The sequence below is a fragment of the Nitrincola sp. genome, assembly GCF_048264025.1.
Taxonomy (GTDB): domain Bacteria; phylum Pseudomonadota; class Gammaproteobacteria; order Pseudomonadales; family Balneatricaceae; genus Nitrincola.
The window spans coordinates 1-54,554 of sequence record NZ_JBLXDN010000025.1; the positions used below are offsets into that span (position 1 = coordinate 1).

Below are 54,554 nucleotides of genomic sequence, written 5' to 3' on the forward strand. Positions count from 1 at the left end.
ATGTGAGAGTAGGTCATCGCCAGGCACTTAATACTAAAGAAAGGGTCATCCAGAAGGATGGCCCTTTTTTTATATCTTTTCAAGTAGTTAAAGTCATATGTGATCTTGTGTTGGACTATTTACCTGAACTGCACTAAAATAAGGTCGTTTTGCCGGAAGTTTCCGCAAACCAACAGATTTCTTAAAGCGAGACTGGCTTCGGCTGTGTCTCGCTTTTTTACAACTGTTCATCACTTCATATAAAGTTATTTATCATGCAGCATATTAGCGGGGAGGTTCCATTGACGCGACCAGCCATTCTTGCCCTTGAAGACGGGACAATATTCAGGGGGATTGCGATTGGCGCTGACGGAGAGACCACCGGCGAAGTCGTTTTTAATACGTCTATGACCGGCTATCAGGAAATACTGACCGATCCCTCCTATTGTCGCCAGATCGTCACGCTCACTTACCCTCATATAGGGAATGTTGGCGTGAATTCTGAAGATCAGGAATCAGACAGTGTTTGGGCTGCGGGGTTGGTGATTCGTGATCTACCGCTCATCGCAAGTAATTTCCGTTCAGAGCAGGCGCTTGATGAGTACCTGGCCGAAAAAGGCATCGTTGGGATTGCAGATATCGATACACGTCGTCTGACGCGTATTTTGCGTGAAAAAGGTGCACAGAATGGCTGTATCATGGCCGGTGAGGTGGACGACGCTCGGGCAGTTGAACTTGCCAAAGGTTTTCCGGGGCTTAAAGGAATGGATCTTGCTGCTGTAGCGTCTGCTGCAGAAACCTACCAATGGTCAGTGGGTGAGTGGACCTTAGGTAAAGGCTATGCCTCATCTGAATCAACTGAGCAACCTTTCCATGTCGTTGCTTATGACTATGGCGTTAAACACAATATTCTGCGCATGCTGGTGAGTCGTGGCTGTAAGTTGACGGTCGTTCCGGCTAAAACCCCCGCGAGCGATGTGTTGGCCCTGCAGCCGGATGGTGTATTCCTGTCCAATGGACCGGGTGATCCGGAGCCTTGCGATTATGCCATCCAGGCTATCCGTGAAATACTGGAAGCCCGCTTGCCGGTTTTTGGTATCTGTCTGGGCCATCAGTTGCTGGCCTTGGCCAGTGGCGCGACCACTGAAAAAATGAAATTTGGCCATCATGGTGCAAACCACCCAGTGCAGGATATTGATAGCGGACAAGTGATGATTACCAGTCAGAACCATGGTTTTGCGGTATCTGAAAATTCGCTACCGAACTGCTTGCGTGCGACACATAAGTCATTATTTGATGGTTCGCTACAAGGTATTGAGCGCACTGATTGCCCGGCTTTCAGTTTTCAGGGACACCCTGAAGCAAGCCCTGGCCCGCGCGATGTTGCGCCTTTGTTCGACAAGTTCATCGGAATGATGCAAGCCCGTAAACGTGCCTGAACTGAATTATTGAGACTGGTTATTACTGATGCCAAAACGTACAGATATTAAAAGTATCCTTATCCTCGGAGCCGGCCCTATCGTAATAGGTCAGGCGTGTGAGTTTGACTATTCCGGTGCTCAGGCTTGTAAGGCGCTGCGTGAAGAAGGTTTCCGGGTCATCCTGGTGAACTCCAATCCAGCGACTATCATGACCGATCCATCAATGGCGGATGCAACCTATATTGAACCGATTCAGTGGAAAACGGTTGCCAAGATAATCGAAAAAGAGCGCCCGGATGCGCTGTTGCCAACCATGGGTGGCCAGACGGCACTTAACTGTGCCCTGGATCTTGATCGCGAAGGTGTGCTGGCTGAGTATGGTGTCGAGATGATCGGTGCTACCCAGGATGCCATAGATAAAGCCGAAGACCGTGAGCGTTTTGATAAGGCGATGAAGAATATCGGACTGGAATGCCCACGTTCTGCTATGGCGCATAGCATGGAAGAGGCGCTTCAGGTTCTCGATTCTATAGGCTTCCCTGCCATTATTCGCCCCTCTTTCACCATGGGTGGTTCCGGCGGTGGTATTGCCTATAATCGCGAAGAATTTATTGAAATCTGTGAACGTGGTCTGGAGCTGTCTCCCACCAAAGAGCTGCTGATCGATGAGTCGCTGATCGGCTGGAAAGAGTATGAGATGGAGGTTGTCCGCGACAAAAAAGACAACTGCATCATTATCTGCTCGATCGAAAACTTTGATGCCATGGGTGTGCATACCGGCGACAGTATTACTGTGGCACCGGCACAGACACTGACGGACAAAGAATACCAGATCATGCGTGATGCCTCGTTGGCTGTGCTGCGTGAGATCGGCGTAGAAACCGGCGGCTCCAACGTGCAGTTCGGTGTTGATCCCGAAACAGGCCGTATGGTTGTTATCGAGATGAATCCACGTGTTTCGCGCTCATCGGCGCTGGCTTCCAAGGCGACAGGTTTCCCTATTGCCAAAGTGGCGGCCAAACTGGCCGTTGGTTATACCCTGGATGAACTGCAAAATGAGATTACCGGTGGGCGTACCCCAGCCTCGTTTGAGCCGTCCATCGATTATGTTGTCACCAAGATTCCACGCTTCACTTTTGAGAAGTTTCCGCAGGCTAATGATCGTCTGACTACTCAGATGAAATCTGTGGGTGAAGTGATGGCAATTGGCCGGACCCAGCAGGAGTCGCTACAAAAAGCCTTGCGTGGGCTGGAAGTGGGCGCAACCGGTCTTGATCCAATCATCGATTTGGATGCTGAAGATGCACGCACAGATCTGATTCGTGAACTGCAGCAGCCGGGTAGTGAGCGTATCTGGTACATCGGCGATGCCTTCCGCATGGGTATGAGTGTCGATGAAATTTACGCCTTTTCGGGTGTTGATCCCTGGTTCCTGGTGCAGATCGAAGATCTGATCAAGGATGAGAAGATTGTGTCCCAGATGGCCTTGTCTGATCTGACTGCTGAACAGATGTATCGCTTGAAGCGTAAAGGCTTTGCTGATGCGCGCCTGGCAACCTTGCTGGGAGTGAGCGAAAAGCAGCTACGCAAACAGCGTCATGCATTCAATATTCGTCCAGTGTATAAACGGGTCGATACCTGTGCAGCCGAGTTTGCCACCGATACCGCTTATCTGTATTCCACTTATGAAGAAGAGTGTGAGGCTAATCCGACCAATCGCGAAAAGATTATGGTTATTGGCGGTGGCCCTAACCGTATCGGTCAGGGCATCGAGTTTGATTACTGCTGCGTACATGCGGCATTGGCTGCACGTGAGGCCGGTTATGAGACCATTATGGTTAACTGTAACCCTGAAACCGTATCAACCGACTACGACACGTCAGATCGCCTCTACTTTGAGTCAATTACACTGGAAGATGTGCTGGAAATTGTTGCCGTTGAAAAACCTAAAGGCGTGATTGTTCAGTACGGTGGTCAAACACCGCTGAAGTTGGCTGTTGCGTTGGAGCAGGCAGGTGTGCCGATTATCGGTACTTCACCGGAATCCATTGATCGTGCTGAAGACCGCGAACAGTTCCAGCAGATGCTGATGCGTCTGGGGTTGAAGCAACCTGAAAACGCGACAGTCAGAAGCCTCGAAGAAGCCGTTATCGAAGCCGCTAAAATTGGCTATCCACTGGTTGTACGTCCTTCCTATGTACTGGGTGGTCGTGCAATGGAAATAGTGTACAAGGAATCAGAACTGCGTCAGTACATGCAGTCGGCGGTTAAGGTTTCCAATGATGCACCGGTGCTGCTTGATCACTTCCTGAACGCCGCTGTTGAAGTTGATATTGATGCGGTATGCGATGGCGAAATCGTTGTGATCGGTGCCATTATGCAACATATCGAGCAAGCCGGGGTTCACTCGGGAGATTCCGCCTGTTCATTGCCGCCGTATAGCCTTGCTGCCGATGTTCAGGATGCGATGCGTGAAATGGTCCGTAAGATGGCACTGGAATTAGGCGTTATTGGCCTGATGAATGTGCAGTTGGCCTATCAGGATGGCGAGATATATGTCATCGAAGTCAATCCACGTGCTTCGCGTACAGTGCCCTTCGTATCCAAATGCATCGGTGTTTCTCTGGCAAAAATTGCGGCGTTGGTGATGACTGGCAGGTCCTTGACTGAGCTTGGCTTTACTGAAGAAATTATTCCAAAATTCTTCAGTGTCAAAGAAGCCGTGTTTCCGTTTAACAAGTTCCCCGGTGTTGACCCAATCCTTGGCCCTGAGATGAAGTCCACCGGTGAAGTGATGGGTGTGGGTGAGAGCTTCGGTGAAGCCTTCATGAAAGCACAGCTGGGCGCTGGTGAAAAAATGCCGTCCAAGGGTAAGGCGTTTATTTCTGTTCGCGATGTGGATAAACCGGGTGTGATCAGTGTTGCGCGTGATTTGGCCCTGTTGGGCTTCTCCCTGGTCGCAACGGCTGGAACCGCAGGTTTGCTGGAAGGTGATGGTCTGAAAGTTGAACGTATCAATAAAGTAATGGAGGGGCGTCCGAATATTGTTGATGTGATGAAGAATGGCGAAATTGCCTATGTCATCAATACCACTGAAGGACGAAAAGCCATTGCTGATTCGGCGGCAATACGTCGCACTGCACTTCAGCATAAGGTGCCTTACACTACCACCTTGGCGGGTGCGGTTGCGATTACCGAAGCGCTGAAGTTTGGTAAAGAGAAAGTAGTGCGTCGTCTGCAGGATTTACACAAAGGAGACTTCTCATGAGCCGTGTACCTATGACTGTTGCTGGTGAGGCGACTCTGAGAAAAGAGCTGGAAAGACTGAAAACTAAGGACCGTCCCAAAGTGATTGCTGATATCGCTGAGGCGCGCGCCCATGGGGATCTGAAAGAAAATGCTGAATACCACGCCGCGCGTGAGCAGCAAGGCTTTATTGAAGGCCGTATTCGCGAGTTGGAGTATAAGCTTTCCCAGTCTCAGATTATTGATGTCAGTAAGATTCCTCACACAGGTAAGGTAATTTTTGGTGTGACGGTCGAGCTGATTAATCTGGATACGGATGAGACTGTGCGCTATCAGATCGTTGGCGATGATGAAGCCGACATTAAAGCGCGCAAAATTTCGGTGAATTCACCGATTGCTCGTAGCTTGATAGGTAAGGAAGAAGGGGATATCGCGGCGGTTAATACACCCAGTGGTGTCTCGGAGTACGAAATTACCGAAGTGCGTCACGAAGGCTGAGCCAGGTTGGAAAAAGGCCACCTTCGTGATTGCGAAGGTGGCCTTTGCTTATTTTAGCCGCTGTAGATTAGATAATTTCGGGTTAGGATGATCTGACTTGCGATAAAGCAGAGCGATGTTGCCAATCTCCTGGACCAGGGTGGCTTCAACAATCTGACAGAGTTCCTTGATCAGGTCGCGCTTCAGCTGACGGTCTCCGACAGTAACTTTGACCTTGATCAATTCATGATCTGCAAGAGCACGATCGGTTTCCAGTTGAATGTTTTCGCTAAGACCATTGCCTGCCACCATAATGATGGGGTTTAGCTGATGGCCCAAAGTGCGCAGATGCTTTTTTTGCTCAGTAGTTAAGCTCATACTAGAATATGTGCCTCGTGGGTTTTCGGGAGGCATGCTGCCTGTTTAATTTAGTCAGATTTTACATGACTGAGCAGACGCTGAGTAGCAAAGAATGGTGATCTGCTGTAAAAGGAGTGCAGATAAAGCGTACTGGTGATAATAGCAGGGAACATTATGGTCTTTCTCCTATCAAACACAGGTAGCTTTGATCGTTCTGAAGATTGAGAGCGTAAAACATTGGTGAATGTTGGCAGGGCGACGGAGTTTGAGCTTATATGAGAGTAAGTTGATAAGCTTTAGGCTATCAATGCGATTAATAAATCTATAGGTAAAGATTCAGGCAGAGAGCTTTAGCTGTGGTATCATGACCGGCCGGTCATAAAGTTAAGTAGAACTGAGGGTGGACCTTTGAACGATATGGCAAAAAATTTAGTGTTGTGGCTCGTGATAGCGGCAGTACTGTTAACTATTTTCAATAATTTCAGCACTGAGCCTGAAGTCGGCAAGCTGTCATACTCTGAGTTTGTCGAAGAGGTGCAGGCTGGACGTGTGTCCAAGGTTCTTATCGACGGCTTCACTATTACTGGACAACGGCAAACAGGTGAAGATTTCACCACTATCCGTCCTGCCGTACAGGATCCTAAACTGATTGATGATCTGCTCTCTAATAATGTTCTGATCGAAGGCAAACAACCTGAAGGACAGAGTATCTGGAGTCAGTTGCTGGTCGCTGCCTTCCCGATTCTGATCATTATTGCGATTTTTATGTTCTTCATGCGCCAGATGCAAGGTGGAGCTGGCGGCAAGGGTGGCCCTATGTCCTTTGGTAAGTCCAAAGCCCGCATGATGAGCGAAGACCAGATTAAGACTACCTTTGATGATGTTGCCGGTGTAGAGGAAGCCAAAGAAGAAGTGGCTGAGTTGGTTGACTACTTGCGTGATCCAGGTAAGTTTCAGCGCCTGGGTGGGCATATCCCGCGCGGTGTGCTGATGGCAGGTTCACCTGGTACAGGTAAGACGCTGCTGGCCAAGGCCATTGCGGGTGAAGCAAAAGTACCTTTCTTTAGTATTTCCGGTTCTGATTTTGTTGAAATGTTTGTCGGTGTGGGTGCGTCCCGTGTCCGTGACATGTTTGACCAAGCGAAAAAACATGCTCCCTGTATTATCTTTATCGATGAGATAGATGCCGTCGGTCGTAGCCGAGGCGTTGGTCTGGGTGGTGGTAATGATGAGCGTGAGCAGACATTGAACCAGTTGTTGGTTGAGATGGATGGCTTCGAGGGAACTGAGGGCGTTATCGTTATTGCGGCGACTAACCGCCCTGATGTGCTAGATCCAGCGCTATTACGTCCTGGGCGCTTTGACCGTCAGGTGCATGTAGGTTTGCCGGACATTCGCGGTCGTGATCAGATTCTTAAAGTGCATATGCGTAAAGTACCACTGGGTGATGATGTCCGCTCTGATCTTATTGCGCGTGGAACACCCGGTTTCTCCGGTGCCGATTTGGCCAACTTGGTCAATGAGGCCGCGTTGTTCGCTGCACGTTTCGGTAAGCGTGTGGTCGGTATGGATGAGTTCGAAAAGGCCAAAGACAAAATCATGATGGGTGCTGAACGTCGCTCTATGGTTATGTCCTACAAAGAGCGTCTGAATACCGCTTACCATGAATCCGGTCACGCAATTGTCGGTCGTCTGATGCCCGAGCATGATCCAGTGTATAAGGTGTCTATTATTCCTCGCGGACGTGCGTTGGGTGTGACTATGTTCCTGCCTGCTGAAGATCGCTATAGCCACAGCCGACAGGGGATTATTTCTCAGATTTGTTCACTGTATGGTGGGCGTATTGCCGAGGAGATGACTCTGGGTAAAGAGGGTGTGACAACCGGTGCATCAAATGATATTCAGCGTGCTACGATGCTGGCCCGTAATATGGTTACCAAGTGGGGCTTAAGTGAGACTTTGGGTCCATTGCTCTATGCTGAAGAAGATGATGATCCGTTTGGTCGTGGTGCCGGTGGTGGTGCTAAGGCTAAGTCAGAAGAAACCCAGCGTGCCATTGATGCTGAAGTGAAGCAGATTATTGATGATTGCTATGCCAAAGCCTATAAAATTCTGGCAGAAAATCGCGATATTCTGGACTCGATGACTGAAGCGTTGATCAAGTACGAAACTATCGGTTCCACGCAGTTGGATGAATTGATGGCACGGCAGACTGTTAGTGCTCCTGAAGGTTGGCAGGAGCCGGGTGAAGATGCCGGTGAAAATAACAAGTCATCGTCTTCATCTACTGGTGCGGATGTTGATATGCCTGATGCAAGTGGCGACGAAGCAACTGATGCCGACGACAGTAGCACGGATGTCACTGATGCGGCTGATCCTTGGGTTGAGCCAAGCCGTGATGATCAGGCCGGTTCTGATGATAGCCGCAGTCCAGATCAGCGTTAATTAAGGCAGCAAGTAAATAGAAAAAGCCGGCCATGTGCCGGCTTTTTAACTTGTGCTTCGCGTGCAGTTACAAGAAAAGTGATAAATTCTAGTTGAGACTTGGAATATGTTGGTAAGAACCCTGCGCTGCGGACAGCGTACGCTTGATATCTCGCGACCTGTTGTTATGGGTGTTGTTAATGTGACGCCTGACTCTTTTTCTGATGGTGGAATATATTATCGTCAGAACCAGCTATCGATTGATGCCGTGTTGCGTCAAGCTGAAGCGATGGTTATATCAGGTGCTGGTGTATTGGATGTGGGTGGCGAGTCAACGCGTCCAGGTGCATTAACTGTGTCGGTGGCTGAAGAGCTGGATCGGGTGTTGCCGGTTATCGAGCAGCTTAAGCAGCAATTTGATGTGGTTATATCGCTGGATAGCAGTCAGCCACAGGTGATAGAGGCGGCGAGTAAACTGGGTATTGGTCTAATTAATGATGTGCGCTCATTGACGCTTCCCGGTGCGCTTGAGGTGGCCGCTAAGGCTGGGATTCCCGTTTGCTTGATGCATATGCAGGGGGAGGGGCCTGCCACCATGCAGCTTAAGCCTGAGTATGGCAATGTTATTGAAGACGTGATGGAATTTCTGCAGCAGCAAGTTGCTCGCTGTCAGGCTGTCGGTATTGCTGCAGATCAAATTCTTCTGGATCCGGGCTTTGGTTTTGGTAAAAGTCTGGGGCATAATCTCACCCTGTTAAATCGGCTGGATCAGATAGTAGCGCTGGGTTACCCGGTGTTGAGTGGTACGTCGCGTAAAACAATGGTCGGGCAGGTCACCGGTAAAGATGTCAGTCAGCGTCTAGGTGGTAGCTTGGCAACAGCTATACTTGCAGCTCAGAAGGGTGCTGCTTTGATACGTGTACATGATGTAGCAGAAACTGTCGATGCACTGAATATGCTTGAAGCCGTTTGTCAGGAAGGTTGGGAGATAAAATTTGACACGTAAGTATTTTGGAACAGATGGTATTCGGGGTGAAGTGGGTGTTTTTCCGATAACGCCTGATTTTGTTCTCAAGTTGGGGTGGGCGGCAGGTTGTGTGTTTGCCCGTGAGGGGCACAGCAAGATTATAATCGGCAAAGATACGCGTATTTCCGGTTACATGTTTGAATCAGCACTAGAAGCAGGTCTTTCTGCTGCGGGTGTTGATGTGTTGCTGACCGGTCCAATGCCGACCCCTGCCATTGCCTATTTAACTCGCACTTTCAGAGCCGATGCGGGTATTGTTATCAGTGCGTCGCATAATCCTTATCAGGATAATGGCATCAAGTTTTTTTCGGCCAAGGGCACCAAACTGCCTGATGAAGTTGAGCTGGCCATTGAGGCGCAAATGGATTTGTCGATGACAACTGTTCCTTCAGGGCAGCTGGGTAAAGTGCGTCGAGTTGAGGATGCGGCCGGACGCTATATTGAGTATTGTAAGGGAACGGTAAACGGCAATTTGAAGTTAAAAGGGCTGCGCATTGTGCTCGATTGCGCTAATGGCGCCACTTACCATGTAGCACCTTGTGTGTTTCAGGAACTGGGGGCTGAAGTGATTGAAATTGCTTCGTCGCCCGATGGCCTTAATATCAATGAAAACTCCGGTGCCACGGATGTTAATAGTTTGAGGAAGGTGGTTCAGGCTGAAGAGGCCGATCTGGGGATTGCCCTGGATGGTGATGGTGATCGGTTGATTATGGTAGCTCATAATAGCGATGTCGTTGATGGTGATGAGCTGCTGTATATTATTGCCAAGGCTATGCGCGATCAGGACCTTCTGGCTGGTGGCGTTGTTGGAACTCTGATGACAAATTTTGGACTGGAGCAGGCGTTCAAACGTGAAAGTATTCCTTTTGCGCGGGCTAAGGTCGGTGATCGCTATGTTATGGAGCTGCTAGACTCCAAGGGCTGGGATCTTGGCGGCGAGAGTTCCGGGCATATCGTCTGTAGGCAGGTTAGTTCGACAGGTGATGGCATCGTTGCGGCCTTGCAGGTTTTGAAAGCGATGGCTGATACGGGGTCGACACTGGCTGAATTGAAAAAAAGCGTGGTAAAGCTCCCACAACTGATGATTAATGTGGCGGTGCCGAAAGGTGTTGATCCACTTGGTGTGGTGGCAGTGCAGTCGGCTGTTGCTCAAGCTGAAGCTAAGCTGGGCGATACCGGACGCGTGCTTTTGCGTCCATCGGGAACCGAGCCTCTGGTTCGAGTTATGGTGGAAGGCGAAGATTCAGTTCTGGTCAAGGCGCTTTGTGCTTCGCTGGCTGAGGCTGTGGAAAAAGCGTTATCCGGTCTTGTATCCTGAATCCAACTCAGTTAAGATTTGCGCCTCTTTTATCAGGAGTGATATCAATGCGTAAAGCACTGGTAGCAGGAAACTGGAAAATGCACGGGCGGATTGAACAGAACAAGGTTCTGATCGATGCGCTGTTAACACAGTTATCCGGACTTCCTGAAGCTGATATCGACGTGGTGGTTTGTCCACCGCAGGCGTATTTAGCACAGATTGAAGCGTTGATTCAGGGAAGTCGTGTAGCGCTTGGCTCACAGGACGTTTCCAGATTTGCCTGTGATGGAGCGCATACAGGTGACTGCTCTGCTGAAATGTTAAGTGATTTGGGCGTTCGCTATGCGATAGTCGGTCACTCTGAGCGTCGCAGTGAGCATGGAGAGACAGATGAGCAAGTGGCAGTTAAAATTGCCAACCTGCTAAGTGCTGGGCTAACACCGATTGTTTGTGTTGGTGAAAGTCTTGAGCAGCGTGAAGCTCATCTAGTTACCGATGTGATCAGCCTGCAGCTCAAAGGGGCGCTAGGCTCTTTGCAGCGACGTGAGGCTGAAAAGTTAGTGATCGCCTATGAACCTGTGTGGGCAATTGGAACAGGCAAAACAGCAACGCCTGAGCAAGCTCAGGAAGTACATGCCTATATACGACAGTATCTGTCATCAGTATTTGATGAAGAGCTTTCGCAGGGTATTACGCTTTTGTATGGTGGTAGCGTTAACTCTACCAATGCCGCCGTTTTATTTGAGCAGGTTGATATAGATGGCGGCCTGATTGGCGGTGCGTCGCTAAAGTCTGATGAATTTACTGCTATTTGTCGCGCCGCGGCTCTTAGCACAATAAATGGTTGATATAATGGAAACACTGGTTCTGATCGTTCACGTATTGCTGGCAGCGGCTATTATCGCCTTGGTATTACTGCAGCAGGGCAAAGGCGCAGAAGCGGGTGCTTCATTTGGTGCGGGTGCCTCACAGACTGTGTTTGGCAGCACTGGCAATACCGGATTTATGGTTAAGATTACCGCACTGGTGGCAGCTATCCTGTTTGCGACCAGTTTTGCTCTAGCCTACTTCGCTAAAGAGCGCGCCTCTAGTGTAGGCGATGCAGGTATCCCGTCGTTGCAGGTTATTGAATCTGCTGCAGAACGGGCTGAAGAGCTTCCTGCACTTGAAGTGCCAGCTTCATCTGGCGCAGCTTCTTCAAGTGATATTCCATCAGCCGATTAAATCTGGCTGCTTGGGTAACGTTTTAGCCGACGTGGTGAAATTGGTAGACACGCCATCTTGAGGGGGTGGTGAGCTATGCTCGTGCCGGTTCGAGTCCGGCCGTCGGCACCATGATTTATAGTTTGATGCGGGGTGGAGCAGTCTGGTAGCTCGTCGGGCTCATAACCCGAAGGTCATAGGTTCAAATCCTGTCCCCGCTACCATTATAAAAACCAGCTGGTAACAGCTGGTTTTTTTATGTATGTACAGGCAGAAAATTGCTCCTGCATTTTCTGCCTAAGCGCCGTCCTGGCGCGATATGCCGCGAGCGCTGGTAAGCGCATGAGCGGCGTGTGTCTAAACTTCGCTTTACAACACTTCCTACTGCCGTTACAGCTCTTTGTACTAGCGGCCATCATTAATTTCGTCGTTTTAAATTATACTTCCAATGAATTTTTTTTCTTGCCCGTATTGTCAGAAACTGCGCGGCTTGGCGTGTTGTAACCCTAGGAATTGGAGATGTTTTTCCCGAAAAAAATGGCGTATGGGTTTTACATCCTTTTGCGAATCGGTTATACCTAAGTGCAAGAAAAATAATTACAGGCCTTGTTGGGTGACTCATATCCCGAATAGGTCATCTGCCCCGCCTGATTGACGGGAGGATAATTTCCGATGGAAAAGCCGATTGGCGCTGATTCAGAAAAGAAAAAATCCTTCGTGGTCTTCGATAGTGTTCAGAAGACTTACGATGGTGAAACGTTGGTAGTTAAAAATTTCAACCTCGATATGGATCAGGGTGAATTTATCACACTGTTAGGCCCGTCCGGGTCTGGTAAAACCACCTGCTTGATGATGATGGCGGGTTTTGAGGTACCTACTCATGGGCAGATTTTGCTGGATGGGACACCCATCACGCGGCTGCCACCCCACAAGCGTGGTATAGGCATGGTGTTTCAGAACTATGCACTATTTCCTCATATGACTGTTGCTGAAAATCTCGCTTTTCCGCTGCAGGTCCGCAATATTCCCAAATCTACCGTTGACGAAAAAGTTAAACGTGCACTATCTATGGTTAAGCTGGAGAGCTTTGGTGACCGTCGTCCTGCTCAGCTTTCTGGTGGTCAGCAGCAGCGTGTTGCTGTGGCGCGTTCGCTGGTGTTTGAGCCAGCGTTAGTGCTTATGGATGAACCATTGGGTGCGCTGGATAAAAGCTTGCGAGAAGAAATGCAGTTTGAAATCAAGCATCTGCATGAAGAACTAGGGATCAGTATGATCTATGTAACCCATGATCAAACAGAGGCGCTGACCATGTCAGATCGCATCGCTGTGTTTGATGACGGCATAGTACAGCAACTGGCTACGCCAGAAGCCTTGTATGAAAGTCCTGAAAATGCATTTGTCGCCGGTTTTATTGGTGAAAACAATGCCTTTATTGGTGAAGTGTTGGAGTTGACGGATCAGCAAGCCGACGTGCGTTTGCCAACAGGAGAGGTGGTGTATTCGTTGCCCGTAAATGTTTCTGGCAAGGGTAAACAAAGCACGCTTTCTCTACGTCCTGAGCGCGTTTGTATAAACCCTGAACCAGGTTCTGTGCCTAATATCCTTGATGCCAAGGTAAGGGAGGTGATCTACATGGGTGATCATCTCAGAACTCGGTTTGAGGTAGCAGGTAACAACGAGTTTATTGTTAAGACCCCAAATTCATCTGCTGTCCATCGCTATACGGCTGGCGATAAGATCACCGTAGGGTGGACCGTCAGTGATTGTCGCGCACTTGATGCGTAAATAATAACAACAGGCTTATTGCCCACTATTAAATCTGAATGCTGGAGTTACAAATGACTAGAATTTTTCGTAAATCCGCTCTGACAGCCGCTGTGATGCTATCAACAGCCGCTGTTGTTTCGACCGCCCAGGCCCAAGAAGATCTTAACGTAGTGTCATGGGGTGGCGCTTATACCATGAGCCAGGAGGAGGCTTACTCCAAACCCTGGACAGAAAAAACCGGACAACGCATTGTTAATATTGACCGTTCTGCAACTGGCCTGGCAGGTCTGCGTGCACAGGTTGAAGCCGGGAACGTCACTTGGGATCTGGTAGATATGCTGCCTGCCGATGCCAAAATAGCCTGTGCTGAAGGTCTGATTGAAATACTGGATCATGACGAGCTGCTGGCACCTGCGCCAGATGGCAGGCTACCAAGCGAAGACTTTATTCCTCGTGCGCTGGATGAGTGTTTTGTGGCTACTATTGTGTACTCGAACATAGTCGCATTTAACACCGAAATGTTCCCTGCTGATAATCAGCCTTCAACTATTGCCGATGTTTTCGATCTGGAAAATTTCCCTGGTACGCGCTCATTACAACGCCGTCCAATCAATAACCTCGAATGGGCGCTGATCGCTGATGGTGTACCGCATGAGGAGGTTTATGAGCTTCTGGCGACAGATGAAGGTGTAGAGCGTGCGTTGGCCAAACTGGATACCATCAAAGACAATGTGATCTGGTGGTCTGAAGGGGCACAGCCACCACAGTTGTTGGCTGATAAAGAGGTTGCTTTTGCTTCAGCTTATAATGGTCGTATTTTTGATGCACAGGTCAATGAGAATCAGCCTTTTGAAATTATCTGGGATGCACAAGTATTCGAGCTGGATGGTTGGGTAGTGCCTAGAGGGAAGCTGGATGTTGCTAAAGATTTCCTGCGCTTCTCTACTGAGTCAGAACAGAATGCGGCTCAGGCCAGTTACATTTCCTATGGTCCAGCACGTAAAAGTGGTGCGGCTTTAGTGGGTGATCACATTCCAACCGGAATCGATATGATACCTCACATGCCAACCTATGAACCCAACTTCGCTACGGCTTTGCCGAAAGATGATGAATTCTGGGCTGACTATCAGGATGAGTTGAATGAGCGCTTCGATGCCTGGCTCGCACAGTAATCCATCCGTGAACGGTGACGGCGGTGCTTCGGCACCGCTGGTCGCTGCAGATGGTCGTCCGCTTAAATCGAGCCTCAGGCGGGCGTTGTTCAAGAATAAGTTGCGCGCAATTCTGCTGGTTGCGCCATTGATGCTATTTTTGCTGGTTGCTTTTATCTTCCCTATTTTCAGCATGCTGACACGCAGTGTTGAAAGTAATGAAGTCGCCACTATTATGCCCACCACTTCAATGGCTTTGCGGAGCTGGGATGGTGAGGGGCTGCCAGATGAATCGGTATATGCAGCGCTCGCGCATGATCTTAAAGAAGGTCAGATTAACCGGAATCTGGGGCGGGTTGCCAGTCGGCTAAATTATGAATATTCAGGTATGCGCTCTACCATCACAGGTACAGCGAGGCGAATTTCCAGAGTCGAGAATCCTGAATCCTGGAAGGATACGCTGATAGATTCGCACCAAAACTGGGAGGATACTAACGTCTGGCGCGTAATCAAGCGTGAGTCCAGTGGTTATACTCTGAGCTATTATCTGGCGGCAATGGATATGCGCTATGACACTGATGGCAGCATTGTGCGTCAGCCAGAATCACGGCGAGTCTATGTCGATTTGATGATCAAAACGCTATGGATGAGTATGTTGATCACCTTCTTGTGCTTTTTGCTCGGTTATCCGGTGGCTTTTCTGTTGGCAAGTTTGCCTATGCGGACATCCAGTTTGCTGATGATGCTAGTGTTGTTGCCTTTCTGGACATCATTGCTAGTGCGAACAACTACCTGGATAGCGATACTTCAGAGTCAGGGCATATTGAATAATATGCTGGTCGCAATGGGTATTATCGATGATCAGTCGCGTCTACAAATGATCTATAACGAGATAGGTACGATCGTAGCGATGACGCATATTTTATTGCCCTTTATGATCTTACCGCTCTATTCGGTGATGAAGAGTATTTCGCCTACTTACATGCGTGCAGCGCGGTCGATGGGGGCTACTGGATTTACGGCTTTTCGGCGGGTGTATTTCCCACAGACTTTGCCGGGGATAGGTGCAGGTGCCATTCTGGTGTTTATTTTAGCGATAGGTTACTACATTACCCCCGCGTTAGTCGGTGGTGAATCGGGTCGCTTTATCACTAACTTTATCGCTTATCACATGCAGGTTTCACTTAACTGGGGTCTGGCAGCGGCGATTGCATCCTTGTTGTTGGGGTTGGTTATTGCTCTGTATTTGATCTATAACCGATTGGTCGGTTCAGATAATCTGAAGCTGGGATAAGGAGGAGCAAAACTTATGGCTGTACCTGCTTATGCGACGCCTTTTGAAAAGGCTTGGTACTATATCTTCAGAATTATCTGTGGTTTGATATTCTGTTTTTTGATTGGCCCGTTGTTTGTGATTATTCCACTGAGTTTCAATGCTGAGCCTTACTTCTCTTTTACCCAGAAGATGCTCACATTGGACCCAGAGGGGTATTCATTGCGCTGGTATAAAGACTTCTTTACCTCGCAGGCTTGGCTGCATTCGATCAAGAACAGTATTCTGATTGCCATAGCCTCAACCATTCTGGCAACCGTATTGGGTACCATTGCGGCGCTGGGCTTGTCCAGCCGCTTTATGCCCTATCGGTCTGTGGTGATGGCAGTGCTGATTTCACCGATGATCGTACCAGTGATCATTTCCGGTGCGGGTATGTTCTTCTTCTTCTCTGATGTAGGCTTGGCTCAAACCTACCTTGGGGTGATTTTGGCGCATACCGCACTGGGCATTCCCTTTGTGGTGATTACTGTGACTGCAACCTTGACCGGTTTTGATCAAAGTCTGGTCCGGGCGGCAGCTTCGATGGGTGCAAATCCGACCACCACCTTTTTTAAAGTGATCTTGCCCCTGGTGTTGCCTGGGGTAATATCCGGTGCGTTGTTTGCATTCGCAACATCGTTTGATGAGGTTGTTGTAGTGCTGTTCATTTCCGGGCCGCAGCAATCCACCATGCCAATACAAATGTGGTCAGGTATCCGTGAGTCTATCAGTCCAACCATTCTGGCTGTGGCCACCATCTTGGTGCTGCTGTCGATAGCGATGCTGACAACCGTTGAGTTGTTGCGTCGACGCTCTGAAAAAATCAGGGGCATCTCTCCAGCTTGAGTTTGGTCTTCCCGAACCCTTGCAGCTTGGCTGCAAGTGGTTCGGCATCTCCTTTTATTTTTAATTGTTTTAATAGTTTTATCTGTGGCTTATACGCCTAGGTGTGGTAAGACTACGTTTTAATCTATACAGAAATCCTCAAATGACAGATACTGTGTTGTGTGCCTCTCTGAAATTCCATAATGTGTCTCGGAGAAATTAGCTCCTGGTATAGGCTATCAACAGGTTGTAAATGGAATTTTTCTCTCGCTCGCTGGTTCTTTTGCTGCTTTATTATCTTATGTGGCACTTTGCCAGTCTGTTTGAAATAGCACCTCTTGTCAGTGCATTTTATCCTGCCGCTGGCGTTATTTTGCTGTTTGTCTTTCACTATGGTCCGCGTTATATCCCTGTAGCTGCACTGGCTATAATGCTGGGAGGCTTCCCCTATGATCAGTTTTGGGATTGGCAAGTGGAAAATTTTGCCATGTCAGTGCGTCAGTTATTAGTTTACGCGGTAGCGGCGCTGCTAGCGCGTAGACTTTCAGCATTTTCACTCCCGGTTAAAACCCTCCATGATGTCAGTGGGCTTATTTTGGTGCTGACAATTGCTACGCTGGTTTCTGCTGCAACAGCTGTTGGTGTGCTGAGGTATATGGCTGTGCTGCCCGCAGAGATGTTGTTGACGCCGGTATTTTTCAGCTTCTGGATAGGTGATCTTGGCGGTGCTTTAATGTTTATGGCGACGGCAACGTTGTTTATTGATCTATATGAAGGGCATGATGTTTATCGCGGCGATGTATTTGATAAGCGTGTGGCCTGGCCATTGATGGTGTTGTTGTTAACGGCATTGATTGTTGTTGTGTATTTCATGGCGATAGGTGTTGAGGATGTGGTGGGGCGTGTGGGATATCTGATATTGCTACCCGTAGCCTGGGCCGCTACCGTTTATGGTATGCGCTTTGCGCTGCTTACTTCACTGGTTGTTAATCTCTCGGCTGTTACAGCTTATATGTTGCTGGATTTGAATAATTATCCCGTATTGGATTTCCAGTTGTTGTTTGTGGTCACTGTTATTATGTCGATGATTTTAGGTGCTTCATTAGAAGAGCGCGAACAGGCGCGTTTTGATGCTGCACATGATCCGTTGACACGGGTGATGAATAGGCGCGCGTTTTTTGAGCAGGGTAGTGCATTGTTTGAGCGGGCGCGCAGGCATGATCGTCACCTGGCACTGCTGATGGTCGATCTCGATTATTTCAAAACGGTCAATGACACCTGGGGGCACAAGTGTGGCGATCAAGTGCTGATGGCTGTGGCTGAATGCTGTCGTAATGCTTGCCGTCAGACAGACCTGCATGCCCGGTTGGGTGGTGAAGAGTTTGTGCTGCTGTTGGATGATGCTGATGCAGAGCAGTCTGCCGTGGTTGCTGAGCGTCTGCGTGGCTGTGTTGAAAAAGTGATTGTACCTTTTACCAATCATTCGATAACAGCCAGCATTGGTATTAGCCAGCTAACTGAGCCTACACGCTCACTGGAAGAGATGATGAGTCAGGCCGATAAAGCCTTGTATGCGGCCAAGGCAGATGGTCGTAACAACTGTAAAATATTCACTCAGTTGGTGAGGACTTGATTGTGATTGGATCTATATATTGTGACAAACCGCGTCAGTTGCTATAATAAATCAGTTTTTTACGAAGATGGCGCTCATTTCTGATATAACAAGTGCTGTGTAACTTCGTAGGCTGATGGTAAGTGCTGCTGTGGAATAGCGGTATCTATGGTCAGGTTTCAAACCATGAGCAGCGGTGTTATTGATACACAGCCGGTTCTGGATTAGGAAAAAGCCCCTCTATAGGGGCTTTTTCGTAGGTGAATCATGGCACTATGTCTTTCAGAAATGGGTCCGGTTGCGACCCATTTTTTGTTTGGCGTGGGTCAACTCGTAACGGCGCAGTCAATGCGATTTGTTACCGATAGTAGATGGGACACCCCTGTCGCGGTGTCAGTAAGAGGTAAGTAGCGTGTCAGCTAAGATTAAGCAGCTGGAAAGTTTGATTAGACCTGCAATCAGTGCGCTGGGATTTGACCTGTGGGGGGTTGAATTTCGGTCAGCAGGAAAACAGAGCACTCTGAGAATTTATATAGATGGCCCGGAGGGCGTCACGGTGGATGACTGTGCCCGGGTTAGTCATCAGGTCAGTGGTATTCTTGACGTAGAAGATCCGATTGCAGAGCAATATCTGCTGGAAGTCTCCTCGCCAGGAATGGACAGGCCCCTATACACACTGGAGCAGTATCAGGCTCATTTGGGTCACCAGTTGGAAGTTCGTCTGCGAGTCCCTTTTGAAGGGCGTCGGCGCTTCAAAGGTGTACTGAATGGCGTTGAAGGTGATGAGATACTGCTAGTAGTGGATGATCATGAATACCTGTTGCCCCTTGATTTTATTGATCGGGCGCGACTGGTTCCGCAATTTTAAGCGTTTGTAAGGTTCAGGTGAGGCTGGGTAATGAATAAAGAGATTTTGCTGGTTGCTGAAGCAGTATCCAATGAAAAGGATGTGCCAAAGGCAGTTATATTTGAAGCGATTGAAGTGGCGCTGGCGACTGCAACCAAGAAACGTTACGACGAAGAAGCCGATATCCATGTGCAGATAGATCGCGCTACAGGTGATTACGATACGTTCCGTCGCTGGTTGGTCATGGATAACGAGGGCGTGCCTACATTGGGCACAGAACTGACGCTTCAGGAAGCGTTAGAACTTGATCCGGCACTGAAACCTGGCGATGTATACGAAGAGCAGGTTGAATCGGTTGCGTTTGGGCGTATAGCAGCACAGACAGCCAAACAGGTTATCGTACAGAAAGTACGTGAAGCTGAACGGGCTAAGGTAGTAGACCAATACCGCGATCGTCAGGGCGAGTTGATTGCCGGTACCGTCAAAAAAGTGACACGTGATAATGTCATTATTGATCTGGGCAACAATGCTGAAGCCTTGTTGCCCCGTGAACACCTGTTGCCGCGTGAAAGCTTTCGTATGGGTGACCGAGTGCGTGCAGTGCTTGAAGAAGTCCGTGCCGAGGGTCGTGGCCCACAGTTGATTCTAAGCAGAACAGCGCCGGCTATGTTGGTTGAGCTGTTCAGTCTTGAAGTGCCTGAAATTGCTGAAGAAGTAATTGAAATCAGAGCGGCTGCGCGTGATCCCGGGTCGCGTGCCAAAATTGCGGTTAAAACCAATGATGGCCGTATCGATCCAGTCGGTGCCTGCGTAGGTATGCGTGGTTCACGTGTACAGGCGGTTACCAATGAGCTGGGTGGCGAGCGTGTGGATATCGTTCTTTGGGATGATAACCCGGCACAACTGGTTATCAATGCCATGGCTCCTGCAGAAGTCGCCTCTATCGTGATTGATGAAGACAGTCATTCCATGGATGTGGCTGTAGCAGAAGAAGCGCTGGCAATGGCAATCGGTCGCAACGGACAGAATGTTCGTCTGGCCAGTGAGATGACTGGCTGGAAACTCAATGTGATGAGTGAAGCCGAAGCACAAGAAAAGCATCAGTCCGAAGTGGGTCGTGTGTTGGATCTGTTTATGACGCATTTGGATGTTGATGATGAACTGGCACAGATACTGGTCGAAGAAGGCTTCACTTCTCTAGAAGAAGTCGCCTATGTGCCGGTTGATGAAATGCTCGAAATTGATGGTTTTGACGAAGAAATTGTTGAGTCGTTACGAGCTAGAGCCAAAGATGCGCTGCTCAATCTGGCGATTGCAAGTGAAGAACAATTAGGGTCTACGGAACCTGCAGAAGATCTTTTGACCATGGAAGGTATGGATCGTGCGTTGGCTTATCAGCTATCGGCGATTGGTGTTATTACCATGGAAGATCTGGCTGAGCAGTCCGTCGATGAATTAACAGAAATTGAGGGGCTGGATGATGAACGGGCTGCTGCGCTGATCATGACCGCGCGCGCTCCCTGGTTTTCAGACAGTCAGTAACAGTCAACGGAGAAGAGGAACCCATTTATGGCAGAAGTAACCGTTAAGCAACTTGCCGGTGTGGTTGGTGTATCCGTTGAGCGTTTGCTCAAGCAGATGCAGGATGCCGGAATCAAAGGTAAAGTAGAAACTTCGAAGGTTTCTGAAACAGAGCGTCAGTCACTACTTACTCACCTGAAAAAATCTCATGGTGATGAGGGTACAGTGGCTGAGCCCAGTCGTATTACGTTGAAGCGCAAGACCACTTCGCAGCTGAAAGTTGCCGGTGCCGCGGGTAAACGTAAAACAGTCAATGTTGAAGTGCGTAAAAAGCGTACTTATGTAAAGCGCGAAGAATTGGATGAGGCTGGCAATAGTCCAGAGGTGGAAGTTGCCGCTAGTGAAGTTGTAGCGCAGCCCGAGGCTCCTGCCGTTGTAGTGACAGCCGTTGTTGCAGAGGAAGCTACCGTATCACCTGCAGAGGTTAAAGTTGAAGCCGCTGCAGATGCAAGTGCTGCGGATAAACCTGAACCGGCTCCCGTGGCTCCAAAAGTAGTTGCAGCAGTAGTGCCTGATGTTGCGGTAGTGTCTGAGCCGGTTGAAGAGAAAAAAGGACCTGCTCGCACCAAGACCAAGGAAAATCGTCCTAAGGGTGGCGGTCGTCGCGATGAAGATGATTCTCCACGTCGTGGTAAGCCAGCTGCAACCCGTAAGGGGCCTGGCCTGAATGAAGAAGGTCCGCGTGGAACACGCCGTCCGGGTAAAAGCCCGAAACGTGCAATGGGCCGTGGACGCGCCAATGCTAACCAGCATGGTTTTGAGAAGCCGACAGCACCTGTAGTGCATGAAGTCAGCGTACCTGAAAGCATCACTGTGGCTGATTTGGCCAAGAAAATGTCGATCAAGGCCGCTGAAGTCATCAAAGTGATGTTCAAAATGGGGGCTATGGCAACCATCAATCAGGTGCTGGATCAGGATACGGCGGTACTGGTCGTCGAAGAAATGGGTCACAAGGCCGTTCCTCTGCAGGAAAATGCCATTGAAGATGCCTTGCTTGAAGGCTTGCAGCATCAGAAGGGTGAAGGCACTTCCCGTGCACCGGTTGTTACCGTCATGGGTCACGTTGACCATGGTAAAACATCACTGCTGGACTATATTCGTGAAGCGAAAGTGGCGGCGGGTGAGTCAGGTGGTATTACCCAGCATATCGGTGCTTACCACGTTGAAACGGAAAACGGCATGGTGACCTTCCTGGATACACCGGGACACGCCGCCTTTACCGCTATGCGTGCACGTGGTGCCAAACTGACGGATATCGTTATTCTGGTTGTTGCCGCTGATGATGGCGTAATGCCACAGACGGAAGAAGCCGTGCAGCATGCCAAAGCGGCAGGTGTACCTTTGGTAGTCGCCGTCAATAAAATTGATAAGCCCGAAGCTGATCCTGATCGCGTGCGTAATGAGTTAGCGCAGCGCGATGTTATCTCTGAAGAGTGGGGCGGTGATGTGCAGTTCGTGCATGTTTCGGCCAAAACTGGCGAAGGGATCGATGCGCTGCTGGATGCAGTATTGCTGCAGGCTGAAGTGCTTGAGCTAAAAGCTGTTGCGGATATGCCTGCGTCGGGTGTGGTGGTTGAATCACGCCTGGATAAAGGGCGTGGGTCAGTGTCTACCTTGCTGGTACAGAATGGCACACTGCGTAAAGGTGATATTGTTCTCGCCGGTCTGCATTACGGTAAAGTTCGCGCCATGTTGGATGAAGCCGGACGTCCGGTAGAGTCGGCTGGCCCAGCTATACCTGTTGAGATTTTAGGTCTGGATGGTACACCGGATGCCGGTGACGAGTTCACCGTAGTATCCTCTGAGAAGAAAGCCCGTGAAGTGGCGATGTTCCGTCAGGGTAAATTCCGTGAGATCAAACTGGCCCGTCAGCAAAAAGCTAAACTGGAAAACCTGTTTGAAAATATGCAGGCTGGTGAAGTTAAATCACTGAACATCGTCTTGAAAGCGGATGTTCGCGGTTCACTGGAAGCTCTGACAACCTCATTGGAAGACCTGTCTACTGATGAAGTTAAAGTGAATATTGTCTCCAGTGGTATTGGTGGTTTTGGTGAAACGGATGCCAATCTGGCATTGGCTTCTTCGGCCATCATGATCGGCTTTAATGTACGTGCCGATAATCAGGCGAAAGCGATTGTTGAGCGTGAAGAGCTGGAACTGCGTTACTACAGCGTGATTTACGACATCATCAATGATGTTAAACAGGCGATGGTAGGGCTTCTATCACCAGTATATCGTGAAGATATCGTTGGTATTGCTGAAGTGCGTGATGTGTTCCGTTCACCGAAGCTCGGTCAGATCGCCGGTTGTATGGTGGTCGAGGGTACTGTGTACCGCAACAAGCGTATTCGTGTACTGCGTGACAACGTGGTTATTTACGAAGGTGAACTGGAATCACTGCGCCGCTTTAAAGAAGTTGTAGCCGAAGTGCGCAACGGAATGGAGTGCGGTATCGGGGTGAAAAACTATAACGATGTTAAAGTCGGCGATCAGATCGAAGTCTTTGACACCATTGAAGTACAGCGCACGCTGTAATGGAGAGATATGGCTCGCGAGTTTAAACGAACCGATCGCGTAGCGGACCAGATCCAGCGTGACCTGTCCATGCTGATTCAGCGTGAGATCAGGGATCCACGTCTGGGTATGGTTACGGTCAGTTATGTCAAGGTCAGTAAAGACCTTGGCTACGCTGATACCTACGTTACAGTGATGCCTATCGGTGAGCAGGATGAAGAAACCGTGGTTCCTCAGTCGCTCGCTGTATTGAATAATGCGTCTGGCTTTCTGCGCAAGGAATTGTCGCGCGGCATAAAGTTGCGCGTCATGCCACTGCTGCGTTTTCACTTTGATGAAAGCGTCGACCGTGGGCGTCGTCTACATAGCCTGATCGAACAGGCATTTCAGCGGGAGCAGAAGCGCTCCGAGTCTGAGGAGTAAGGCGGCTTGGCGCGTAAACCTAAAGGTCGTGCGATTGATGGCGTGTTCTTGCTGGATAAGCCAGCCGGGATGAGTTCAAACAAGGTGTTGCAGAAAATCAAGCACTTGTATGGCGCTGCCAAGGCGGGTCATACGGGTGCATTGGACCCTTTAGCCACCGGTTTGCTACCTATCTGTCTGGGAGAGGCAACCAAATTTTCTCAGTACTTGCTGGATGCTGACAAGGCGTATCTGACCACGGCCAAGCTGGGTGAGAAAACAGATACAGCCGATGCGGATGGTGAGGTGACAGAGACACGTCCCGTTCCTGACGATCTGACTGTGTCTCAGGTTGAAGCTTTGTTGCAAGCGCATTTTCAGGGTGAAATAGAGCAGGTTCCACCTATTTATTCAGCACTGAAAGTACAAGGGCAGCCTATGTACAAGCTGGCACGAAAAGGCATTCAGGTTGAGGTGAAACCTCGTCAGGTGCGGATCGATAAAATCCGTTTGCTGGCGTTGCGTGACCAGGAACTGGACCTTGAAATTCATTGCTCTAAAGGCACCTATATCCGCAGTATTGTGCAGGATCTTGGTGAGCTGCTGGGCTGTGGGGCACATGTCAGCCGACTACACCGCATTCGCACCGGGCAGTTTGATCAATCCCAGATGCTATCCCTTGATGCACTGGATGAGCAGATTAAAGCCTTGCAGACTGATGATGTGCAATGCATACAAAATAGCCTGGATGCGTTATTATTACCCCCTTGGAGTGCAATAGAATCCTTACCTGACTGTCAGCTGACAGACGAGCAAGCTGTTGCGCTATTACAAGGGCGTACACTGGTTGAGCTTAACTTGATACCGGCCTCTGAATGGCGGGTATTTGAGCAGACTAGCGGACGTTTTTTGGGGTTGGCTGCAACGGATTCAGAGGGACGCCTAAAGGCTAAACGTCTGGTTCGAACCGATACCCAAACGAATGATTAAACGGTTATAGCCATCAGGTTATAACTACTGACGCAGTACTGGAAATATGCCCGGCTCTGCGCGTCTATAAACCAGCAGCCTTATTGGCTGTGTGCATATTGTTAAAGGAGAAAGAAATGGCATTAGCAACAGAAAAGAAAGCCGAGATTGTCGCTGAATTCGGTCGTGGCACTGGCGATACCGGATCACCGGAAGTCCAGGTAGCCCTGCTGACAGCTAACATTACTGGCTTGCAGAGTCACTTCAAAGAAAACAAGCAGGATCACCACTCACGTCGTGGTCTGATTCGCATGGTAAACCAGCGTCGTAAGCTGCTGGATTACCTGAAGCGCAAAGACGCTGATCGCTACCTTAAGCTGATCGCCCGTCTGGGTCTGCGTCGCTAAGCTAAGAGTTACCCGGGCCATACACAGTATGGCCCTGTTTTTTTCAGCACTGTGAACATTGACAATCATCTAGCCCGTACTCAGCTATACGTTGTACCCAGCGTATAGCTGAGTACTGGCTCAAAGAATTGTATGATTGGTTTGCAGCACTGATACTTCAATAGCTAATAGGAGATTATCGTGCAAGCGATTACCAAAACTTTTCAATACGGTCAGCAGACCGTTACGCTTGAAACTGGACGCATTGCGCGTCAGGCAACCGGTGCCGTTATGGTTACCATCGACGAAAAAACCCAGGTTCTGTGTACGGTCGTAGGTATGAAAGAGGCGAAGCCAGGCCAGTCTTTCTTCCCGCTTACTGTGCATTATCAGGAAAAATACTACGCCGTTGGCCGCATTCCCGGTGGTTTCTTTAAGCGTGAAGCCCGCCCTACCGAAAAAGAAACCCTGACATCACGTCTGATTGACCGTCCGATTCGTCCGCTGTTTCCAAAAGGCTTCATGAATGAAGTCATGGTGATTTGTCAGGTTGTTTCGTCTGATAAAGGCACGGATCCAGATGTGGCGGCGATGATTGGTACCTCAGCGGCCCTGGCTATTTCAGGTATTCCTTTCCAGGGTCCGATCGGTGCAGCACGTGTAGGCTTTAATGAAGAGCAGGGTTATATCCTTAATCCGAACTATGCCACCCTGGCTACTTCTGAATTGGACATGATGGTTGCTGGTACGGCTGATGCTGTGCTGATGGTTGAGTCTGAAGCCAAAGAGTTGACTGAAGATGAAATGCTGGGTGCTGTGTTGTATGCGCACCAGGAGATGCAGGTCGTTATTCAGGCGATCAATGAATTTGCCGCTGTTGCCGCTAAGCCTACCTGGGATTGGCAGCCAGTGGCTAAAGATGAGTCTTTGACTGCACAGGTAGAGCAGCTGTTGGGCTCTCGCTTGAGTGATGCTTACCAGGTGGCTGATAAAGCTCAGCGCCAGGACGCTGTACGTGCGCTGCGTGATGAAGTGGTTACTGCACTTGTAACCGGCGCCGATGACGCTCCGTCTGATGAAGATGTTAAAAAAGTCTTCGGTAGCATCGAAAAAGACACTGTCCGTGGTCGTATTCTGGATGGTCAGCCACGTATTGACGGTCGTGATACCAAAACTGTACGCCCAATTGATGTAGAAATCGATGTGCTGAAAAGCGTGCATGGCTCTTCGCTGTTCACCCGTGGTGAAACACAAGCGATCGTCACCTGTACCCTGGGTACCGCGCGTGACATGCAGATTATCGACGCCATTGAAGGCGAGCGTAAAGACAACTTTATGCTGCAGTACAACTTCCCAGGCTACTCAGTGGGTGAAACTTCTCGCATGATGGGTCCTGGTCGTCGCGAAATCGGCCATGGTCGTTTGGCGCGTCGTGGTGTGCAGGCAATGCTGCCGACACTGGAAGAATTTCCTTACACCATTCGTGTAGTTTCTGAGATCACTGAGTCCAATGGTTCCAGTTCTATGGCTTCCGTCTGCGGCGCTTCGTTGGCGCTGATGGATGCCGGTGTGCCTCTGAAAGCACCGGTTGCTGGTATTGCCATGGGTCTGGTTAAAGAAGGCGATCGTTTTGCCATTCTGACCGATATTCTCGGTGATGAAGATCACCTGGGTGATATGGACTTTAAAGTGGCCGGCACTGAAAGCGGTGTTACGGCACTGCAGATGGATATCAAGATCACCGGTATTACCGAAGAGATCATGGAGATCGCTCTGGGTCAGGCCATGGATGCGCGCAAGCATATCCTGCGTGAAATGGCGAAAGTGATAGGCTACAGCCGTCCAGAACTGCCTGATAATGCGCCAGCTATGACGCAGCTGAAAGTCAATCCGGAGAAGATCCGTGACGTGATCGGTAAAGGTGGTGCGACCATCCGTGCCCTGACTGAAGAAACTGGCGCATCTATCGATATCGAAGATGATGGCACTGTGCGTGTTTATGCTGACAACAAAGAAAATGCCAAAGCAGCTGTAGAGCGTATTCTGGCTATCACCGCTGAAGCCGAAGTTGGCAAAATCTACGAAGGTAAAGTTGTGCGTATCGAAGAGTTCGGTGCATTTGTAAATATCCTGCCAGGCAAAGATGGCCTGGTGCATATTTCACAGATTGCCAACGAGCGCGTCAAAGCTGTAACCGATTATATCAAAATGGATGATGTGATTAAGGTTAAGGTGCTGGATGTAGATGTTCGTGGACGTATCAAACTTTCCATGAAAGATATGGATGAAGACGAGTCTGTCAGCAGCTAATACCTAGACCGACCCTGCATAAAAAATCCCCGGTCAGCATAAGCTGACCGGGGATTTTTTTATCTACAGGGTGCCTAGATGCCGTGGGCGCAGTCTATTGCTCTTCGCGCATTACACTAAATACGCGAAAGCCAAATACAGTCAGCATGACGCCACAGAAATCCACCAGTAAAGACAGCAGCGTGCCTGGAAGAGTTGAACCGAAAATTTGTTGGATCAGCATTTCAATCAGTAACAGGCATAGAAAAATGATCACGAAACCCTGTAGCAGCATCCAGAAGTAGGGTTGTGTTTGTGACCAGCTTTGCTTCAGCGACTGGGTGGCACTTTTGCCTTCCAATACACAGACATAGTCGGCAAAAGCCAGGCGCACACCGACATAAACACCGGGGATGACCAGCATGATTAAGCCTAGCAGCACGGCAAAACCATTAAGAATGTAAGTTAGTAATAGACGTCCCCAGCTACTCATGCCCAGACTGATAGCACTCATGACGGACAGAGGTTTGCCGTCCAGGACCGACTGCATGTAGAAAATAGTGGCACCCCAGTAAAGAGGCAGCAGGGCCAGTTGCAGCAGTCCGAGTAATAGAAACCCGCTACTGGCAACGTCCTCGCTGCTGGTCAGGTCACCCTGTAGGAAAAAACTCAATAGACCGATCAGGGCCAAAAAAGGTAATTGAATGGCAGCCAGAGTCAGTAGATGTTGTTTGAAGAAAAAAAACGACTGGCGAAGGTATTCGAACGTCATGACAAATTCCTGTTAGTGTCTGGGTTGACTCAAATGTATGAGCTTAAAATGTCCATTATCAGCGTGCAGTTGAATTTTACCAAAGTGTGAACTCGCTTTGTGCTCCAATGCAATATGTTTGTTCACTACAAAGCAGGCATTGCCATCATGTGACAGAAGGCGTGCCGCCGCCGCAAGGAAGCGACTGGTTAAATCACTGTTGGTTGCAAAGCCGCTGTGAAACGGAGGGTTGCACAGGATGGTGTCATACGGGCCTTGCAATGTATCACCGGCATCGCTAGCAAGGATTTCTGCGCTGAGTCCTTGCTTGTCAATGTTAGCCTGGCAGGCCCGTAGGGCGGCGGCATTATTATCTGTGCAGGTCAGTTGTGTATCTGCGCTGCTACTGCGTAGGCTGAGATAGCCAAAGCCACAGCCTAAGTCCAATAGTCGACCTGAGATTGGCAAAGACTGATTAAGCAGCATTGCTAATTCGTCAGCTAGGAAGGCACTGCCTTGATCCACCTTCTGCCAGCCATAAAGACCAGGTTTACTGATAAAGCTAAAGCCGCTTTTATCACTGAGCTCGCGCAGTTGGGTGTAGTTCTGATCGTCCAGATCGGGGGCGCTAAACTGTGCATCATAAGTGATGCTGGCGAACCACAGGCCTGCATTGATTTTGGTTTCACTAAACTGACCGCCCAGTTTCTCCCTGGCACGTTTGCTGTAGCTACGAATGCCTTCTGACTTGTCCCCAATCAGCACTAACTCGCCTTGATCCTCTAATAGTTCGGCTGCCTGGTTGATCAAGTAATGCACCAGGGGTTTTTCCTTGGGAATTCGCAATAAAATACGCGATAAGCTGTGTCGGGGAAGGTGGCTAAAATCAAAATCACTGAAACGACTATGCCAGCCTGACTGTTGCAGGTGTTGAAATAGGTCAAATCGATTAGTGATAGCCTGAATGTGTGGCAATGCAGCTGGTAGTGGCTGGCTGATATTTTCATCTATCAGCCACAGGCTGTTAGCCGGTGAGGCTTGTAGTGTCCTGAATAGCAGTGATGAGGCTGGATCTGTGGCTGGCCGGTTGGTCACGTTGGTGTCGCTCCGGCATAGACTGAGTCGATTTCGGCTTGGGTCAACTCCCGGTATTCACCAGGTGCCAGTGATGTATCCAGTATTATTTCCCCTATCTGCTCACGGTGCAGTGCGACAACCCGGTTATCAAGTGCCGCAAACATACGCTTAACCTGGTGGTAGCGCCCTTCTGTGAGGGTGATCAGTACTTCCGTATCGCTGATGCGCTCAAGCTGAGCAGGTTTGGTACGTTGTTTTTCACTTTTGAGCATTATCCCGCGCTGCAGCAGTGCTTCGGCATTAGCCTCCAGAGGCTCAGCAAGCCAAACGCGGTAACGTTTTGGCAGTTTGTGTTTGGGTGAGGTGATGCGGTGTGTCCATTGACCATCATCGGTCAGCAATAGTAAGCCGCTAGTGTCCAGATCCAGGCGCCCAGCTATGAGTAGTTTCTCCGCTGCTGGCAAATCTATTAAGGTGAGTGCGGTGGCATGGATGGGATCATCATTGGAGCAGATATAGCCAATAGGTTTATGTAGCATTAAAAAACGCGGGCGGGGCTCTGAAAGTAATCGCCCATCCAGTTCGACCTGATCACCTGAATTGATATGTCGACCACTATCTCGCTCGGGCTGATCGTTGACTAGGACCCAGCCTGCATGCAGTTGCTTTTTAACTTCTTTTCGCGACATACCTGTGGCTTGTGCCAAGTATTTATCCAGACGCATAACACCTAACTCTTGCTAAAAGCGCCATTATAGCGCAAGCCAGAGCTAAGGTATTCCTTACAGTTTGTATCATGAAAACCCGGTGGCTTTAGGCTAAAATACAGATCTTATTAAAGCGATGCAGAGAGGCGTGTGTGAAGCTATTTGTCGATAACCTGACCCATGTGGATTTTTCCTACCTGCACCCGCAGCGGGGATTGGTGGGTGAGTCTTGGGAAGTGCAGTTGCTCCTGGAGGGCAAACTGGATGAGCAGGGGATGATCTGTGATTTTGGTGTGGTGAAAAAGCGCATCAAAACCTGGCTGGATACGCATGTCGATCATATGCTGGTGGTTGCGACCGGAATGAGTGGGCTAAGCTGGCAGCAGTCGGCCGGTGTTACACAAGTCAGTTGGACTTATCCAACCGGAGAGCGTTTTTCCTGCAATGCACCGGATCAGGCGATTGCATTGGTTCCCGTGGAGGAGATACAGCAGCAAGCCGTTGCAAAATGGTGTGAAGCGCAGTTGCTGGCGCTCTTCCCTGAACAGGTTGAGTCTCTGGAGTTGCGCTTCGTGGCTGAGCCGATAGAGGGGGCTTTCTATCACTACAGCCATGGTTTGCAACAACACCGAGGTAATTGTCAGCGTATTGCTCATGGCCATCGTTCGCGGATGCAGGTTCGTGTTGATCAGAAACGTCGCCAGGACCTCGAGCTCTATTGGTCACAGCAGTTTGAAGACATCTACATAGGTACTCAAGCGCATCTACTTAGTAGGGAAGATGGTCATGCCCTGTTCGCTTATGACGCGCCACAGGGGAAATTTGAGCTGTTACTGCCGCTGCGCTGTTGTTATCTAATGGAAACGGAGACGACAGTAGAGCAGATAGCCGATCATTTGGCTCAAGCGATTAAGTCTGAATATCCGGATTCGGCAATTGAAGTTCGGGCGTACGAAGGTGTAGGTAAGGGCGCTATCGCCACAAAATAATCAGTGAACTGCCTAAACATAAAAGCCAGACCCACTTACGTGGGCCTGGCTTACTACTCGCAGCCGCTAGGTGTCTGCTAGCTCAAGCGATACTGGAATCAGTCGCGCTCAATTGCCAGTGCCGTGCCCATGCCCCCACCGATGCAAAGTGTGGCCAGGGCTTTCTTGGCATCGCGTTTATTCATTTCATGTACTAGCGAAACGAAAATACGGCAGCCAGATGCGCCAATAGGGTGGCCTAAGGCAATGGCTCCGCCGTTAACATTGACGATGTTGGTATCCCAACCCAGATCTTTGTTCACCGACATGGCTTGGGCAGCAAAGGCTTCATTGGCCTCCACCAGCTCCAGGTCGCTGACATTCCAGCCAGCCTTTTCCAGCGCTTTCTGAGTTGCGCAGATAGGACCGGTACCCATAATGGCGGGATCAACACCAGCAGACGCATAGGCCTTGATGCGAGCCAGGGGTTTCAGACCCAGTTCGGCGGCTTTTTCAGCAGAGCAGACAATAACAGCAGCGGCACCATCGTTAATGGTTGAGCTGTTACCCGCTGTTACTGTGCCATCCTTCTTGAAGGCCGGGCGTAGCTTGGCCAGCGCCTCGGGCGTACAGCCAAAACGAGGCTGCTCGTCAGTATCAAAAATCACCGGGTCGCCTTTTCGCTGTGGAATGGTGACAGGAATAATTTCATCCTTAAAGCGTCCGGAGGTAACAGCCGCTTCGGCCTTGTTCTGAGATGCGCTGGCAAATGCATCCTGCTCTTCACGGGTAAAACCATACTTATCAACGATATTTTCGGTTGTAATACCCATGTGGTAATCGTTGAACGCATCCCACAAGCCATCGGTAATCATGGAATCAATCATCTTCCAGTCACCCATGCGTGCCCCGTTACGGGAATTCGGCAGCAGGTGAGGGGACGAGGACATGTTTTCTTGTCCACCGGCAATAATCATGTCGGCATCGCCACAACGTATGGCTTGTACTGCCATCTGGATCGCCTTGAGACCGGAACCACAAACCTTATTGATAGTGATGGCAGGGACTTCCTGGGGAATGCCTGCATGAATCAGCGCCTGACGCGCCGGATTCTGACCGCAGCCTGCCGTGAGTACCTGCCCCATGATGACCTCATCGATGTTGGCAGCGTCTATGGCATGCTTTTCCAGTAAACCTTTGATTACGGTTGCACCTAACATGGCGGCAGGCTGGGACGCTAAGGCGCCATTAAATGCACCTACCGCTGTACGACCAGCAGCAACGATAACAACTTCACGCATGGGTATTCCTCATTGTTGTGACTGTGATGACATCCTGCACCCATGATACGCCAGTAGCGATGAATAATGTATGACACCGGGCATCAGCGCGGCAGGGTCGCTTTTAAGCAAGCGAAACTCATTCCCGATGTAAGGAATCAGCCGAGTTTGAGTCTGCGTGAACAGGCGTGTTACTGTCAAGTAGATAGGACTTAGACCATTGTCTGGTTAGCGTTCCAATTCAGAGTTCTAGCTCAAGGTTGTCAATCAATCTAGCTGGACCCATCCAGGCGGCTGCCAGAATTACCAGGGTTGCATCACTGTTTGTGGCGGGGGCGAGGTCGCTGCGGCGGACAATGCGAAAATAGTCACGGCGAAAGCCAACAGCTTCGAGTCGAAGTGTCGCTTCGTGTTCCAGTTGACTGAAGTCCCGGCGTCCTTGTTTTAGCGCTTCTGCTGTGGTGCGGATGATGCGTTGCAGTGCAGGTGCCTGCTCAAGTTCCTGAGAGGAGAGGTAACCGTTGCGAGAGCTGAGTGCCAGACCCGAGTCGGCCCGAACAACGGGTACCGAGAGGATTTCAGTAGCAATGCAAAGGTCGCTGACCATTTTTCGGATGATACGCAACTGCTGGTAGTCTTTTTCTCCAAACACAGCAATATCTGGCTGGACAATATTAAATAATTTACACACCACCGTGGTAACACCGCTGAAGTGGCCGGGGCGCGTTTCACCACAGTAGAGATCCGACAGTACCGGGACTTCGACACGCGTTTGACTGTCGCGCCCGCGTGGATAGATTTCCTGCTCAGTCGGTGCAAACAAGAGATCACAGCCAGCCTCTTGAAGCTTGTGTTGATCTTCAATCAAGGTGCGAGGGTAGCTGCTAAGATCCTCGTTACGACCAAACTGTAACGGGTTAACAAAAATGCTGGCAACAACAATGTCGGCAGCGGCCACCGCTGTCTCAATCAGTCGAATGTGACCGTCATGCAGGTTACCCATGGTAGGAACCAGAGCTACAGTCTTACCAGAGCGGCGGCAGCCTCTCAGCTCGTCACGTAGACGCGCTATAGTATCGAAGGTTTGCATGTGACTTAAAAACTCTCATCCTGATTGGGGAAGCTGCCGTCTTTTACTGCATCATTATAGCGACGTATGGCTGTTTCAATGCTGTCAGCATTGGCCATGAAGTTTCGCGTGAAGCGAGGCTTGCGCCCAGTGGTAATGTTAAGCATGTCATGCAGCACCAATACCTGCGCATCGGTATGTGGGCCTGCACCTATGCCAATGACGGGAATGTCAGCATTGCGGGTGATTTCCTCAGCCAGCAAGGTTGGTACACATTCTAATAGAAGCAAGCTGGCGCCGGCTTCTTCAAGCAAGCGGGCATCTTCAATCATCTGCTCTGCGGCGGCACGATCCTTACCTTGAACACGATAACCACCCAGGCGATTGACAGCCTGGGGCGTTAAGCCCATATGAGCACAGACAGGTACGCCACGCTCAGCTAACAGCGTAATACTTTCTGCCAGCCATGCGTTGCCCTCAAGTTTGACCAGGTGTGCACCGGCTTGCATCAGTTTCCCGGCGCTTTGCATGCATTGCTCGGTGGTGGCATAACTCATAAAGGGCAAGTCGGCCATGATCATTGAGCCCTGATTGCCTCGTGCTACGGCGGCGGTGTGATAAACCATGTCATCCAGTGTTACCGGCAGGGTACTGTCATGCCCCTGCAGTACCATGCCCAGAGAGTCGCCCACCAGAATCATTTCAGTACCGGTAGAACTTATCAGGTGTGCAAAGGTTGCATCATAAGCGGTAAGTACCGAAAATTTACTGCCTTTCTGTTTGAGGCTTGTTAGTGTGTGAAGTGTGATGTTGCTCATAGAGGGGTTCCAGACTAATTCGATCTGTCAGTAGCGCTGTATTATAGCGGTAACTGTTCGAGAGTGCCCATTGGACAATCTGCTAGATAGTGCATTAATTTGCTACCATCCGGCAGAGTGAGATCCGACTCGAGGTCGGCCAGGGGTCGCAATACAAAGTTGCGCTCTGTTATGTAAGGGTGTGGCACCGTCAGGCGCTCGTTATTAATTGTTTCATTGTTATAAAGTAGCAGGTCCAGGTCGAGGGTTCGGGGGCCCCAGTGTTGAATTCGTTTACGCTGATGCATCTGTTCCAGTTGTTGCAATGCGTCCAGCAGCTCGAGTGGTTGCAGAGAAGTGTTTAGCTCGGCAACAGCATTAATGTAGTCCGGTTGCCCAGCAGGGCCTACAGGTTCTGAGCGATACAGTGCTGAGTGCCGAGTGACTCGGATTCCAGCAATATCATTCAGCTCTTTCAGCGCGCTGCGAACCTGTTCAACCGGATTGTTCAGATTGCTGCCTAGGCCGATAAAGCAACGTACCTTATTCATTAGGCTTGCTGCTAGGTTTACGACGTCTGCGTCGACGTTTACGTGGCGGCTCCTCGGTGATCACATCCGTATTCAGCTCACGGCGCTGACCCTCATTGCCCTTCTGATATTCTGTCCACCATTGTCCAAGCCCATCGAGATCCTCGCCGGCCGATTCGCGCAGTAGAATAAGGTCATAGGCTGCTCTGAATCTGGGATGGGCCATGAGCTGGTCAGCTTTTCTGCCCTGATGTCTTGGCAGGCGGAGCTGCAGTTCCCATATTTCACGCATAGGTGCTGAAAAGCGCCGAGGAATGGCGGTGGCTTTGACCTGGGCTGAAAGCACCTGGTTGGCGGCTTCATGCAGAGCTTGCAGTGGAGGCAGATCCTCCTCGTCGAGCAGTTCCAGGTAGCGTTGATAAAGCGGATACCAAAGCAGCGCAGCAAACATAAAGGCCGGGGTCACACTTTTTCCCTGTTCCAGGCGTCTGTCAGTATTCTTGAGAACATGTTGAACCAGGATGGGTGTTGGCCAGTCAGGGTTGTCGAGTATCTCTTGTGTCAACGGAAACAGGTAGCGAAACAGGTCGAAACGTTGCATCTGTCGATAAGCGGCGGCACCGTAGCCTGATTGGAGTAATTTCAGCGCTTCATCAAATAAGCGTGCCGGTGCTATGCGGCCCAGTAACGGCGAGAGTTCATGGATCGGTGCGGCCGTGGCGGGTTCTATGTCAAAATTCAGTTTGGCGGCAAAGCGTGCGGCACGAAGCATCCTGACGGGGTCTTCACGGTAGCGCTGCGCTGGTTCGCCGATCATGCGAATGATGCGCTGCTGCAGATCCGGGTATCCATTGGCGAAATCATAAATGCTGTAATCGCGGGCGCAGTAGTAGAGCGCATTGACGGTAAAGTCACGCCGCAGGGCATCTTCTTCAATACTGCCGTAGACGTTGTCTCTTAGGATCAGGCCGCTGGCTGACTGACGCCCTTGCTCACCGTCATCATTATCTTCGCTGTCATGGCCGGCCCTGAAGGTTGCTACTTCGATCAGTTCACGACCAAAGCGCACATGCAGGAGCTTGAAACGACGCCCGATCAGGCGTCCACGATGGAAAAGCTCAACCGCTTGTTCTGGGTGTGCTGAGGTCGCAACGTCAAAATCTTTAGGCTTCTGGTTCAGGAGTAAGTCACGAATACAGCCGCCGACCAGAAAACAGTCGTAACCGGCATCATGCAGGCGGTAGACCACTTTCATGGCGTTATCATCTAAGCGCTGTCGTGGAATTCGGTGCTCTTTCTCTGGAACAACGCGTTTTTCGCCCAGTGGCAGACGTGGGTAGAGTGTGGGCTCCTCTGCTTGAGGGCTTTTAGCTTTAGTGTTTGATTTTGTGGCTGTCTTGCTTGTGACTGCTTGTTGTTTATAGGGTGGTTTACATCGTCTGTAAACGACGATAGCAGTCAAAATTATTATAGCAATTACAGTAGCGATGATTAGCCATTGCACTTGTGATAGTTCTTCAAACATCAGGTGTTATTCTTCCAGAGGTGACATAAAGATGGAAAATTTTGGCAGATGATACCAGTTAAGCGCTTGGGGGTGTTAGTTTAGCGGTGGGTGTAAAGGGGTGGAGTGCTGAAAGCAGAGTGCAACAAAGCTTGTTTTTGTTTGAGCACTGTCCTGAGTGTTGTTGTCACTCTGCAATCAGCGAAGTCTCGTTATTATTTTTATTCGAGGTTTTAAGTTTCTTCTCTTCCTGTCTGGCGTTATTAGTTTTATTGGTGCCAGTTTGAAATTATTTTTATTTTTATTGCTCTGTATAGAGCAGTAACTGTGCCAGTTTTATTAATTTGTTGTTTTTATTGTGTTAATTAGTAAATGTATGTTTTGTTGCTCTGAGTGCGCTAGATATTTGTTACCCTTATGCACAACATATGTTACCTGAGTGTGTAGAAAGGTAACAGTTAAAAATCTACTATTTTCATATAGTTAGACTTTAGTATTAGGGTTGGGCTGCGTTTTTTGCTTTGCGGGGGATGCCCAGTCTTTGCCGTTTTTCCCATAGGCATTTTCGACTCACGCCAAGACTCTTTGCCAGGTCAGTTTCGTTCATATGATGCTGGTTTTCCAAAACAAATTTGAGGAAGTAATCATCCAGCGTGTGTTCGGCTTTATTTGGCTGGGCCGAGGTTATTGTTTGGGCGTTTGCTGGCGTTGAAGACTGCTGTGAAGTATCCAGCCCGAGTAGTTCGGGTGTTATCTGGTGGTTGTCTGCCAGAATAACCGCACGTTCAATCGCATTTTGCAACTCCCTGACATTGCCGGGCCAGGCATGCTTTAGCATGATCTGGATGGCGGCTGGGCTGAAACTCAGGCTGACATGGTGTTTGTTGCATTGCTCTTTTAGAAATACCTGCGACAGTTCGATAATGTCTTCGCCGCGCTCGCGTAGCGGTGGCATCTTCAGTTCCATAACATAGAGTCGGTAGTAAAGGTCTTCACGAAAGCGCCCTTCCTGGGCCAGGGTTTTTAAATCCCGGTGAGTAGCCGCAATCAAGCGTACATCGACACATTTGGCATGTACCGAACCCACTCGGCGGATTTCGCCTTCCTGCAAGAAACGCAGCAAGCGCGCCTGAGCTTCAAGTGGCAGTTCGCCGATCTCATCCAGGAACAGGGTGCCGCCATCGGCGGCTTCGATCAGGCCGCTACGTGGTGTATCGGCCCCGGTGAAGGCGCCTTTTTCGTGGCCGAACAACTCGGATTCAATCAGCGTTTCCGGAATTGCCGCACAGTTAACGCAGACCATGGGTGAGGCTGCTCTGGGACTCTGCTGGTGAATACTTTTGGCCGCCAGTTCTTTGCCCGTCCCAGACTCACCTAAAATCAGCACAGTAGCATTGGTTGATGCAATTTTGTTGATTCGTCTGATTAAATCCTGAATTGGCTGACAAGAGCCATTCAGTAGTGGCCTGACACCAGTGGTATCGCTGTTTGGGGTAGGGGTTTCAGCTTCATCGGGTTGTATCAGCTTGGCGATTACCGCCAGCATCTCCTCGTGGCTGAAGGGTTTGGCAATATATTCAGCCGCCCCCATTTTGATTGCATCGATTGCAGAGCGCATGCTGGCGTAGCTGGTCATGATCAGCACCGGCGTGGTTCCTGCGTGTGCAATCAGGTCTGTGCCCGGTGCACCAGGTAGTCTCAGATCGCTGATGATCAGATTATAGTGATGCTTGGCTGTAAGTGGTAAAGCTTCGGCGACGCTACCGACGTCATCTATGCTATAGCTGTGTTTTTCCAGCAGACGTTTCAGTGCTGTGCGGATGACAAGTTCATCCTCAACAATCAGAATTCGGCTCATAATTGGACCTGTTACTCTAATCCCGTGCCTGTCGGAGAATCTGGTTCCGTCCAGGCGGGAAGCTGAATAATTACCTGAGTGCCTTTTTTCTGTTTTTTGTCGGCAGGACTGATGAACTCAATATTACCACAATGTTCAGTAATTATATTGTAGACCAATGCTAATCCCAGTCCGGTTCCTTTACCAGGTTCCTTCGTGGTGAAAAAAGGTTCGAAAATACGTTCTTGCAGATCTGGACTTATGCCGCAACCCTCATCAACAATATTCAGGGCTACCCAGCTCTCTTCAGTTTTTGCTGTGAGCCTGATCGTCGAGTGATCGGGTGACGCATCGCAGGCATTATTCAGCAGATTGACTAGTACCTGCAACAGTAACTGATAATCACCTGTGCAATAGAGTGCGGGCTCCAGATCGGAGAGTATCTTAACTGAGCGACGTGTTTCATCAAAGCGCATCAGGTCAATGGCTTCCTGAATGCAGGCATTTAACGATACAGCTGTCAGGTGGCCGATGTGGTCTGTTTGCCCTGTATGGGCGAAGCGTATCAGCGATTGTACAATGCGGCTGATGCGTTGTGTTTGCTCAAGAATGGCTTCGCCGGTATCCAGAACTTCGGGTTGTTCGGTTTCCAGTTTGAGGTTTTGCGCCAGACAGGCGATGCCAGTAACCGGATTGCCAATTTCATGTGCCACACCGGCAGCAAATCGACCTATTGATGTTAGACGCTCACTGTGTGTCAGCCGATTGGCCAGTAGTTTATGTTCGGTTTCATCTTCGATCAGTATGATGCAGCCCTGTTGTCCGTCTTCAATATCCGTCTTGTGCAGGCTGAACCAGTACTGCTGATTTTTCAATTCAATGCGAAGCGCTGGCTGGTAAGTGGTATTTTGTTGGCTGAAGTGGCTCAGCAGTTCAGACCAAGGTTGGGGTAGTTCCGCAGGCTTCAGTCCAAGGACAGCTTCTGGTGCGATGCCAGTGTAATCCACCATGGCCTGGTTCCAGAATAGAATATGCTGGCGCTCATTCAGTGTGCAAACTCCAATAGGGAGGTGTTGTAAGGTGGAGCGGTGGTAGCGACGGATTTTGTCCAATTCGGCGGCCAGTCCTGACAGACGCTCACTGTAACTTTCAAGTTGCTCCTCCAGTAAATGTATTTCGCGTCCGCGGAAGGCGTTGCCCCCAGACAGTGTTTGTGGTCGCAGCAGGGCTGTGGCTTCGGCTGGTCCCAATAGGCCGGATAAATTGTTTTCCAGGATGTTGCGTAGTCTGAGCAGGTCCAAAGGTCTGAGTTTGTTGGTCATGGGTAGATCCAGCAACATCAGCGCCGCCTCAATTTCTCGTTGTGCTGATGTTGCGCCTAAGCGACTAGTCAGGCGAAACTGCAGATCTTCAATGGAGTCATTGTCGGGACCAAAGCTGGACTTGGTGCGGGGTAATGCATTCAGCACACAGGCGACGGCTGTTTCTTCCTCATCAGCTGAAAGCTTAACTAACCAGGAGCCAGTGATTAGGAGCAGAGCATTAATCATCAGTGAAATAATGGCCCACCAATACCACTGATCGAGAAGGCCTGGGGTGATTTCACTTAAATGCGGGCTCAGTACTGGGACGAAAATGGCCACAAACCAGATCAACATTCCGGCGCATAGGCCTAGCAAGAAACCGAAACGACTGGCTTTTTGCCAGTAGAGGGTTGCCAGTATTCCAGGTAGAAACTGCAGAAAACCAATAAAGGTAATTAAGCCTAGCTGTGCCAGTGGAAAGCGATTGCCGACTAAAAGATAGACTAAATAACTGCCCGCCATAACTAACAGGATTAAGCTGCGGCGCATCCATAGCAGCCAGCTGTAAAAGCGTTTAGTGTCAGGCAGTTTGATCACCGGTAGTAACAGGTGGTTTTGCAGCATAGAGGCTAATGCTACATTGGCAACGATGATGACCCCGCTGGAAGCGGACAAGCCGCCGACAAATGCGGCAATAACAAACCAGTCTTTCTGCAGGGCGCGTCCTAAATGTATGAGTAGAAAATCTGGATCCGTGTTGATGTTTAGCTTGGCAGCACCCCAGAGTAATACGGGTATGCAAATCGCCATGATTAGCAGTAATAGAGGCATTACCCAGCTGGCTAATATCAGGCTGCGTTCAGACGCATTCTCGCTGAACAGCAAGTGAAACATGTGTGGCGTGATAAAGGCCGCAGCAAAAAAGGCCACCAGCAGAATTTGCCAATTGTTCCCAGCGGGCAGAGTCTGCAGCCGGTACATTTGCTCGGGATGGTTGTTGAGCCAGTGGGTCAGTTCAGTCGTACCGCCGAACAGGGCAAAGAGGATAAAACCTGCCATGGATAATAATGCCAACATCTTGACCACTGATTCCAGGGCGATAGCCACCATCAGACCATCGTGCCGACTGCGTATGGATGCCTGACGAGCACCAAATAGCATGGAAAATACTGAAATGATCAAACAGAAAACCAGCGCGACATGCTGGCTGGATACGCGCTCATCAAAGTGACTCAGGCTGTTGGAAAAAGCCTGAATTTGTATGGCGATCAACGGCATGCTGATAATGACTATCAGCAAGGTGATAAAGCTGCCCGTCATGGCGCTGCGGTAGCGAAATGCAAATAAGTCAGCAAGTGAGCTTAGTTGATGGGTGCGGGCAATTCTCAGTATCGGCAAGAGGATCAGGGGGGCCAGAATAAAGGTGACGGTGGCGCCGAGGTAAGAAGCCAGAAAGGTAAAGCCTGATTCGGCAGCAATCCCAAAGGCGCCATAAAAAGTCCAGGCACTGGCATAGACTGCCAGCGATAGTACATGAGTCAAAGGATGGCGGACTAAGGTCGTTGGTAGTAGGCCTCTTTCGGTTAAATAGGCTGTAGCGAATAGCAGCAGCAGGTAACCTATACCCACCAATAGCAACAGGGATAGATTAAGTATCATGCTTGCCTCCGCTGCTGGCATGCAGTGCCACCAGCAGAATCATCATTCCCCAAATGGCGAAAGGTAACCATACCGGGCCCTTGTAAAGCCACGCATTGATCAGTGGGGGGAGGAGTGCGAGGCCAAGTAAAGATAAAAGCAAAAGTATCCGGTGCTGATGCATACTAGGCCCCTATCGGAATAGACTGAATTGCCGGCACTCGTTCAATGTGCCAGTGGCTGATCGCCCATTGTAGCAGGCTTTCCACTGTCTGGCTTAGCGGCTCCGGTGGTAGCTCCTGGTTTAGGATACGCAGTGCCTGAAGTAGTTCGATAGCAGGATTGTGGTTTTCAAGTGCTGGCGCTAAATTCTGTTTGCTGAGTTTTTGGCCATTGGCTGTGGTGGCGAGCGGGATGTGTGCATAGCCCGGTGATATAAAACCCAGGTGTTGTTGTAGCTGCAGCTGGGCAAAGGTCTCCTGCAATAAATCCGCTCCTCGTACCACTTGGTTGATCTTCTGGGCATGATCATCGGCGACCACGGCCAGTTGATAGGCAAACAGGCCATCTCGTCGAAAAATGATGAAGTCACCTTGTGCGCTATTATTGGCTCGCTGGGTGCCGAGAATACGGTCATTGAAACACAGGTTTTCAAGCATGTACTTGGCGCGAATAGCTGTTTGTGTTTGTTTATCAGGTGGGTGTTTAAGGCAGTATCGGTCGTAATGCGGCAGTGCATTACGTAATTTCAGTTGCTTTCGTGAGCAGCCGCAGGAGTAGGCTAGGTCCTGCTGTATCAATTGTTCCAGCAAGTGCTGATAATAATCCTGTCGCTGATTCTGGTAGATGACCTCGCCATCCCAGTGCAAACCGTAAGTGTCCAGTGTGTAGAGGATTTGGTCAGCTGCGCCGGGTTGTTCACGAAGTGGATCGGGGTTTTCGATGCGAAGCAACCAGCGCCCCTGCTGGTGTTTCGCATCCAGATAACTGGCTAATGCCGCCAGCAACGATCCGAAGTGCAGGGGGCCGGTCGGGGATGGTGCGAAGCGGCCCGTGTAACTCAAAACTGTTTACCGGATCAGCCGCCCAGCTGTTTTTCCTTGATTTCAGCCAGTGTCTTGCAGTCAATGCATAGGGTGGCTGTTGGGCGAGCTTCAAGGCGGCGTATGCCGATGTCCACACCACAGGCTTCGCAGTAGCCATAGTCATCATCATCGATGCGGTCCAGTGCTTCATCGATTTTACGAATCAGCTTGCGCTCACGGTCACGGGTGCGCAGTTCAAGGCTGAACTCTTCTTCCTGGCTGGCGCGATCGGTGGGATCAGCAAAGTTAGTGGCTTCCTCTTTCAGATGGGTAATGGTGCTGTCCACCTCTTCCATCAATTCCTTTTTCCAGGCCAACAGGATCTCGCGGAAATGCTCTTTCTGCGTTTCGTTCATGTACTCTTCACCTTCGCTGGCCTGGTAAGGTGCTGGATGAGTAATCTGAGATTCGTTATTTGCTGGCATGACATAGCCTCACATCAGACTGAAGGTTGTAGGCTCCGGTTTGGCTGTTCGGAGATTTTAAAAGGCGCTGAAATTACCAGATGATGAAGCAATACACCAGCGTTTGCGTAGATATTCTTTTTGATGCTTTAGTGGCAGGCGCGGATAATAATCAACGGTTATTGTATAATTATGTGTTTTTCAAGGTATAACAGGACGGTGACGATGTTCTCTAAATACTCACAGCGGGCCACTAATATTGAGTCGTTCAAAGTCATGGATCTGTTGAAGCGTGCTCGTGAATTGGAGTCGCAGGGGTGTGATGTGGTGCACTTGGAAGTAGGTGAACCCGACTTTGCTACGGCTGAACCGGTTGCCGAAGCGGCTATTGCTGCTATTCGTGCAGGACATACTCAGTATACTCCCGCCGCTGGTATTCCTGAGTTACGCGATGCTATCGCGGGATATTATCAAACCCGTTATGGTCTTCGGGTTGATCCTGCACAGGTGCTGGTAACGCCGGGTGCATCAGGCGCCTTGCTGCTGGCATTTGCCTTGCTCGCAGACGCTGGACAAACCTTTATGATGAGTGATCCAAGCTACCCTTGTAACCGTCAGTTTCTACGTTTTTTACAAGCCGCTGCCCAGTTGGTACCCACCGGGCCTGCTGAGCGCTTTCAATTGACAGAAGCCTTAATCACTGAGCACTGGCAGCCTCAGACGGCCGGTGTACTATTGGCCTCACCTTCCAATCCAACCGGTACGCTGGTGCCTCCTGAGCAAATGCACGCTATTGCACAGCGCGTGCGTCAGCTAGGTGGGCAATTAATTGTTGATGAGTTGTACCATGGGCTCACCTATGGCGTTGATGCCATGACAGCCTTGCAGGTAGATCCGGATGTGTTTGTGATTAACAGTTTCTCCAAGTACTTCGGCATGACCGGGTGGCGTCTGGGGTGGCTAGTTGCCCCTCTGGACGCTGTAAAAATGATGGAGAAGATGGCCCAGAATCTGTTTATTTCTCCAACAACCGTGTCGCAATATGCTGCTTTGGCAGCGTTTCAACCGGATAGTCTGGCTATTTTTGAAAGTCGGCGACAGGCCTTTGAGCAGCGCCGAGATTTTTTAGTGCAGGGTTTGAAGTCGCTCGGGTTTGGCGTACCCGCCGTGCCGGATGGCGCTTTCTATATCTATGCAGATGCCTCTCACCTGACCGATGACAGTTTCAGTTTCTGCTGGTCGCTGCTGGAAGAAAATCATATCGCCGTCACACCAGGTGCTGATTTTGGCCAGTTTGAAGCTTCGCGTTATGTGCGTTTCTCTTATACCACCGGGATGGCACAGATAGAAAAAGCCTTACAACGCATGGCTAAACGGTTTACGGCACTGGACTAGCTGGTCAAGAGATTTTGTGCCCGCAGTTGTGCCAGTAGCTGCTCAATAGCTTCATCATTTTCGGTGTCCACCGGTAGGGTCAGCATCTGCTCTTCTGGCGATAAGGGTTGTCCAGAAGCAAGCTGTTGGTGCATGACCTCAATATCGGCATCTGATGGATCTTTTCCGTCAGCAATACGCTGGGCAAGTCGGGCTTCAATCAGGTGTAGTTTGCAACTGCAACTGATTATCCTGACTGGAATGCCGAGATTCTCGGCCATAGCAATGTAGTTGCTGCGAGTACGTTTACGAATCAGTGTGGCATCGATGACGACCGACTGCCCTGCTTTCAGGAGTAGGCGTGCAAGATCTGAGGTGTGGTGAAAGGTGCGCATGTTCATGTCTGCACCGTAGAGCTCGAGGTTTTCACCTTGACGACTGAGCTCTCTATGCAAGCGTTTTCGTTCGCAATCCGAGCGCAAGCGTATACCACCAATGGCTTCAACCAACTGGCTGCTGAGATAACTTTTGCCACTGCCGGACACGCCGTGCATTAGGTAGAGCACCGGGGGCGGTGTTGTGCAGTAGTTATTGGTCAACTGCAAATAGTGACGGAATGTCTGAAAGTCAGGCTGTTCGCCCATCAGTGCAACCTTAGCCCTTACCATGGAGCGGTAGGCTTTATAGAGGTTCAGCAGGGGAACGCCATGGTAATCGCCGGTGATTTCAAGGTAGTAGTTTAGGCAGCGGTTTGCCCAATGCGGCTGGTTGTTGGCTTCAAGGTCCATCAGCAAAAAGGCCAGGTCTGACAGAGTATCTATCCAGCGGAACTGCAGATTGAATTCGATACAATCAAATAAACGCAATTCATCATGGAACAGGGTGATGTTGCCCAGGTGAAGATCGCCATGGCATTCACGGACATGGCCCTTGCGTTTTCGGCTGCGCAGGTTTTTTTCCAGCTCCCTGAAACTGGCCGCTGTTAACTGCAGCAAGCGGTGCAATTGCGTAGAGTCATCCAGGTTGTCTACTACAGTGGAGCAGTGGCGATAATTGTCGGCCATCAATTCCCAGAGCGTAGCTGGTTCACCCCAGGGGCTATCCTGCGCTACAATTGGGATGCGCTGATGGAAGTCGGCAATCTGTTCAGCCAGCATGTCGATCCAGCGCGCTTCGAATAGCTGTTCGGCCAGTCTGCGATCCAGTCTTAGTTGTGGATCAAACTGTGCCATTTTAACGGCATATTCAAAGGGTGCAGAGTTGTCACCGATTAAGGGTTGGTCTTCTGTACCGCTGACAGGGATGACTTCCAGGTAAATATCCGGTGCCAGACGCTGATTCAATCGCAGCTCCTCTTCACAATAGGTGCGGCGTTGTTCCAGCGTGGTGAAGTCGAGAAAGCCAAAATTGACCGGTTTTTTGAATTTATACGCAAACTCACCGGTCAATAGAATCCATGAGATGTGGGTTTCAATCACCTCGATCCTTGTGCACACATGTGGAAAGTGTGCTGAATTTTGTAGAGTGCTGATCAGTTTATAAAACATTACTTTTCTGCTGTTGCACTAAGTTACCAGAGATTATACTTGCCCGATGCCAAAAAAGAGAGTCCAAAAAAGTCAATCACGCCGTCGAAAGCCGCAAAAACGACGGTCATTCAAAACTTACCTGCTTGGTTTATTGATCAAGTTGGGGGTGTTATTCAGTGTTTTCTGCGTGGTTCTGTTGATTTATGTTGATGGACAGGTCCGCGAAAAGTTTGAAGGAAAACGCTGGGAGCTGCCGGCAAAAGTGTATTCCCGCCCGCTGGAGTTGTATGCCGGTCAAACGCTGCCGATGGATTCTTTGCGTGAAGAGTTGCGTTTGCTGGGCTACCGTTTTGTTGCTTCGGCGAGTCGTGCAGGCACCGCTGAGTTTGCATCCTCTAAGGTACGGATTTTTACCCGAGGATTCGCCTTTCCCGATGAGATTGAACCTTCCAGACAGTTGCTTCTGGAATTTTCTGGTTCACGCCTGCAGCGGGTTGTGGATGAACGTGTGGGCCAAGAGGTTGCTCTGGTTAGACTGGAGCCTGTGCAGGTGGGCGGCATTTACCCGCGCTCAAATGAAGACCGTGACCTGATCCGGCTGGAAGAAGCGCCCCCTTACCTGAAAGAGGCCCTGATAGTTGTCGAGGATCGTGAATACTATCAACATTTTGGCATATCCCCCAAGGGGATGTTGCGGGCGATGGTTGTGAATGCACGTGCGGGTCGCCTCATTCAAGGGGGGAGTACACTGACACAGCAGTTAATTAAAAACTTTTACCTGTCATCTGATAGAACCCTGTCGCGCAAACTTCTGGAGTTGCCCATGGCGATTGCTATGGATTTCAGATACGACAAGGATGAAATTCTGGAAGCCTATCTAAATGAAGTTTATCTAGGTCAGTCTGGCGTCAGAGCTGTGCATGGTTTTGGGCTGGCAAGTCAATTCTATTTTGGTCGCCCGGCGGCTGAGCTGGAGATACACCAGGTGGCCTTGATGGTCGCATTGGTAAAAGGTCCCTCGTTTTATGATCCACGCCGCAATCCGGAGCGCGCCAAAGCGCGGCGGGACCTGGTAATTAATATGCTCGCTGATCATAGCCATATCTCAGCGGAAGAACGGGATCAGGCGTTGGCCGAGCCGTTGGGTGTACGCGAAAGCCGACGGCTGCATACTGGTAGTTACCCGGCTTACCTCGATCTGGTTAAGCGCCAGTTGCAAACCGAATACCGTGATGAAGACCTGAGCACTGAAGGCCTGTTGATTTTCACTTCATTGGATCCTTTGGCGCAATCAAGAGCGGATTCAGCCGTATCTAAAGTGCTAGCTGATCTTGAGCAGCGCCATGGAGAGCGAGCCGGTAATCTGGAAGGCGCTATGGTGGTTACCGATCCTCGTACGGGTGAAGTTTTAGCCTTAGTCGGTGGTAAGGATACCCGTTTTGAAGGCTTCAACCGAGGGCTGGATGCGCGTCGTCCTGTGGGCTCGTTGATTAAACCGGCGATTTATCTGGCGGCTATCGAGCAGGGCTATACACTGGCTAGTTTGTTGAAAGATGAGCCCGTAGATCTGCGTATGCCAAATGGGGATATCTGGTCACCCCAGAATTTTGATCGGCAAAGCCATGGTGATGTCATCTTGGTTACAGCGTTGGCACGTTCATTGAATCAGTCATCTGTACACCTGGGACTGGATATTGGGCTACCTAAAATAATCGACATGCTCAAGCGTCTCGGGGTAGAGCGTAATATTCAGGCATTGCCATCACTGTTGCTAGGTGCGCAGGAGATGACTCCGATGGAGATAACGGAGGTCTATCAAACACTGGCAGCGGATGGCTTCAGAATGCCGCTACGCTCTATCCGTATGGTCACAACGGCTGAGGGTGAAGAGCTTTCACGCTACCCTTTCCAGCTGCGTCAGCAGGTAGGGGCAGAGCCTATCTATCTGATTCGTCATGCCATGCAGGAAGTGGGTCGTACAGGAACAGCACGCGGCGCTTACCAGCGTCTGTCTGGCGAGCTGAACTTCGCCGGTAAAACAGGCACCAGTAATGATCAGCGTGATAGCTGGTTTGCCGGGTTTACCGGTAATCGTCTGGCTGTTGTTTGGGTGGGTCGTGATGATAATCAGCAGTTGCCCTTTACTTCAACCGGTGGAGCCTTACCTGTCTGGACGGAGTTTATGCATCAGGATCATCCTGAACCGTTGATTTCACGACGTCCGGCTGGTATTGAATCAGCCTGGATTGATGAAAGAACCGGATTGTTATCCGATCCTATGTGTGAAGGCTCGCGTCAGTTGCCGTTTATAACTGGTACAGTGCCAACCATCAGCGTAGATTGTGGTCAGTTTCAGCCTCGGTCTGATCCGGGTGAACCAGAAGAGCAGGATTCTGGTGGCTGGTTCAGAAACTTGTTTCGATGAGGATTATTAAATGAATTGGGAAAAAATTGGTTTGGCGGTTGCTGGTGGTTTGTTGTTAACAGGTTGTGCGACATCCAATCCTTTCAGCAATATTCCGGTTGAAGATCGCTCTGGTCAGGTCGTAGAGTCAACACAATCGGGTTCATCGGGTGTGGTGGTTACGCCTTTAGATCCAGGGGTTACGGTCAGGCCAATTGAAACTGAACCGGTTATACGTGCGCAGCGTGAGATCCTGCCGCCTGCTGATGAGGTCTGGCAGCCAGCGCGCCAGCCGGTATCTGAGCCTACCGAGCAGCAGCCATCTTCTCAAAATACCAATACAGCTGTGTTAGCGCTACTGGATACCGCCAAGCAAGAAAGTGCGGGGGGGGATTTGCGTGCGGCTCAAGCGAGGTTGGAGCGCGCTCAGCGTATCTCACCAAGAGAGCCAGAGGTCTATTATCAATTGGCTGATGTAAAGCGTCAGTTGGGGCAGTTCATGGATGCAGAACAGGTCGCTTTGAGGGGGGTTGATGTTGCAAGCGGCCAGAGTGGGATGTTGAGGCGTTTGTGGGCATTAATTAGCCAGATCCGGACCGAAGCCGGGGATCTGGCGGGTGCCGATGATGCTCGTCAACAGGCGGCTCGTCACTGATTGTCGTGCTTCTGCGGTGTCGAGTGATGCTCAAACTGGCTGTGTAGCCCCAGAGTTAATGCTGGCAAGCTGGCAGCCAGAGTCAGCATCAGCCAGGGCGTGTTGCCGCTGGCTGCCAGTAAGGGGTAGGGGCTAAAGAACAGCAGCGCAATGCCCGTTAGCACAGTGCCTCCTAGCGATAACAGTCGTGCCTGGCTGGTTTTCAGCAGCAGGGCACCAATCACCAGGGCGAGCAGTAGCAGTATCACCAAAACCTGGCTGTAAATCACACCATAATCGGTTCGCCGGGTCAGCTCAAAAAAAGCGATCAGGCCCAGTAACCAGCGTCCCCAGCCCGCCATTGACCAGTGCCAGTTTTTTCCCGTAGCGAGAAAAATTGTGGCAATAAATGGTAAGGCAATAAAAAATGACAAGTTTTCTGTCATTTGCAGCAGTGTACTGGTGTGGCTGCCTGGGTTACTCCATATCAACCGCGTTAGTGCATACGCGCTGATAAAAAAGCAGCTCAATGCAAAGACTCTAACCTTGTAGTGGCTTTCGGGTTTGTCCTGTTTGTGCCTATGTAGCAGCCAGACCGCGCTGGTCAGGCTGCTCACCAATAACACTGCGCTAGATAGCAGATCCTGCATTAATTAATTCTCAGCTCAGGTGGGCGAATACTTTATCCGCGGCGGCAATAGTGGCATCCAGGTCTGCTTCAGTGTGCGCGTTGGAAATAAAGCCCGCTTCAAAGGCCGATGGGGCGAGGTAGATTCCCTGTTCCAGCATGCCATGGAAAAAGCGGCCAAAGCGACCTGTATCACAACTGGTAGCATCGGCAAAGCTGGTGATGGTCTCTCTATCCGTAAAGAACAGGCCAAACATGCCGCCGACACAGGTGGTGGTGAAAGGGATGCCGTGCTTGTCTGCCATGGCCTGTATACCCTCGGTCAAATATTCTGATTTGGCTGACAGCTGTTCATGAATGCCCGGTTCGCACAGAGCGTTGAGCATTGCCAGGCCTGCCGCCATGGCCAAAGGGTTGCCTGACAGGGTGCCCGCCTGATACACAGGACCCAGCGGCGCAATGTGCGACATGATGGCTTTCTTGCCACCGAAGGCGCCCACAGGTAAGCCGCCACCGATGACTTTGCCCAGTGTGGTCAGGTCTGGCGTTACCCCGTAATGAGCCTGAGCACCTCCCAGGGCAACACGGAAACCGGTCATGACTTCATCAAAAATCAGCACGCTACCGTATTGATCACAGACGTCACGCAGGCCTTCCAAAAAACCGGGAGCGGGTGGTATGCAGTTCATGTTGCCAGCTACCGGCTCTACAATAATGCAGGCAATCTGATCGCCTATTTCTGCAAAGGCTGCCTGAACACTGCTGATATCATTGAATGTCAGGGTGATCGTATGGGCCGCGAGGGCTTCCGGTACACCGGGTGAGTTAGGTTCGCCCAGTGTCAGAGCGCCAGAACCCGCTTTGACTAGCAGTGAATCCGAGTGGCCGTGATAGCAGCCTTCAAATTTGACGATCTTGTCTCGTCCGGTATAGCCACGTGCCAAGCGGATGGCACTCATGGTGGCTTCGGTACCTGAGCTGACCATGCGGACCATATCCATAGAGGGTACCAGTTCACAGACCTTATCAGCCATGGTGGTTTCAATGGCGGTTGGCGCACCAAACCCCAGGCCGTTATCCAGAGTTTTTCTGACCGCCTCGATCACTGGCGGAAATGCGTGCCCAAGAATCATTGGGCCCCAGGAGCCAATATAGTCGATGTAGCGGCGATCATCTTCGTCGAAAATATAAGCCCCTTTACCGCTTTTGAAAAACAATGGGGTGCCACCGACACCTTTAAAAGCACGGACAGGAGAATTAACGCCGCCGGGAATGTGTACCTGGGCTGCCTGAAAAAGTGATTCTGATCTGGACATGTATCGGTATCCTTTATGCGGTTTAAGCAAAACAACTGATAAATAGTGTCTAAGCGACCTAGTATAAGCTAAATAGCTGCGTTCTTTAATGATCCGGGTCCGGAATAGATTTGAAATTCAGTCGAGCCAGTGATAGTTATTGCGGCTCAGGGTTAGTATCATAGCTCTTAATACAGTAAACCTATTGTTGTGGGTAATGGTTCAGTAGGTTGTGCAGAGTGCTATCAGTTTGGAGGTTAGGGTGATTAAGGCAGGTATAGTTGGCGGTACAGGGTATACAGGGGTCGAGCTGCTGAGAATATTGTCAGCGCATTCTGGAGTGAGTGTGGATGTGATTACATCGCGCTCTGAAGACGGCATTCCTGTCGCGGACATGTTTCCCAGCTTGCGTGGCCATCTGGATTTGGCCTATAGCGTTCCTGATATTGAGAGGCTGGCGCAGTGTGATGTGGTGTTCTTTGCTACGCCGCATGGTGTTGCTATGAACATGTCTCCCGAATTAATTGCACGTGGCGTTAAGGTTATTGATCTAGGGGCTGACTTCCGCATCAAGGATATAGCGCTTTGGGAAACCTGGTACAACCACAAGCATACTTGCCCGGATCTGGTTGCTAAAGCTGTTTACGGCTTGCCAGAGATGAACCGCGATCAGATTCGCGATGCCCAGTTGATCGGTTGTGCAGGCTGTTATCCAACTGCAACACAATTGGGCTATTTGCCGCTGTTGGAAAAGAAACTGGTTGATCACCGCCGCCTGATTGCTGACTGTAAATCGGGCGTCAGTGGTGCAGGTCGAGGTGCAAGCATCGGTACGCTGCTGTGCGAAACCAGCGAAAGTGTTAAAGCCTATGGTGTGTCGGGTCATCGTCACTTGCCAGAGATTCGTCAAGGCCTGGCGCAACTTGCCGGTCGCCCCGTTGGTTTGACCTTTGTGCCGCATTTGATGCCGATGATTCGTGGTATTCACACAACGCTTTATTCGGTATTGCGTGACCCGGTTGATCCCGGTTTGCAGCAGCTGTTTGAAGAGCGTTATGCCAATGAGCCGTTTGTCGATGTGATGCCTGCAGGTAGCTGCCCGGAAACCCGTAGTGTTAAGGGGTCCAACTTCTGCCGTATCAGCGTACATCGTCCGCAGGATGATGATACGGTTGTGGTGTTGGCGGTGATTGATAACCTGGTAAAAGGGGCGGCTGGCCAAGCGATCCAGATAATGAATATCATGTTTGAACGACCTGAAACTGAGGGCTTGCAGCAAATTGCCTTGATGCCTTGATTGTCAATCGTGCAATAGTTGACTGTTTTGCTTGGTTAAGGCAGAATGCCTGCCAGTTTCAGAGGTGATGAGTAATGTCAGAAAGTATGCAGGATCCCGGTGTTCAATTTACACCCTCGGCGGCGGCGAAAGTCAGAACGCTGATGGATGAAGAAGAAAACGACAACCTTAAATTGCGGGTATATATCACCGGCGGTGGTTGCGCGGGGTTCTCCTATGGCTTTACCTTTGACGAAGACCAGGCTGAAGATGATACCGCGATTACGACGGATGGGGTCACACTGCTAGTGGACCCCATGAGTTTTCAGTATCTGATTGGCGCTCAGGTCGATTATAAAGAGGGTTTGCACGGTGCTCAGTTCAGTGTAGCCAACCCGAATGCTGCGACTACCTGTGGCTGCGGTTCCTCCTTCTCCATCTAATACGGCTGATTTTAGGCCGTATAGATCCCCCCTAAAATGCGCTCTCCTGCTGCGCCGGTAACAGCCACCAGGTTGCCACTCAGTTTTTGTAGTGTTCTGTAAGCTAACCAGGCAAATGCGCAGGCCTCAACCCAGTCTGGATCAAGTCCCAAGTCTTGTGTGGTTTGAACGTCGGCTTGCAGGTGTGCAGACAAGCGCTGGCGTAAAAACTGGTTATGACTACCACCGCCGCAGAGGAAAATTTCAGCTGAGCTAAGTCTATGCTGCTTAATGGCATTGGCCAAGGTGATGGCTGTGAGTTCTGTCAGGGTGTGCTGAACATCCTCGGGGCGTGCCGGACAGTTAAGCTGCGAAACTTGCTTGTTAATCCAGTCGGCATTGAATAGCTCCCGCCCGGTGCTTTTAGGGTAGGCGGCAGAAAAAAATGGCTCTTCCAGGTAAAAATCCAGCAAGGTTGGCAGTAGTCTACCGGAGGCGGCCCATTGGCCATCCTGGTCATAGGGTTGACCAGTGTGCTCTAATGCCCAGCCGTCGATTAACACATTGCCCGGACCTGTGTCGTAACCGATTACCTCGGCATGAGGATCTGCAGGTAGTAGCGTCAGATTAGCCATGCCACCGATGTTAACTATGACACGATCATGCTGTTTGCTGTGAAAACAGTGACGGTGGAATGCAGGTACTAGCGGCGCACCTTGGCCACCTGCCGCGAGATCCCGACGTCTAAAGTCGGCGACAGTAGTAATTCCGGTTCGCTCAGCTATTACGTTAGGATCACCAATTTGCAGGCTATAGCCTTTTTCAGGGCGATGCCTGAGGGTTTGGCCGTGGCTGCCTATGGCGGTGATCTGTTGTTTAGTTGTACCTGATTTGCTCAATAGCTGATTAACGGTTTCAGCAAAGTGGCGCCCTAACAGTGGGTCAAGCTCGGCCAGTTGTTCAATTTCATTGGCGCCAGGTGAGTTTAACGCCAGTATTTGTGCCTTGAGCTCAGCAGGAAGCGCCAAAGAGTGGGTGGCTAGCAGTAACGGGCCGTCACATTCAAATGACACCAGTGCTGCATCTATGCTATCCAGGCTGGTGCCGGACATCAGGCCAATATAAAGCTGAGGTTCTGTCACGTTGGCTATTCCTGTCTGAACTATTGATTTCTCGACGGCTCTTTTAACCTTGATTTGCGTGGCAGGTAGAGCTTTGGATCAGAGCTTAGCAGAAAGCGGGGAGTTGATGCAGCTGGGGTTTGTCATTGTTGTCTGCCAGGCGTTAGAATACCCGGCTCTAAATTATATTTTGGACTGAGTGGACAATGAAAACACAACCCTTGATAGAAGATTTGAAAGCCCGTGGCCTTATTGCACAATTGACGGATGAGGCCGCCCTGGCTGAACACCTCAATGAAAAGGCTGTGACGCTTTATTGCGGCTTTGATCCGACCGCTGACAGTCTTCATCTTGGGCATTTGGTGCCGTTATTGATGCTGAAGCGATTTCAGGAGTCTGGTCACCGTCCTATTGCGCTGGTGGGTGGTGCCACCGGTATGATCGGCGATCCCAGCTTCAAGGCGCAAGAACGGCAATTAAACTCGTCTGATATCGTGCAGCAGTGGAGTGAAAAGCTCAAGGCGCAGATCAGTCAGTTCATCACCTTTGACGGTGAGGATGGTGCGGTGCTGGCCAATAACTATGATTGGACGGCATCGGTTGATGTGCTGAGCTTTCTCCGGGATATCGGCAAGCATTTCACCGTTAACAAGATGATTGCCAAAGAATCCGTGCGTCAGCGGATTGAACGCGAAGATTCGGGTATCTCCTTTACCGAGTTTACCTACCAGATTTTACAGTCTTACGACTACCAGGTGTTGAATAAAACCTACGGTTGTACTTTGCAGATAGGCGGTTCAGATCAGTGGGGCAATATTACCAGTGGTATCGATCTTACCCGGCGTATGAACGGTGCGCAGGTGTATGGTTTAACCCTGCCACTGATTACCAAATCGGATGGCACAAAGTTTGGTAAAACAGAAGGCGGCGCTGTGTGGTTGTCACCGCAGAAAACCTCACCTTATGCTTTCTACCAGTTCTGGCTGCAAACCCCCGATGCCGATGTATACCGCTTTTTGAAATTCTTTACCTTCCTGGATGTGGCCCGCATTGATGCAATAGAGGCAGCGGATAAGGCGGCTGAAGGTCGTCCTGAAGCGCAGCGTATCCTGGCGGAAGAGGTTACCCGTCTGGTGCATGGTGAGCAGGCATTAGAAGGTGCACGCCGAATTACCCAGGCATTGTTTTCGGGCAATACTGAGGGTTTAAGTCGCACAGACTTTGAGCAATTGCAACTGGATGGACTGCCAGCCACGCAGTTACCTGAGTCGCTGAATGAGTTGCCACTGACTAGCTTGCTGGTTGATGCTGGTGTGGCGACCAATGGTAAGCAGGTTAAGGATGCATTGCAGCGTAATGCGGTGGTGATTAATGATAGGGAGTGCGGTTCAGAGCAGAATATGGCCGCTGAAACGTTATTTTCAGTAACCAATGCACGCTATGAGCGCTTCTTTCTGGTTAAGCTGGGCAAGAAAAAGCATCATCTTTTCTATATCTAAGGATGTTAAAGACAGGCTTGTAAAAAAAGTCGTACAAGCCTGTTGACCTCCTTGTAAGACCTCTGTAATATTCGCGCCTCGCTTGGGACGGAAGCCGCTAAGTCAGCTACCGAAACAGCGCATCACTTTTGTAGTAATTGATTGATATTTAAACATTAATCAGATTGTAAAGTGATGAGTTTCAAGTCTGTTTTTGAGTTTTTCAATTAAAAATTCTGAAACAAAATGCTTGACTCTCTGGTGCGAATCGGTAGAATACGCACCTCGCTTGAGACAACAGCCCAACACATCGGGTAGCTCAAGCCGCTCTTTAACAAATTAATCAG

General features: G+C 50.1%; 44 protein-coding genes and 2 tRNA genes. 29 read left to right on the forward strand and 17 right to left on the reverse strand.

The genetic code is table 11. From position 1 onward, the window contains the following. Positions 1-281: 281 nt before the first annotated feature. From carA to greA, 3 genes are read left to right on the forward strand one after another with little or no spacing between them, the layout of a single operon-like run. Positions 282-1,418, forward strand: coding sequence for a glutamine-hydrolyzing carbamoyl-phosphate synthase small subunit (gene carA, locus ACN0R1_RS15360; protein WP_417584498.1), 1,137 nt, complete (start codon positions 282-284; stop codon positions 1,416-1,418). A 28-nt stretch (positions 1,419-1,446) separates the two neighbouring features. Then, on the forward strand, positions 1,447-4,668 hold the full coding sequence (gene carB / locus ACN0R1_RS15365; RefSeq protein WP_417584416.1) for a carbamoyl-phosphate synthase large subunit: 3,222 nt from the start codon (positions 1,447-1,449) through the stop codon (positions 4,666-4,668). Further along, positions 4,665-5,144, forward strand: coding sequence for a transcription elongation factor GreA (gene greA / locus ACN0R1_RS15370; RefSeq protein WP_417584418.1), 480 nt, complete (start codon positions 4,665-4,667; stop codon positions 5,142-5,144). Before carB ends, greA begins: the two co-directional genes overlap by 4 nt. Before the next feature lie 48 nt (positions 5,145-5,192). On the opposite strand, the gene ACN0R1_RS15375 is transcribed toward greA, so the two are convergent. Next, a complete protein-coding gene (locus ACN0R1_RS15375) occupies positions 5,193-5,501 on the reverse strand; it encodes a YhbY family RNA-binding protein (RefSeq protein ID WP_417584420.1) in 309 nt (102 codons plus the stop codon). A 399-nt stretch (positions 5,502-5,900) separates the two neighbouring features. Between ACN0R1_RS15375 and ftsH the strand changes: the two genes are divergently transcribed. The 19 genes from ftsH (at position 5,901) to pnp (ending at position 27,116) form a co-directional block, all read left to right on the forward strand. Then, entirely contained in the window at positions 5,901-7,928 is a 2,028-nt protein-coding gene (gene ftsH, locus ACN0R1_RS15380; protein WP_417584422.1) for an ATP-dependent zinc metalloprotease FtsH, read from the forward strand. Between the two features lie 106 nt (positions 7,929-8,034). Then, positions 8,035-8,913, forward strand: a complete 879-nt coding sequence (gene folP, locus ACN0R1_RS15385; protein WP_417584424.1) for a dihydropteroate synthase — start codon at positions 8,035-8,037, stop codon at positions 8,911-8,913. Continuing rightward, complete coding sequence (gene glmM, locus ACN0R1_RS15390) at positions 8,903-10,252, forward strand: phosphoglucosamine mutase (protein WP_417584426.1); 1,350 nt, start codon at positions 8,903-8,905, stop codon at positions 10,250-10,252. Before folP ends, glmM begins: the two co-directional genes overlap by 11 nt. 47 nt (positions 10,253-10,299) lie before the next feature. Continuing rightward, complete coding sequence (tpiA, locus tag ACN0R1_RS15395) at positions 10,300-11,082, forward strand: triose-phosphate isomerase (RefSeq protein ID WP_417584428.1); 783 nt, start codon at positions 10,300-10,302, stop codon at positions 11,080-11,082. A gap of 4 nt (positions 11,083-11,086) precedes the next feature. Further along, on the forward strand, positions 11,087-11,458 hold the full coding sequence (gene secG, locus ACN0R1_RS15400) for a preprotein translocase subunit SecG (RefSeq protein ID WP_417584430.1): 372 nt from the start codon (positions 11,087-11,089) through the stop codon (positions 11,456-11,458). Between the two features lie 25 nt (positions 11,459-11,483). Continuing rightward, a tRNA-Leu gene (locus ACN0R1_RS15405) sits at positions 11,484-11,569 on the forward strand. Positions 11,570-11,584: 15 nt separating this feature from the next. Further along, positions 11,585-11,661 (forward strand) — tRNA-Met (locus tag ACN0R1_RS15410). 448 nt (positions 11,662-12,109) lie between these two features. Further along, entirely contained in the window at positions 12,110-13,222 is a 1,113-nt protein-coding gene (locus tag ACN0R1_RS15415) for an ABC transporter ATP-binding protein (RefSeq protein WP_417584432.1), read from the forward strand. A gap of 53 nt (positions 13,223-13,275) precedes the next feature. Beyond that, complete coding sequence (locus ACN0R1_RS15420) at positions 13,276-14,376, forward strand: extracellular solute-binding protein (RefSeq protein WP_417584434.1); 1,101 nt, start codon at positions 13,276-13,278, stop codon at positions 14,374-14,376. After that, a complete protein-coding gene (locus ACN0R1_RS15425) occupies positions 14,345-15,649 on the forward strand; it encodes an ABC transporter permease (protein WP_417584436.1) in 1,305 nt (434 codons plus the stop codon). Before ACN0R1_RS15420 ends, ACN0R1_RS15425 begins: the two co-directional genes overlap by 32 nt. A 15-nt stretch (positions 15,650-15,664) precedes the next feature. Beyond that, positions 15,665-16,516, forward strand: a complete 852-nt coding sequence (locus ACN0R1_RS15430; RefSeq protein ID WP_417584438.1) for an ABC transporter permease — start codon at positions 15,665-15,667, stop codon at positions 16,514-16,516. A 232-nt stretch (positions 16,517-16,748) separates the two neighbouring features. Then, a complete protein-coding gene (locus tag ACN0R1_RS15435) occupies positions 16,749-18,128 on the forward strand; it encodes a diguanylate cyclase (RefSeq protein ID WP_417584440.1) in 1,380 nt (459 codons plus the stop codon). 391 nt (positions 18,129-18,519) lie between these two features. Beyond that, the gene (rimP, locus tag ACN0R1_RS15440; protein WP_151053548.1) at positions 18,520-18,975 is read left to right on the forward strand and encodes a ribosome maturation factor RimP; all 456 of its coding nucleotides are present in this window, start codon (positions 18,520-18,522) and stop codon (positions 18,973-18,975) included. A 30-nt stretch (positions 18,976-19,005) separates the two neighbouring features. Further along, on the forward strand, positions 19,006-20,496 hold the full coding sequence (gene nusA / locus ACN0R1_RS15445; RefSeq protein WP_417584442.1) for a transcription termination factor NusA: 1,491 nt from the start codon (positions 19,006-19,008) through the stop codon (positions 20,494-20,496). Between the two features lie 27 nt (positions 20,497-20,523). Then, positions 20,524-23,070 carry a translation initiation factor IF-2 gene (gene infB / locus ACN0R1_RS15450; protein ID WP_417584444.1) on the forward strand — a complete coding sequence of 849 codons (2,547 nt, stop codon included), beginning with the start codon at positions 20,524-20,526 and terminating at the stop codon, positions 23,068-23,070. Positions 23,071-23,079: 9 nt separating this feature from the next. Beyond that, positions 23,080-23,472: a 30S ribosome-binding factor RbfA gene (gene rbfA / locus ACN0R1_RS15455; protein ID WP_417584446.1), complete on the forward strand. Its 393-nt coding sequence runs from the start codon at positions 23,080-23,082 to the stop codon at positions 23,470-23,472. A gap of 6 nt (positions 23,473-23,478) precedes the next feature. After that, a complete protein-coding gene (gene truB, locus ACN0R1_RS15460; RefSeq protein WP_417584448.1) occupies positions 23,479-24,441 on the forward strand; it encodes a tRNA pseudouridine(55) synthase TruB in 963 nt (320 codons plus the stop codon). Positions 24,442-24,557: 116 nt separating this feature from the next. Then, entirely contained in the window at positions 24,558-24,827 is a 270-nt protein-coding gene (rpsO, locus tag ACN0R1_RS15465; RefSeq protein WP_417584450.1) for a 30S ribosomal protein S15, read from the forward strand. A gap of 180 nt (positions 24,828-25,007) precedes the next feature. Beyond that, positions 25,008-27,116: a polyribonucleotide nucleotidyltransferase gene (gene pnp / locus ACN0R1_RS15470; RefSeq protein WP_417584452.1), complete on the forward strand. Its 2,109-nt coding sequence runs from the start codon at positions 25,008-25,010 to the stop codon at positions 27,114-27,116. Between the two features lie 94 nt (positions 27,117-27,210). On the opposite strand, the gene ACN0R1_RS15475 is transcribed toward pnp, so the two are convergent. The 3 genes from ACN0R1_RS15475 to rsuA are packed head-to-tail and all read right to left on the reverse strand — an operon-like array spanning position 27,211 to position 29,648. Next, a complete protein-coding gene (locus ACN0R1_RS15475; RefSeq protein WP_417584454.1) occupies positions 27,211-27,867 on the reverse strand; it encodes a YciC family protein in 657 nt (218 codons plus the stop codon). A 12-nt stretch (positions 27,868-27,879) separates the two neighbouring features. Continuing rightward, on the reverse strand, positions 27,880-28,941 hold the full coding sequence (locus ACN0R1_RS15480) for a methyltransferase (protein ID WP_417584456.1): 1,062 nt from the start codon (positions 28,939-28,941) through the stop codon (positions 27,880-27,882). Then, positions 28,938-29,648 (reverse strand): 16S rRNA pseudouridine(516) synthase RsuA, encoded by a 711-nt coding sequence (gene rsuA, locus ACN0R1_RS15485; protein WP_417584458.1) that lies wholly within the window; start codon positions 29,646-29,648, stop codon positions 28,938-28,940. The genes ACN0R1_RS15480 and rsuA overlap by 4 nt, the downstream gene beginning before the upstream one ends. A gap of 134 nt (positions 29,649-29,782) precedes the next feature. Between rsuA and ACN0R1_RS15490 the strand changes: the two genes are divergently transcribed. Beyond that, positions 29,783-30,619 carry a 6-carboxytetrahydropterin synthase gene (locus tag ACN0R1_RS15490; RefSeq protein ID WP_417584460.1) on the forward strand — a complete coding sequence of 279 codons (837 nt, stop codon included), beginning with the start codon at positions 29,783-29,785 and terminating at the stop codon, positions 30,617-30,619. A gap of 98 nt (positions 30,620-30,717) precedes the next feature. On the opposite strand, the gene ACN0R1_RS15495 is transcribed toward ACN0R1_RS15490, so the two are convergent. The 9 genes from ACN0R1_RS15495 to dksA all read right to left on the reverse strand — a co-directional run bounded on the left by ACN0R1_RS15495 (position 30,718) and on the right by dksA (position 42,067). Further along, positions 30,718-31,899, reverse strand: a complete 1,182-nt coding sequence (locus tag ACN0R1_RS15495) for an acetyl-CoA C-acetyltransferase (RefSeq protein WP_417584462.1) — start codon at positions 31,897-31,899, stop codon at positions 30,718-30,720. A 220-nt stretch (positions 31,900-32,119) separates the two neighbouring features. After that, positions 32,120-32,968 carry a pantoate--beta-alanine ligase gene (gene panC / locus ACN0R1_RS15500; protein WP_417584464.1) on the reverse strand — a complete coding sequence of 283 codons (849 nt, stop codon included), beginning with the start codon at positions 32,966-32,968 and terminating at the stop codon, positions 32,120-32,122. A 5-nt stretch (positions 32,969-32,973) separates the two neighbouring features. Further along, positions 32,974-33,765 (reverse strand): 3-methyl-2-oxobutanoate hydroxymethyltransferase, encoded by a 792-nt coding sequence (gene panB, locus ACN0R1_RS15505; RefSeq protein WP_417584466.1) that lies wholly within the window; start codon positions 33,763-33,765, stop codon positions 32,974-32,976. Positions 33,766-33,806: 41 nt separating this feature from the next. Continuing rightward, positions 33,807-34,295, reverse strand: coding sequence for a 2-amino-4-hydroxy-6-hydroxymethyldihydropteridine diphosphokinase (folK, locus tag ACN0R1_RS15510; RefSeq protein WP_417584468.1), 489 nt, complete (start codon positions 34,293-34,295; stop codon positions 33,807-33,809). Further along, complete coding sequence (gene pcnB / locus ACN0R1_RS15515; protein WP_417584470.1) at positions 34,288-35,799, reverse strand: polynucleotide adenylyltransferase PcnB; 1,512 nt, start codon at positions 35,797-35,799, stop codon at positions 34,288-34,290. The genes folK and pcnB overlap by 8 nt, the downstream gene beginning before the upstream one ends. Before the next feature lie 475 nt (positions 35,800-36,274). Further along, positions 36,275-37,636, reverse strand: coding sequence for a sigma-54-dependent transcriptional regulator (locus ACN0R1_RS15520; protein ID WP_417584472.1), 1,362 nt, complete (start codon positions 37,634-37,636; stop codon positions 36,275-36,277). An 11-nt stretch (positions 37,637-37,647) separates the two neighbouring features. Next, the gene (locus tag ACN0R1_RS15525) at positions 37,648-40,578 is read right to left on the reverse strand and encodes an ATP-binding protein (protein ID WP_417584474.1); all 2,931 of its coding nucleotides are present in this window, start codon (positions 40,576-40,578) and stop codon (positions 37,648-37,650) included. A gap of 164 nt (positions 40,579-40,742) precedes the next feature. Continuing rightward, complete coding sequence (gene gluQRS / locus ACN0R1_RS15530; RefSeq protein ID WP_417584476.1) at positions 40,743-41,621, reverse strand: tRNA glutamyl-Q(34) synthetase GluQRS; 879 nt, start codon at positions 41,619-41,621, stop codon at positions 40,743-40,745. 14 nt (positions 41,622-41,635) lie between these two features. Next, entirely contained in the window at positions 41,636-42,067 is a 432-nt protein-coding gene (gene dksA / locus ACN0R1_RS15535) for an RNA polymerase-binding protein DksA (protein ID WP_151053567.1), read from the reverse strand. 204 nt (positions 42,068-42,271) lie between these two features. Here dksA and ACN0R1_RS15540 point away from each other — a divergent pair, with 204 nt between their 5' ends. Further along, positions 42,272-43,441 carry a pyridoxal phosphate-dependent aminotransferase gene (locus ACN0R1_RS15540; protein WP_417584478.1) on the forward strand — a complete coding sequence of 390 codons (1,170 nt, stop codon included), beginning with the start codon at positions 42,272-42,274 and terminating at the stop codon, positions 43,439-43,441. Here the strand turns inward: ACN0R1_RS15540 and ACN0R1_RS15545 are convergent. Further along, positions 43,438-44,898: an AAA family ATPase gene (locus ACN0R1_RS15545; protein WP_417584480.1), complete on the reverse strand. Its 1,461-nt coding sequence runs from the start codon at positions 44,896-44,898 to the stop codon at positions 43,438-43,440. The two genes, ACN0R1_RS15540 and ACN0R1_RS15545, sit on opposite strands and share 4 nt — an antisense overlap. A gap of 115 nt (positions 44,899-45,013) precedes the next feature. Here ACN0R1_RS15545 and mrcB point away from each other — a divergent pair, with 115 nt between their 5' ends. Together mrcB and ACN0R1_RS15555 are read left to right on the forward strand one after the other, a co-directional pair. Further along, a complete protein-coding gene (gene mrcB / locus ACN0R1_RS15550; RefSeq protein WP_417584482.1) occupies positions 45,014-47,374 on the forward strand; it encodes a penicillin-binding protein 1B in 2,361 nt (786 codons plus the stop codon). Positions 47,375-47,384: 10 nt separating this feature from the next. Beyond that, the gene (locus ACN0R1_RS15555) at positions 47,385-48,008 is read left to right on the forward strand and encodes a tetratricopeptide repeat protein (protein ID WP_417584484.1); all 624 of its coding nucleotides are present in this window, start codon (positions 47,385-47,387) and stop codon (positions 48,006-48,008) included. On the opposite strand, the gene ACN0R1_RS15560 is transcribed toward ACN0R1_RS15555, so the two are convergent. Beyond that, positions 48,002-48,637 carry a hypothetical protein gene (locus ACN0R1_RS15560; RefSeq protein WP_417584486.1) on the reverse strand — a complete coding sequence of 212 codons (636 nt, stop codon included), beginning with the start codon at positions 48,635-48,637 and terminating at the stop codon, positions 48,002-48,004. The genes ACN0R1_RS15555 and ACN0R1_RS15560 overlap by 7 nt on opposite strands. Before the next feature lie 10 nt (positions 48,638-48,647). After that, complete coding sequence (gene hemL / locus ACN0R1_RS15565) at positions 48,648-49,931, reverse strand: glutamate-1-semialdehyde 2,1-aminomutase (RefSeq protein ID WP_417584488.1); 1,284 nt, start codon at positions 49,929-49,931, stop codon at positions 48,648-48,650. 241 nt (positions 49,932-50,172) lie between these two features. On the opposite strand from hemL, the gene argC reads away from it, so the two are divergent. Beyond that, positions 50,173-51,207, forward strand: a complete 1,035-nt coding sequence (argC, locus tag ACN0R1_RS15570) for an N-acetyl-gamma-glutamyl-phosphate reductase (protein ID WP_417584490.1) — start codon at positions 50,173-50,175, stop codon at positions 51,205-51,207. A 74-nt stretch (positions 51,208-51,281) separates the two neighbouring features. Next, entirely contained in the window at positions 51,282-51,629 is a 348-nt protein-coding gene (gene erpA, locus ACN0R1_RS15575; RefSeq protein WP_417584492.1) for an iron-sulfur cluster insertion protein ErpA, read from the forward strand. Between the two features lie 11 nt (positions 51,630-51,640). On the opposite strand, the gene ACN0R1_RS15580 is transcribed toward erpA, so the two are convergent. Continuing rightward, a complete protein-coding gene (locus tag ACN0R1_RS15580) occupies positions 51,641-52,750 on the reverse strand; it encodes an anhydro-N-acetylmuramic acid kinase (protein WP_417584494.1) in 1,110 nt (369 codons plus the stop codon). 185 nt (positions 52,751-52,935) lie between these two features. Between ACN0R1_RS15580 and tyrS the strand changes: the two genes are divergently transcribed. Then, positions 52,936-54,228: a tyrosine--tRNA ligase gene (tyrS, locus tag ACN0R1_RS15585; RefSeq protein ID WP_417584496.1), complete on the forward strand. Its 1,293-nt coding sequence runs from the start codon at positions 52,936-52,938 to the stop codon at positions 54,226-54,228. The last annotated feature ends 326 nt before the right edge of the window (positions 54,229-54,554 follow it).

Bases quoted from the DNA above. Each gene is read 5' to 3' on its own strand.
- carB (WP_417584416.1), top strand. From the start codon at position 1,447: ATGCCAAAACGTACAGATATTAAAAGTATCCTTATCCTCGGAGCCGGC.
- greA (WP_417584418.1), top strand. From the start codon at position 4,665: ATGAGCCGTGTACCTATGACTGTTGCTGGTGAGGCGACTCTGAGAAAA.
- ACN0R1_RS15375 (WP_417584420.1), bottom strand. From the start codon at position 5,501: ATGAGCTTAACTACTGAGCAAAAAAAGCATCTGCGCACTTTGGGCCAT.
- ftsH (WP_417584422.1), top strand. From the start codon at position 5,901: ATGGCAAAAAATTTAGTGTTGTGGCTCGTGATAGCGGCAGTACTGTTA.
- folP (WP_417584424.1), top strand. From the start codon at position 8,035: ATGTTGGTAAGAACCCTGCGCTGCGGACAGCGTACGCTTGATATCTCG.
- tpiA (WP_417584428.1), top strand. From the start codon at position 10,300: ATGCGTAAAGCACTGGTAGCAGGAAACTGGAAAATGCACGGGCGGATT.
- secG (WP_417584430.1), top strand. From the start codon at position 11,087: ATGGAAACACTGGTTCTGATCGTTCACGTATTGCTGGCAGCGGCTATT.
- ACN0R1_RS15415 (WP_417584432.1), top strand. From the start codon at position 12,110: ATGGAAAAGCCGATTGGCGCTGATTCAGAAAAGAAAAAATCCTTCGTG.
- ACN0R1_RS15420 (WP_417584434.1), top strand. From the start codon at position 13,276: ATGACTAGAATTTTTCGTAAATCCGCTCTGACAGCCGCTGTGATGCTA.
- ACN0R1_RS15425 (WP_417584436.1), top strand. From the start codon at position 14,345: ATGAGCGCTTCGATGCCTGGCTCGCACAGTAATCCATCCGTGAACGGT.
- ACN0R1_RS15430 (WP_417584438.1), top strand. From the start codon at position 15,665: ATGGCTGTACCTGCTTATGCGACGCCTTTTGAAAAGGCTTGGTACTAT.
- ACN0R1_RS15435 (WP_417584440.1), top strand. From the start codon at position 16,749: ATGGAATTTTTCTCTCGCTCGCTGGTTCTTTTGCTGCTTTATTATCTT.
- nusA (WP_417584442.1), top strand. From the start codon at position 19,006: ATGAATAAAGAGATTTTGCTGGTTGCTGAAGCAGTATCCAATGAAAAG.
- infB (WP_417584444.1), top strand. From the start codon at position 20,524: ATGGCAGAAGTAACCGTTAAGCAACTTGCCGGTGTGGTTGGTGTATCC.
- rbfA (WP_417584446.1), top strand. From the start codon at position 23,080: ATGGCTCGCGAGTTTAAACGAACCGATCGCGTAGCGGACCAGATCCAG.
- rpsO (WP_417584450.1), top strand. From the start codon at position 24,558: ATGGCATTAGCAACAGAAAAGAAAGCCGAGATTGTCGCTGAATTCGGT.
- ACN0R1_RS15475 (WP_417584454.1), bottom strand. From the start codon at position 27,867: ATGACGTTCGAATACCTTCGCCAGTCGTTTTTTTTCTTCAAACAACAT.
- rsuA (WP_417584458.1), bottom strand. From the start codon at position 29,648: ATGCGTCTGGATAAATACTTGGCACAAGCCACAGGTATGTCGCGAAAA.
- ACN0R1_RS15495 (WP_417584462.1), bottom strand. From the start codon at position 31,899: ATGCGTGAAGTTGTTATCGTTGCTGCTGGTCGTACAGCGGTAGGTGCA.
- panC (WP_417584464.1), bottom strand. From the start codon at position 32,968: ATGCAAACCTTCGATACTATAGCGCGTCTACGTGACGAGCTGAGAGGC.
- panB (WP_417584466.1), bottom strand. From the start codon at position 33,765: ATGAGCAACATCACACTTCACACACTAACAAGCCTCAAACAGAAAGGC.
- folK (WP_417584468.1), bottom strand. From the start codon at position 34,295: ATGAATAAGGTACGTTGCTTTATCGGCCTAGGCAGCAATCTGAACAAT.
- pcnB (WP_417584470.1), bottom strand. From the start codon at position 35,799: ATGTTTGAAGAACTATCACAAGTGCAATGGCTAATCATCGCTACTGTA.
- ACN0R1_RS15520 (WP_417584472.1), bottom strand. From the start codon at position 37,636: ATGAGCCGAATTCTGATTGTTGAGGATGAACTTGTCATCCGCACAGCA.
- ACN0R1_RS15525 (WP_417584474.1), bottom strand. From the start codon at position 40,578: ATGATACTTAATCTATCCCTGTTGCTATTGGTGGGTATAGGTTACCTG.
- dksA (WP_151053567.1), bottom strand. From the start codon at position 42,067: ATGCCAGCAAATAACGAATCTCAGATTACTCATCCAGCACCTTACCAG.
- ACN0R1_RS15540 (WP_417584478.1), top strand. From the start codon at position 42,272: ATGTTCTCTAAATACTCACAGCGGGCCACTAATATTGAGTCGTTCAAA.
- mrcB (WP_417584482.1), top strand. From the start codon at position 45,014: ATGCCAAAAAAGAGAGTCCAAAAAAGTCAATCACGCCGTCGAAAGCCG.
- ACN0R1_RS15555 (WP_417584484.1), top strand. From the start codon at position 47,385: ATGAATTGGGAAAAAATTGGTTTGGCGGTTGCTGGTGGTTTGTTGTTA.
- ACN0R1_RS15560 (WP_417584486.1), bottom strand. From the start codon at position 48,637: ATGCAGGATCTGCTATCTAGCGCAGTGTTATTGGTGAGCAGCCTGACC.
- hemL (WP_417584488.1), bottom strand. From the start codon at position 49,931: ATGTCCAGATCAGAATCACTTTTTCAGGCAGCCCAGGTACACATTCCC.
- erpA (WP_417584492.1), top strand. From the start codon at position 51,282: ATGTCAGAAAGTATGCAGGATCCCGGTGTTCAATTTACACCCTCGGCG.
- tyrS (WP_417584496.1), top strand. From the start codon at position 52,936: ATGAAAACACAACCCTTGATAGAAGATTTGAAAGCCCGTGGCCTTATT.